We start from the raw sequence: 54,029 nt of genomic DNA on the forward strand, positions 1-54,029 counted from the left end.
TGGCCTCAATACCCGGCCCTATTGTTGAATTTTGAATGAAGGTTTGCCCCTCTCCCAACCCTCTCCCCTGAAGGGGAGAGGGCTAGAATGGTCAGGAAGCTTTTAGCTCGGAATAGGCCCAGTCGAGCCAGGGCCCCAGCGCCTCGATATCGGCGGTGTCGACCGTGGCGCCGCACCAGATGCGAAGGCCCGGAGGTGCATCGCGATACCCTGCGATGTCGAAGGCCGCGCCTTCCTTCTCGAGCAGTCCGGCAAAGGCCTTGATGAACGCCTCGTCCGCGCCTTCGACCGTCAGACAGACGCTGGTGGTCGAACGCGTCGCCGGATCGGGCGCGAGATGGCCCAGCCACGGCCGCGCCTGAACGATGGCGTCGAGCGCGGCGGCATTGGCGTTGCTGCGCGCAACCATGCCTTCGGCACCGCCGATGGACTTGCCCCATTCGAGCGCAAAGATCGCATCTTCGACCGCGAGCATCGAGGGGGTGTTGATCGTCTCGCCCTTGAACACGCCTTCTGCCAGCTTGCCCTTGGAAACCAGGCGGAACACCTTGGGCAGCGGCCAGGCCGGCGTGTAGCTTTCGAGCCGTTCGACCGCGCGCGGGCCGAGGATCAGCACGCCATGCGCGCCCTCGCCGCCCAATACTTTCTGCCAGCTAAAAGTGGCAACGTCGATCTTGTCCCAGGGCAGGTCGTAGGCAAACACCGCGCTGGTGGCGTCGGCGAAGCTCAGGCCTTCGCGGTCCTCGGCGATCCAGTCGCCATTGGGGACGCGCGCGCCCGAGGTGGTGCCGTTCCAGGTGAACAACACGTCGTTCGACCAGTCGACCGCGTCGAGATCGGGGATGTGGCCGTAATCGGCACGGATGATGGTGGGGTCGAGCTTGAGCTGCTTGGCGGCATCTGTGACCCAGCCTTCCCCAAAGCTTTCCCACGCAAGCGCGGTGACGGGGCGTGCGCCCAGCATCGTCCACATCGCCATTTCATAGGCGCCTGTGTCCGATCCGGGCACGATGCCGATGCGGTGGGTGTCGGGGAGCTTGAGCAGTTCGCGCATCAGGTCGATGCAATATTGCAGACGCGCCTTGCCGACCTTCGAGCGGTGCGAACGTCCCAGCGATTCGGTGGCAAGCGCTTGCGGCGACCAGCCTGGAGGCTTGGCGCAGGGGCCGGACGAGAAGTGCGGCCGAGCAGGCAGGGTAGCAGGTTTTGCGGCAAGCACATTGGTGCTCGCGCCAACAGTATCAGTCATGTAGTCTCTCCTTACAGAGAGCACGCGCGGCGTTGGGACCGCGTGGCCCGTCGACGGCCCTAGGGATGTATTGCACAACTGGCAATCACCAAATGGCGGACGGGTCCAGAATCACGCCGCCCCGTGCAACAAAGGCACAGGGCGGCGCGGGGGTCACTTCTTGAAAATTACCTTGCCGCGCTGCGACACCAGCAGCTTTTCCATCGTCACGGGATGGAAATAGGCCTCGACGTTCTGGCCCTCGGGGGTCACGCCATAGACTTCATAGCAGCCGCCATCGACCTTGGACTTCTTGACCTTCCAGCCGTCTTTGGTGAGCTTCGACTCGAGGTCGGTGCGGCTCTTCCAAGTCGACTGCGGGCCCGAGTCGCACTTCATCTTGCCGGTGGCCAGCGCCGCCGGGCTGGCAGCAAACTGCATTGCGGTGGCGGCGGCAAGTGCCATCATGGCCTGCGAAAACTTCATGGATTGTCCCTCTTCTCTTGACGTCAGCGCGTCATCGCCTGTGTGGCACGCCGCGCTGAACGCCGCTTGAACATAAGGATGATGCGAGCGGTTTCCAGGACGAGCAGCGGAACAAAATGCACCGCCATGCCCTTCCATTCTCCGTCGACATAAAACCAGTGGAGCGCGATCAGCAATGCCGCAGGATAGACCAGCCGCTGCAGCCGCTTCCAGTTGGCGCGCAGTGCGCGCTGCGCGGCGTTGTTGCTGGTCAGCGCCATGGCAATGAAGATGATCAGCGCGAGATACCCCGTCCAGATGCTGAAAATCAGCGCTTCTTCGGCGATCATTGCCCAATCGCCCATGTCATACAGGTAGAACGCCAGATGAAGCACGCCATAGCCGCACGCCGCCACGCCGAGCGCGCGCCGCCGCGACAGCAGCCAGTCCAGCCAGCCGCGCCGCCCGAGGATCGCACGCAGCGGGCTGACCATCATCGCAACGATCATCAGCCGGACCGAAAATTCGCCGCTGGGGTGGACGAGGTCGAACGCGGTCACCGGATCCTGCACGAACCCGATGATCATCGCGATCGCAGGGATGGCAAGCACCACCCAGAAGAGCTCGGGAATCTTCAGGATTCGCAGCATTGCGGACCTTCGTTGTTCGGGGCGGAAAGATGCCTCCGCCACCGCTAGACCCGTCTGCAATCCCTTGCAATGCCGGGGTTTCAATCCCTACCTGCTTGTTAACCATAGACGGCACGGCAGGGTTAAAGTTCATAGGGTAACATCGATCTCATGACCAACGCCGCCCCTCCCTTCAGCAACCCCGCAACCGGCAGCATGCTGCCCGGTGCGCAGGTTGATGGTGCCGGCGTGACGCCTGCCAGCCCGGGGACTGCAACCCCCGACCTTGCCACGCTGCTCGCGGGCAGCGGCCGTCCCCACAGCCGCCCGCGTTATCCTATGCGCAGGGCCGACCCGCGTTTTTGCGCCAGTTCAAGCTCGCCCGAAATGCAGCGCATGGCGCTGGTCGCGGCGCTGTCGGTGCTGATCGCCGGATGCAGCATGCTGCCTGAGGGTCGCGGCGTATCGCGCGCGCCCACACCGCAGATCGCGCGACCAGCAGCCCTCCCTGCCCCAAGCGTCGCCGACACCCGCCAGTGCATCAGCGCACTCACCCAGGCGCAGGTCCGCTTCACCCCCGTGCCCGATCAGGTGTTCGGCGCGGGCTGTTCGCAGCTGGGCAGCGTGCGGTTGTCGACGATTGCGCTCACCGACGCGCCGCGCGGACTGAACGAGCTGGCGATCAGCAACATCGGCCCCGTGCGCTGCGAGCTGGCCCAGCGATTTGCCGGCTGGGCGCAGTTCGGGATCGCGCGCGCGGCAGAGCAGATGCTGGGCAGCCCACTGGTGAAGATCGAGACGATGGGCAGCTATTCCTGCCGCAACATTGCAGGATCGGTCAAACTGTCGCAGCACGCACACGCCAACGCGATCGATATCGCCGCGTTCGTGCTTGCCGATGGCAGGCGCATCTCGGTCAAGCAGGGCTGGGCTGGCTCCAACCAGGAGCGCGCCTTCCTGCGCACCATCCACGCCAGCGCCTGCAAGCGCTTCGGCACGGTGCTGGGCCCGGACTATAATGCGGCGCATCAGGACCATCTTCATGTCGACATGAGCGGCCAAGGCTATTGCCGATAGCGCGCTGGCCCCTTAATTGCGGGCGATGACAAAGAAAGACCTGACCGAGCCGCGTTTTCGCCAAGCTGCCGAAGACGCCCGCACCGCCGACGCTGCGGTACACGACACCCCCCAGACCCAGGACCCCGCCTACCGGCTGGCCTTTGGCGATACCGACTTTCTGCTGCGGCAGGAGCTGCGCCCGGTTCGCTTCCAGCTGGAGCTGCTGAAGACCGAGATGCTGCTCGAAGAGGCTGGCATCGGCTCGACCCTGGTGATCTACGGTTCCGCGCGCATCCCCTCGCCCGACAAGACCGAAGGGCTGGTCGAGGCCGCGCGCACGCCGGAAGAAAAGACCGTTGCCGAGCGGCTGGTCGCCAAGGCGAAATATTATGACGAAGCGCGCAAGCTGGCCCAGCTGGCGAGCGAATGCGGCGTCGAAGAGGACGGCAAGCGCCAGTTCGTCGTCTGCTCGGGCGGTGGCCCCTCGATCATGGAAGCGGCCAACCGCGGCGCTGCCGATGTCGGCAAGGAATCGGTCGGGCTCAACATCGTGCTTCCGCACGAACAGGCGCCCAACCGTTTCGTTACCCCGCATCTGTCGTTCCAGTTCCACTATTTCGCACTGCGCAAGATGCACTTCCTGCTGCGCGCGCGCGCGGTCGCAGTGTTCCCCGGCGGCTTCGGCACCTTTGACGAATTCTTCGAGCTGCTCACCCTGATCCAGACCGGCAAGATGGCGCCGATCCCGATCATGCTGTTCGGCCGCGAGTTCTGGAACCGCGTGGTCAATTTCGAGGCGCTGGCCGAGGAAGGCGTGATCTCGCCGGGCAATCTGCAGCTCTTCAGCTTTGTCGAAACCGCCGATGAGGCATGGGACAAGATCCGGACGTTCTACGAACTGCCCTGCGGCTGAGAGCTGGACCGGGTTGAGGCATGATCGAAATCATTGCCCATAATCCCCTGTGGGAAAAGGACTTCATGGTGGAGCGGGAAGCCATCCGTTCCGCCATGGGCGAAAGTCTGATCACGCTGCACCATATCGGCAGCACCGCCATTCCCGGCATCCATGCCAAGCCGGTGATCGACATGCTGGCGGTGACAACGTCGCTGGACGCACTCGAAGAGGCTGCACCCGCGCTGGCCGCCCTTGGCTATCAGGCGATGGGGGCATACGGCATCGACGGGCGGCGGTATTTCCGCAAGGACGACGCATCCGGGCGCCGGACCCACCATCTGCATGGCTATGCGGCAGGGTCGGCGGATATCGAACGCCATCTGGCGTTCCGCGATTATCTGCGCGCACACCCAGATATTGCCGCGCAATATTCACTGCTTAAGCAGCGGCTTGTCGCCGGGGCTGAAGATTATATCGAAGGCAAGGCACCCTTTGTCCTGAAGACGCAGACCGATGCGCTTACCTGGTATCGCGGGCGTCCCCGCGCCTACTGACCCAGTTCGACGCTGCGCCTGGCTGCAGCCGCCATCGCCTCTGCCACCAGCCGATCGAGCGCATCGTCGGCGTCGAACACGTTGAGCGCGGCGCGGGTGGTGCCGCCAGGGCTTGCGACCCGCTCGGCAAGCTGCGCCGGGCTCTCGGGCGACTGATGGGCGAGTTCGGCCGATCCACGCACCATGGCAAGCGCGAAGCGCGACGCCTGATCGGCGGGCATGCCGAGCGCTTGCGCCCCCTTGCCCAGCGCATCGATGAATCGGAACAGATAGGCAGGCCCCGACCCACTGAGCGCGGTGACGAGGTGCATCTGCGATTCGTCGGTCAACCACTCGGCGCTGCCGAGCATGGCAAACAGCGCTTCCAGTTGCTCCTGCTCGGGCTGAGCCAGGGCTTCGGCGAACAAAGCGGTGACCGACTGGCCGATGCCGATCGCCATATTGGGCATGATCCGAGCGATCGCCCTGGTCTGCGGCACAGCGGAGCGCAGCGCGGTGATCTCAATTCCGGCGAGCATCGACACCAGCAATGTCTCCGACAGGTCGAGCGACGCAACTTGCGACGCGACATCGGGCAGCATCTGCGGCTTGATCCCCAGCAGCAGCCATTCGGGCGCGGAGATGCTGGCATCGATCGCGGTCAGGTGGCGGACGCCTTCGAGCGGGTCACGCGGTGACGGATCGACGATGGTGACGCTGGCCGGATCGAGCCCGCGCGCAAACCACCCGCGCAGCATCGCGCCGGCCATGTTGCCTGACCCAATGACGACCAGCGATTGGGGGAATAGCTTGGACAAGGCCCATCTCCATCTGCGCGAACGAATTGCTCAATCGTAACCCACGCGAACGCGGGAGGCCCGCTTCCTTGGCTACCGTCGCAAAAAGCGGGATCCCCGCTTGCGCGGGAATGACGGATCAGGGGGGCAAATGCCAGCCTCGAAACTGTTGCTGGCCTTGATGCCTCAAGCCTCGCCCTGGGTGTCGATCAGCGCGGCGGCCAGCGCTTCCTGCGGGGTCTTGTCGCCCCACAGGATGAACTGGAACACCGGATAGAAGCGGTCGCACTCGTCGATTGCCGCCTCGACCGCGAGCTGCGCCTGGTCGAGCCCCAGCATCGCGTCGCTACCCAGCATCATGCCGTTGCGATACAGCACCACGCCGCTGTTCGACCAGATGTCGAAATGGCCCAGCCACAATTGCTCGTTGATGAGCGCCAAGGCCTCGCAGATGACCGCGAACTTGTCGTCGGGAACGCGAATGTCCGGCATCGCGAGCAGCTGCAGGACATTGTCCTCGTGCCGCCAGATCGCGCGCAGCTGATAGCTGGTCCAGCTGCCCTTGACCTCGGTCAGCAGCTCGTCCTCGCCCACCATTTCGCACGGCCAGCCCCGCGCCTCGAACAGCGCGGCAAGCATGTCCACCGGGGCGGCTTCTTCCCGGTCCAGATCAAGCTGCTGTTCGTTCAAATGAATTTCCTTTCGCGCCCCTTGGCGCGCCTTTAAATTGCCGGGATGCGCGGCTGCGCGCAATGGCCGCTCGGGCCACTGCTACGCGTGATGTGGTGAAGTCTGTTCAAAAACTGTGGATAACGGAGCGTTAAACCGCGTTCAGGCGGCAGGGCCGGCGCCCTTGTTGGCCATTGCCGCTTCCAGCGCGTCGATCCGGGCCTTCAGGGCTTCGCTTTCCTCGCGCGCCTTGCTGGCCATTTCCTTCACCGCGTCGAACTCTTCACGGCTGACGAAATCGAGCCCGGCGATCCATTCGCGGGTCCGCTCGCGCGCGCTTTCCCCCGCCTCGCGGCTCATGCCTGCAACGGTTCCGGCCAGGCCGTTGATGAACTTTGCGAAATCGCCGCCAAATTCGGATTTGTTCTGCATGAAAGTCTCCATCGCAGGCGCATTGCGCCCCGGTTCAATTGTGATGCCATAGCATGTGGGTTGCGCCTGCACCAATCGCAAGCGCCCTTGATGAGGTCAGGGCGCGGGCGGGGCCAGCTGGATCCGCTGGGAATCGCGCGGCACGACCAGATTTTCCGCATTGGGGTTGAGCGTATCGATCTGCTTGTTGAGCACCGAGGCAAAGCACAGCCAGGCGAGATACGGCACCATCAGCCACGCCGCGAGCGGGCGTACCCGGCCAAACACGATCGTCGTCGCAAACGCCGCCACGAACACCGCCACCAGCAGATAGAACGCGCCGGTCACCTGATGCATCCCGAAGAAATAGATCGGCCAGGCAAGGTTGAGCGCCAGCTGGAAGAAGAACAAAAGCACCGCAAGCCCGCGCAATTTAGCCCCGCGTGCAGTGACGACGACGGTTACGGCGAGCCCCATCATCACGTACAGCACCGACCATGCCGCGCCGAACGCCCAGCCCGGCGGCTGCGCTTCGGGCTTCTGCAGCGCCTGGAACCACCGGTTGTCCTCACCCGATCCGGAAAAATCGCTGACGCCGAAGCCGAGCAGCACGACCAGCGGGACAAACAGCAGGGCCCAGCGCAAAAAGCCGAGACGAAGCTGCATGGGCGAGGCGATTTCATTCATCGAAGCGGAGTCTCCTGCCCTTTTCAGGGGTTTACCTGCATCGGCATATCGGATTCATTTGCGCCGCGCCAGCGGGGTTTACCATGCAAATGCGTACCGCTTCGGGTCAGCAGCTGCGTCCTTTTTGTGCCGCGACCAGAAATTCCACGTTGCCACTTGGCCCTGTAATCGGGCTTTGCGTCAGGCCGGTGACTGGCCAGTCGATGCTATCGAGCCATTGCATTACCCGGTCGCACACCGCGGCGTGCAGCGCGGGATCGCGCACCACCCCGCCCTTGCCGATCTGGTCGCGCCCCACCTCGAACTGCGGCTTGATCAGCGCGACCAGCCACGCGCCCGGGCGCGCAAAGGATATCGGCACTGGCAGCACCTTGTCGAGCGCGATGAAACTGGCGTCGCACACCACGATGTCGATGGGCTGTGTAATATGGGCATCGCTCAGGATTCGCGCGCTGGTCTGTTCGTGCACGGTGACGCGCGGGTCCTGCCGCAGCTTCCAGGCGAGCTGGTTGGTGCCGCTGTCGACCGCGAACACATGTGCGGCGCCGCGGGTCAGCAGCACATCGGTGAAACCGCCGGTGGACGAGCCGACGTCGATTCCGGTCATGCCGGTGACGTCGATGCCGAAATGGTCGAGCGCGTGCGCCAGCTTGATGCCGCCACGCGACACCCAGGGATGGTCGCGCCCGCGCACCTCGACAGGCGCATCGGTGGCCAGCGTCTCGCCCGCCTTGGCAACCTTGCGCTCGCCTGCGAACACCAGCCCCGCCAGGATCAGCGCCTGCGCGCGTGCGCGGCTTTCGACCAGCCCGCGCTCGACCAGCAGCTGGTCGATGCGCAGCTTGGGCGCCTTGGCCGAAGCCTTTTTGTCGGGTGCGGAATGGGGGGGATGATCGGGCATGGCAGCCTGCCATACCGGCAGTACCTTGCTTTTGCGAGCGGCAGATAGTGACGCCAAAAAAAATGAATTACAAGTCTTGCTGTGAACCCCGGGATGATTCACAACAGTCATGCAAGGTATACAGATCGTCAGAAGCGCGGGAGTTTCCGGGTTTTTGCGAATGGCCCTTCACTTGGTTTTCAACATAGCGAAAGGAGGTGATCCGATGTCTCATGGTTCAGCAAAGGGGTCGGTCAAGTCCATTCGGAGTGTTCGCGGCTAACAGCCTTCTGCCCAATGGTCTGGGCAGGCGCTTGTTAAAGCGCGAGATACACTTCGAAGGCGGCACTTCCGGCCGCTGACCATGTGATGGGCCGCGCAGGGGGCTGTGATCCCCGGCGGCCCCTCTCATATTTTGAGCTTCGACGATCCTTACCGATGGCCAGCTTGAGCGTCAGGGACGCAGCGGCCCCTCCGATCGCTCCTCACCTCAGAATATATCCGACGCTATCGGGTTTTCCCGTCACCCCCGCGAACGCGAGGGTCCCGCTATTGCGCGGATGTCACGCAGAAGCGGGATTCCCGCGTGCGCGGGAATGACGATGGAAGTGAATTAACCCTCAGCCCAACTTCTGTGCAACCAGCGCCTTCAGGTCGGCGGCCGAGCGTGCGCCGAAATGCGAGATGATTTCGGCCGCGGCGATCGCGCCCATCCGCAAGGACGTTTCCACGTCCTTGCCCTGCGCCTGACCGGCAAGGAAACCGGCGGCGAACAGGTCCCCCGCGCCGGTGGTGTCGACCACCTTGTCGATCGGCTCGGCAGGCACGGCAAAACGCGCACCTTCATGCACCGCGATCGCGCCAAGCTCGCTGCGGGTAACGACCAGAGTCGGCAGCTTGGCAGAGATCGCGGCGACGGCGCCGTCAAAGTCGTCGATTTGCGCCAGCGAGCAGATTTCCGCCTCGTTGGCGAACAGGATGTCGATCTGGCCCTTGTCGAGCAAATCGAGGAAGTCGGCGCGGTGGCGATCGATGACGAACGCGTCGGACAGCGTGAAGGCGACTTTGCGACCTGCCGACCGTGCAGCATCAATGGCGGCACGCATCGCGGCGCGCGGCTCTTCGGGATCCCACAGATAGCCTTCGAGATACAGAACCGCGGCATCGGCAATCATCTTGGGGTCGAGCGCGCTGGCGGGCAGGAACTGCGAGGCGCCAAGGAAGGTGTTCATCGTGCGCTGGCCATCGGGGGTGACCAGGATCAGGCAGCGCGCGGTCGGGGTGTCGTCGCCGGCGCGCACGGGGGTCGCATAATCGATGCCCAGCGCGCGAACGTCGTGCGCGAACACTTCGCCCAGCTGGTCGTCGGCGACCTGGCCGATGAACGCGCACTTGCAGCCCATTCCGGCAAGACCCGCGAGCGTGTTGGCAGCCGAGCCGCCGCTGATTTCCTGCGCCGGGCCCATCGCCGCGTAGAGAGAGGTCGCGCGATCGGCGTCGATCAGCATCATGCCGCCCTTGGTCAGGCCTTCATTGGCGAGCAGGGCATCGTCGGCGGGGGCCATGACATCGACAATGGCGTTACCGATGGCGAGGACATCAAAACGGGGGCTGGTCATTTCGGGCAGGACTTTCTGATGGCGCGCCCCAGGGACGAGGCAGCGCGGAATGTTGCCGCGCGGCCTATCGGCTTGCACCTGCAGGTTCAAGCCCATTTGCGCGCAATTGACCCGGAAGCCGAATTGCCCGACACGATAGGCGCATGCTGACCGCCTTCTTCAAGAGCCTGGCGCAACTGGGCGATCGCGCCATCCTGGGCGCGCTGGCGTGGACGCTCGCGCTGGCCGCGCTGATCTTCGCGCTGACCGGCTGGGGGTTGTGGCAGGGTCTGGCCTGGGCAATGGCCAGCTATGGCGGGCCGCTGTCCGGCTATGCCGAATGGACCGGAGTGCTGGCAGTGGTCGCCACCATCATCGCCTTCTGGTTCTGGTGGCGCGTCGTGGCGATTGCGGTGCTGCAGCTGTTCGCCGACCGCATCGTCATCGCGGTCGAACGCAAACATTACCCGCAGGCTGCCGCCAGCGCGCGCGATCTGCCCTGGGGGCCGTCGCTGGCAATGGCGCTGCGCTCGCTGGGTCGGGCGCTGCTGTACAACGCGATCGCGTTGCCCTTCGCGCTGGTGTTGCTGTTCACCGGCGTGGGTGCGCCGATGCTGTTCCTTGGCGTGAACGCGGTTCTGGTCGGGCGCGACCTAGACGAGATGGTTTCCGCACGGCATCCGGGGCTGGCGGCAGAGCCCTCGCCCCGGACCAGCCGTTTCGTGCTTGGGCTGATTGCCAATCTGCTGCTGCTCGTCCCCTTGGTCAATCTGTTCGCACCGATTATAGCCGCGGCGATGGCCACGCATCTTTTTCACCAGCGCCGGGCCTGAAGGGGCGACACCGATGAACCGCATTTTGGCGATTGCCGCGCTGACGCTGGGGCTGGCTGCCTGTGCCGCGCCGCAAAAGGTCACCAGCCCGGCCCGACCCGCGATCCCGGCGCGCAGTACGACGCTGTCCGGCAAGGGGCTCGAGGCGGTGCTGGGCAAATCCGCGCGCGATCTGGAGCGTATGTTCGGCACGCCGCGGCTCGATGTCCGCGAATTCGATGCGCGCAAGCTGCAGTTCGTCGGCAGCGCCTGCGTGCTCGACGCATTTCTCTATCCTGAAGGCGCAGGCGGCGCGCAGGTGGTCACCTATATCGATGCGCGGCGCAGCGACGGCCAGTCGGTTGACCGCGCCGCGTGCGTGGATGCTTTGAAGAAGTAGCCTTCGTCATTCCCGCGAACGCGGGAACCCCGCTTGTTCGCCACCGCTAGAAAAAGAATCGGGACCTCCGCCTGCGCGCGGTTGACGAGAAGATCAAAACACCGCCTTGGCACTCTTCTCTTCCATCATCGCGGCGCGCACCATCGGCACCGGCGGGCCGCCATAAGAGAGGAACGCATCGTGGAACGCCTTCCACGCATCGCGCCCGCCCTTGCCGGCAGTCCAGTCGGCGCGCAGCTTGCGGATCATCAGCTTGCCCAGCGTATAGTTGAGATAGCCCGGGTCATAGGTGCCGCGCAGCGCCTGCTGGCGCGCATTGCCTTCGTCGATATAGCATTGCTCGCGGAACATGGTCAGCGACTGCTCGACCGTCATGCCGCCGGTGTGCAGCCCGATCGCGGAGAGATAGCGGCAGTTGCGCAGCAGCGCGTTGGCAAGCTGGCCAATATGGACTTCGGGATCGCCCTTGCCCAGGCCCGCTTCCCACATCATCTCCTCGGTATAATGCGCCCAGCCCTCGGCATAGGCATAGCCCACGAACAGTCGCCCGAAGAAGGATTTGGCGCGGTTGGCATGGAGGAAGTTGAGGAAGTGGCCCGGCCACACCTCGTGCACGCTGGTGAACAGCAGGTCCTTTTTGGGCGGGATGTATTCGGCCTGCACCTCGGGCGCCCATGATGGATCGGGCGGCGAGATGTAATAGACCGACGGCAGGCCTTTCTCGTAAGGCCCTGGAATATCGATATAGGCCGAATTCTGGCGGTTGTACGGCGGTGATTCCTCGACCTTCGCCTCTTCGGTCCCCGGAATCGAGACCAGATCCTTGTCGACCAGGAACGCGCGCAGTTCGGGCAACTGCCGACGCGCTTCGGCCACCGGGCCGTCCTCGGGCTTGTCGAGCGACAGCTTCGCCATGCAATCGGCCATCGTCGCGCCAGGGGCGAACTGCGCGCAGGCGGTCGCCAGCGCGTCCTGATTGCGCTTGAGGTCGGCCTCGCCGATCGCCTTCAGTTCGCTGATCGGAAGGTCGACCATTTCGGTCGCGACCAGCATCTGCGAAAACAGCTCGCTGCCCAGCGCATAGCCGACCTTTGCGGTGGTCTTCTCGGCCTTCAACCAGTCGGCCAGGCCCTGCATCGCCTTGCTCGCCTCGGCGGTGGCGGATTCGAGATCGGCGCGGATCGCATCGTCGCTGACATCGGCAAAGGCGGCGCGGGCATCGCTGGTGAAGAAGGTGGCATAGCCGCCGAACGCATTGACCCCATAGTCGATCGCATAGGGGTCGAGCGGGGTCTTCAGGTTGGCGCGAATCTGCTCTGCCGCCTTGGGCACACTGCGGGCATAGGCGATGAACGCCTTGGCGCGAGTGTCGACATCAGCATAGGGCCGCGTGACATAGACCGAAGGGTCGAGCGTTCCGGTGTAGAACGCCGGGTTGCGGTGCGGCCAGTCCGCCTGCTTGAGCCAGAACAGCTTTCCGCGCACCACCGCGATCAGATAATCGCGTTCGAACCGGTGATCGTCGGCAAGACTGGCCGGGTCCATCCCCTGCGACTCCGCCAGCGTCTTTTCCAGGAACGCGATCTGGTCGGCGAGCCCCTTTTCGGACCAGTCGGGCAGCTTGCCATCGAATTCGTGCCGCCCCTGATAGACCGCGAAATCCGGATTGCGCGGAAAATACCCGGTGAGGAAGATGTCGACAAACTTGCCCCACTCGGATGCGGTGTCGATGCCCGTGGTCTGTTCGGAGGCGGCGGGCTGATCCGACGGAGCAACGCTGCACGCGGTCGCCATCACGGCGAGCGATGCGGCAGCGAGGAGCTTTTTCGACCAGTTCATACGCGACCCTTTGATGGGAGTTCAGACTTGGAAAATCCTCCACTGCAAGGGGAGCATTTTTCGTCGTGATGCTACATTGCTGACACCAAGCGCCAGGCTTGGGAAGAGGCATTCTTTCGCAACTGCACAACATCCATCGCACACAGCTGCAAGTTCATCTTGCTTGCCGCCTGCCCCGCGCTGGCTTACCGGACGGCCATGGACAATCCCGCCGCCCCTCACCCGTTCACCATCGCCAATTATCGCGCCTATTGGCTGACCCGGCTGGCGTCGATGCTGGCGCTGTATTGCATGATGCTGATCGTCGGCTGGCAGGCGTACAACATCGCGCGCGAAACGATGGACATCGCATCGAGCTCGGCGCGGCTGGGGATGATCGGGCTGCTGCAGTTCGCGCCGCTGTTCGTGCTGACCCCGCTTGTCGGCTGGATCGCGGACCGGATGGACCGGCGCTTTGTCGCGCGCACCGTGCTGCTGTGCCAGGCCGGTATCGCCGCGACTTTGGCGTGGACCACGGCGAACGACCTGATCAGCCTGCCGATCCTCTACATGATCGCCGCGCTGCTGGGCACGGCGCGCGCGTTTCTGGGCCCATCGCTGAGCGCGCTCGCGCCCAATCTGGTGCCCAAGGCGTCGCTGCCCACCGCCATCGCGCTCTCGTCGATCGCCTGGCAATCGGGGATGCTGGTGGGCCCGGCGATGGCGGGCCCGCTCTACGCGATCCGCCCCGACCTGCCCTATATCGTCAGCGCCTGTCTCTACACGCTGGCGGCGGTGGCGATGATGACCGTCGGCGAGGTGCCGCGCACGATCATGGCCAAGGGCAAGGGGCCGATCGCGCAGATCATCGATGGCATGGCCTATGTTGGCCAGAACAAGCTCGTGCTGGGCGTGATCACGCTCGATCTGTTCGCAGTGTTCCTCGCAGGCTCGACCGCGCTGCTGCCGGTCTTTGCGCGCGACATCCTCAAGGTTGGCGAGCAGGGATTGTCGCTGCTGGCATCGGCGCCTGCGGCAGGTGCGGCGCTGGTCGCGCTGGTGTTTTCCTTCCGCCCGATCCGCACCAATGTCGGCAACAAGATGCTGGCGAGCGTCTTCCTGTTCGGGTTGGTGACGATCGTTTTCGGTTTCAGCAAGATTCTGATCGTCTCGATGGCGTGCCTGTTCGTCGCGGGCGCGGCCGACATGTTCAGCGTGTATGTCCGCCAGTCGCTGATCCAGCTGAACACGCCCGACGACAAGCGCGGCCGCGTTTCTGCGGTGTCGCTGCTCACCGTGTCGGCTTCGAACGAGCTGGGCGATGCGTTCTCGGGCATGCTCGCCTGGCTGATCGGCCCCGTCGCGGCGGTTGTGGCGGGCGGCGGCGGTGCTATAGTCATCACCGCGCTGTGGGCCCGGCTGTTTCCGCAGATCGGTGCAGCGCGCAGCTTCGATCCTGCCGAGGAAGAAGCCCACTCCCAATCCCATGCGCCCGAACAACCGGCGCCCTCTGCAGGAGAGACCATATCATGATCGCATCGAGCATCCTCGAGACCATCGGCAAGACCCCGCACGTCCGCATCAACCGGCTGTTCGGCGACGCGAAAGTCTGGATCAAGTCGGAGCGGACCAATCCGGGCGGATCGATCAAGGACCGCATCGCGCTCGCCATGATCGAGGCGGCCGAGGCCGACGGTTCGCTGCAGCCCGGCGGCACGATTATCGAGCCGACATCGGGCAACACCGGCGTCGGGCTGGCGATGGTCGCCGCGGTCAAGGGCTACAGGCTTGTGCTCGTGATGCCCGAGAGCATGTCGATCGAGCGGCGGCGGCTGATGCTGGCCTATGGCGCGACCTTCGATCTGACCCCGCGCGAAAAGGGCATGAAGGGCGCGATCGAGCGTGCACAGGAACTGGTCGATGCGACGCCGGGATCGTGGATGCCGCAGCAGTTCGAGAACCCCGCCAACATCGCGGTGCATGTCCGCACCACCGCGCTCGAGATACTCGCCGATTTCGCGGATTCGCCGATCGATGCGCTGATCACCGGGGTGGGCACCGGCGGCCACATCACCGGCTGTGCCGAAGAGCTCAAGAAGCACTGGCCGAGCCTGAAGGTTTATGCGGTAGAGCCGACGCTGTCGCCGGTGATCTCGGGCGGCCAGCCCGGCCCGCACCCCATCCAGGGCATCGGCGCGGGATTCATCCCGGGCAACCTGCACACCAAGCTGATCGATGGCGTGATCCAGGTGGATCCTGCCGATGCCAAGCAGATGGCACGCCGGTCCGCGAGCGAGGAAGGGATGCTGGTTGGAATCTCTTCGGGCGCAACATTGGCGGCGATCGCGCAGAAGCTGCCCGAACTGCCTGCTGGTTCGCGGGTGATGGGTTTCAATTACGACACTGGCGAGCGCTACCTGTCGGTGCCCGATTTCCTGCCGGAGTAATTTGCGCTCACGGGCAGAGCGCTCTTCAACCCAATCATCATCACCCCCGCGAACGCGGGTGTGACGACGCTATCAAGTCCAACAACGCCAAAAGGCCGGGAGAATGCTCTCCCGGCCTTCGGTTGCGACCCTTAAGGGCTGTTGGTTACTCCGCGGCTTCCATCGGATCAGCCTTGTCGGGCTGGCCGTCGCCATCGGTATCCCATGCGTCGGCCTTGCCGTCGCCGTTACGATCCCAGGCGTCCATCTTGCCGTCGCCGTTCGAATCCAGCGTTGCGGGCGGTGCCTGCTCAGCGGTTGCGGGGGCTTCGGTTGCCGGAGCTTCGGTCGGGGCCGGGGTTTCGGGCGCCATGTCCTGGGCCAGGGCGGGGGTTGCTGCCAGTGCGCCAGCGGCAATCAGGGTTCCAAAAATAGTGTTCTTCATGAGTTCTTCTCCTCGTGATGCGACCCCTCGGCAGGGTCTTAAGATGTTGTGGAGGGCCATCTTCGCTCCGCAGCATCAACGAGGAAGCAGGGCAGCTGTTCCTGCACCAACCGAGGCCGGATGACGCACAAGGACAGGTTCCGGCGGCCCAGCGCAAATTTGTGTCTGCCCGGCGCGCGACCAGAGAGAAGGCTGCGCCATCCGGTTTTCGGGCGGCGACCAAATTCGCATTCGGTTCGTCGCAAATCGACATGAAAGGGGCGCTTCCGGTCTCACGAAAGCGCCCCTGACACCAGCTAGCAGCTGTTTGAGCGGTTATGCAGCGGCAAAAAGCTCGGGTTCGAGCGCCATGATCGCCTCGGATCCCGCTTCGATCTTGCGGCGCAGCGCGCCGGCATCTGGCATGATCCGCTCAGCGAAGTAGCGCGCGGTCTTGAGCTTGGTTTCGTAGAACACGGCGTTGCCCGTGCCTGCATCGAGCGCGGCGATCGAAGCACGCATCATCCGCAGCCACATCAGGCCCAGCGCCACGATGCCCATGATGTGCATGTAGCTGTGCGCACCCGCGCCGACGTTGTTGGGGTTGGCCATGCCGTTCTGCATGAACCACATCGTCGCGGCCTTGAGCTCGCCCGCAGCCTTTTCGAGGCGGCTGGCGAAATCGGCGAGGCGTTCATCGCCCTTGGCTTCGGCGCATTCGCTGTCGAGGATGCCGAAGAAGGTCTGCACCGCGCGGCCACCATTCTGCGCGAGCTTACGACCGACAAGGTCCATCGCCTGCACGCCGTTGGTGCCTTCGTAGATCATCGCGATGCGGGCATCGCGGACATACTGTTCCATGCCCCATTCGGCGATATAGCCATGGCCGCCATAGACCTGCTGCATGTTGGTGGCGATCTCATAGCCCTTGTCGGTGCCGTAGCCCTTGATCACCGGGGTAAGCAGGCTGATGATGTCATCGGCAGCGACGCGCTCTTCTTCGGTCTGCGACTTGTGGGTCAGGTCGACCTGCAGTCCGCCCCACAGGATCAGCGCGCGCAGACCCTCGTTGATCGCCTTGGCTTCCATCAGCATGCGGCGGACATCGGGGTGGACGAACAGGGTGTCGGCCTTTTCGTTGGCATCCTGCGCACCGGTGAGCGCGCGGCCCTGGCGGCGATCACCGGCGTACTGCACCGCGTTCTGGTACGAAACTTCACCCATCGACAGGCCCTGCCCGCCGACGCCGAGGCGCGCGGCGTTCATCATGATGAACATCGCGGCGAGACCCTTGTTCTCTTCACCCACCAGATAGCCGGTCGCGCCGTCATAGTTCATCACGCAGGTCGAGTTGCCGTGAATGCCCATCTTGTGCTCGATTGATCCGCACGACACCGCGTTGCGCTCACCCAGCGAGCCGTCGTCGTTGACGAGGAACTTGGGCACAATGAACAGCGAGATGCCCTTGACGCTGTCGGGCGCATCGGGGGTCTTGGCGAGGACCAGATGAATGATGTTCTCGGTCAGGTCGTGTTCGCCCGACGAGATGAAGATCTTGGTACCAGTGATCGCGTAGGCACCGCCGGGCTGCGGCACCGCCTTGGTGCGGATGAGACCCAGGTCCGTTCCGCAATGCGGTTCGGTCAGGTTCATCGTGCCGCCCCATTTGCCGCTGATCATGTTGGGAGCGTACTTCTCCTTCTGCTCCTGGCTGCCCTTGGCGAGGATCGCCGAAACCGCGCCGTGGGTGAGGCCCGGGTACATGGCAAACGCCATGTTGCTCGACGACATGAACTCCTCGAACGCGATGCCTACGACATGCGGCATGCCCTGTCCGCCGAACTCTTCGGGCGCAGCCAGCGTGCCCCAGCCAGCTTCACAATACTGGTTATAGGCTTCCTTGAAGCCGTCGGGGGTGGTGACGGTGCCATCCGCGTGGCGGGTGCAGCCCTGCTGGTCGCCGACCTGGTTCAAGGGGAACAGCACTTCCTCGACGAACTTGCCGGCTTCCTCGAGCACGGCGGACAGCACGTCGGGCGCGGCGTTATCGAAGCCCGGCAGGTTGGAATATTTCTCGATCCCCAGAACCTCGGTCAGGATGAACTGGGTGTCGCGCACGGGGGCGGTGTACTTGGGCATGTCAATGTCCTCTCAAACAATGGCGATCAATGTTTCAGGCCAGTTGGGCCCGATCGGGGCGTGGTCCGTGAGGCAACCGCCCGCTGAGTGGTTGGCCGGTCAGGCCTGCTATCGTTAAGCCAGGTCTTCGCGGTCAACCCGCTCGACCATCTTCACGAATTGCGAAAGCTCCTGGATCGAGCTTTCGATATCCTTCTTCTGCTTGCGCATCAGCGCGATGCGTTCCTTGCAGCGCTGCAGCGTGACGCGGCGCTGTTCGCGCCGGCCGTCTCCGATGTCGTACAGATCGATCATCTCGCGGATTTCGCCGAGGCTGAAGCCCACATTCTTGGCGCGCATGATCCAGGCGAGCCGCGCACGATCGCGCTTGGAATAGACGCGGGTCAGACCCTTGCGCTCAGGAGCGATCAAGCCTTCGTCCTCGTAGAACCGCAGCGCGCGCGCGGTCACGCCGAATTCGTCCGAAAGATCGGAGATGGTATAGCTGTCCCGATTCTGCAGATCGGGAGTGTCGATGCGGCCAAGGGTAGAACGGTCGTGCATGGTGCTCGAGCTACATTCCCTTGACGTAAACGTCAAGCAAAATCAGCCAGCGCAAAGCCTGTCGAGCGAACGGCCGCGAGCACTGCCGGCGGCCCGGTCCCCCGGCTCGACCAGCGCGAAGGATGCCCCCGCAAGGCTCGCACGATCGCTGCAGACGGCAAGGCATCCAGGCGGAAGGCTGCCCGGCAGCGCGAGCCCGGTGCCATCGAAGTGCGCGGTAAAGCTGCACCCGCGGACCGCATTGCCCTTGGCGCTGCGATCGAGGCTGATCCTGGCCTGCTCGCCGGCAAGGCTGGCCGAGCCTTGCGCCTCGCACTGGCTCGATCCGCCAAAGGTCACCAGCACGCCCACCGTATAGCCACCCTGCCGGTCGCCGCGCGCGCAAAAGGCATCGCTGCCGGTACCGCCGGTGTCGGCAAAGCTGCCCGCAAGATCCATGATTTCGGGATCGACGATCACGCCCGCCTCGATGGCTGCGGCGTCGAGCGGTGTCACTGCGGCCGCGTCATCCCCGGCCTTGGTTTCGCTGCACCCGGCCAGCACCAGGCAGGCAAGAGCAGCGCGCCGGATCACGCAATCCGCTCCAGCGTGCCGTCGGGCGTCACCTTGCGATAGAAGCATGAAGGCGCGCCGGTGTGGCAGGTGGGCCCAGCCGGCGATGCCACCACCCACACCGCATCCTGATCGCAATCGATCCGCAGCTCGACCAGCTTGAGCACATGGCCCGAGGTCTCGCCTTTCTTCCAGAGGCTAGCGCGCGAGCGAGACCAGAAATGGACCTCCCCAGTTTCCAGCGTCAGCGCCAGCGCCTCTGCGTTCATGTGCGCGATCATCAGCAGCGCGCCGTTGGCCGCATCGGTGACCGCGGCGGTGATCAGCCCTGCGGCATCATATTTGGGGTCCAGGGCCAGCCCGGTCTCGCGCGGATTTGACATGGAACCCCGGTTAATCCCGCTTAAGCACCTGTGCAACACGGTTAACAATAAATGACCTGTGACAAATGCAAGACAAACCCCATATGGCTGCCTATAGGGGTGCCGAACCAGCCGGCTGCAACCGAATCGGGCGCGCGACATGATCACCACTCATCCTTTTGAAGACGACAAGCTGCGCGAGGAGTGCGGCGTTTTTGGCGTGGCAGGCGCCGTCGATGCGGCCGCTATGGTCGCGCTCGGCTTGCACGCGCTGCAGCACCGCGGCCAGGAAGCCGCGGGCATCAGCAGCTTTGACGGCCGCTTTTTCCACAACCACAAGGCGCTCGGCCATGTGGCGGGCAATTTCGATTCCGAAGACATCATGCGCTCGCTCAAGGGCGAATGGGCTATCGGCCATGTGCGTTATGCCACCACCGGCGAGACCGCGCTTCGCAACGTCCAGCCGCTCTATGCAGAGCTGGCCTCGGGCGGTTTTGCGATCGCACACAACGGCAACATCTCCAATGCGATGAAGCTGCGGCATGATCTGATCCGCACCGGATCGATCTTCCAGTCGACCTCGGATACCGAGACGATCATCCATCTGGTCGCGACATCGCGTTATCGCACGCTGCTCGACAAGTTCATCGATGCGCTCAAGCAGGTAGAGGGCGCCTATTCGCTGATCTGCCTGACCGACAGCGGGATGATCGCCTGCCGCGATCCGCTGGGCATCCGCCCGCTGGTGATGGGCAAGATCGGCGACACGGTGATCTTCGCGTCGGAAACCGTTGCACTCGATATCGTCGGCGCAGATTTCGTGCGCAGTGTCGATCCGGGCGAACTGGTGGTGGTCAGCGGCGGCGAGATCCGGTCGCACCGTCCGTTCGCGGAGAAGAACTCGCGGCCCTGTATCTTCGAGCATGTCTATTTCTCGCGCCCTGACTCGATCGTCGATGGTTCGTCGGTCTATACTGTGCGCAAGGCGATCGGCGCTCAGCTGGCGATCGAGAACCCAGTCGAGGCCGACCTTGTCGTCCCCGTACCCGACAGCGGCACTCCGGCCGCGATCGGTTATGCCCAGCAATCGGGACTGCCGTTCGAGCTCGGCATCATCCGCTCGCATTATGTCGGACGCACCTTCATCCAGCCTGGCGATGGCGTGCGGCATCTGGGCGTAAAATTGAAGCACAATGCCAATCGTCCGCTGATCGACGGCAAACGCATCGTGCTGATCGACGATTCGATCGTCCGCGGCACCACTTCGCTCAAGATCGTGCAGATGATGCGCGATGCGGGCGCGGCCGAGGTGCACATGCGCATCGCGAGCCCGCCGACGATGCACAGCTGCTTCTATGGCGTCGATACGCCCGAACGGTCCAAGCTGCTCGCCGCACAGAAGTCGATCGAGGAAATGCGCCAGTTCATCCAGGCCGACAGCCTGTCGTTCGTATCGATCAACGGCCTGTACCGAGCACTGGGGGAAGCCGAGCGGCTGGACAACAATCCGCGTTACTGCGACGCCTGCTTTACCGGCGACTATCCCACCACGCTTACCGATCTGGCAGAGCGCGACCAGCCCAACCAGCTGACATTGCTGGCCGAACGAGTCGCCGGCTGAGGACCCTTCGCGCATGACCGATAAGATTTTCGAAGGCCAGCTGGCCCTTGTCACCGGTGCCAGCCGCGGCATCGGCGCTGCCACCGCCAAGGCACTTGCCGCGCGCGGGGCGCATGTCATCCTCACCGGGCGCACCGCCAAGGATCTGGAAGCCGTCGAGGACGCGATCTTCGAGGCGGGCGGCAATGCCACGATCGCACCGCTGGATCTCAGCGATGGCGAAAGCATCGCGCGGCTCGCGGTGGCGATCGGCAGCCGCTGGGAGGCGCTCGACATCATGGTGCTCAACGCTGCTATGCTGGGCACATTGGGCCCGGTTCCGACCATCGATGGCGGCGAATTCAACCGGCTGATGACCCTGAACGTGCTGAGCGCACAGGCGATGATCGCGCATTTCGATGCGATGCTGCGCAAGAGCGGCCATGCCCGGGTGGTCGCGCTGACCAGCTCGGTCGGCGCCGCGCCGCGCGCCTTCTGGGGGGCCTATGGCGCTTCCAAGGCCGCGCTCGAGGTGCTGCTGCAATCCTATGGCGAGGAAATGCGCAACATCGGCAAGGTGCGTACCGCCATCGTCGACCCCGCCCGCACCCGCACTGCGATGCGCGCCAAGGCCTATCCGGGCGAAGACCCTGCAACGGTCAAGGAACCCGAGGCAGTGGCAGAAGCGATCGCTGACCTGCTCGCCAGCGACTTCGAGACCAACCACCGGCTCGTTCTGCAGGGCTGATATCCCACCTCTTTTTTCTGATCTCTCCCCACCCTCTTGCGGGAGGGGTGGCTGAGACGCAGCCGGGATGGGCCTGAGGTCCGCTCCTTTTCAGGCCCACCCCGGCCCGGGAAGCCGGGCCTGCCCCTCCCGCACGTGGGAGTGGAGAACGGCTCGGAACCCCGCAGTTCGAGCATTTACCACCCTTCCCCTAAGGCGCGCGTAATCTGCGCGCATTATGACAATCCAAAATCGGCAAAGCCACAAATCGGTAATTGCTGCGTCGCACAAAAGTCGCCGGTTGGAGGCAATGGGCGAGCATTCACTCCAATGTCGAGGACATGCTCCAATGCGCTCACCTCTCTCCCATCGCCCCCTGCGGGCGTCGCTGCTCGCGCTCGCCACCGTGCTGGCCGCCAGCCCTGCACTGGCGCAGGACCAGACCGATGCCGATGCCCGCAACGACGACCTGATCATCGTCACCGCGCAGAAGCGCGAGCAGTCGATCAAGGACGTGCCGATCACCGTGTCGGCGATCAGCGGCGAGCAGATGGACAAGATCGGTATCGACGAGTTCGACGAGCTGTCGGCCTATATCCCTGGCTTGAACATCCAGGAGCAGAGCGCCAACAACCCCGGCTTCGTCATCCGCGGGATCACCTCGGACTCGGGCAGCGCGCAGGTCGCTCCGCGCGTGACGATCTATTTGAACGGCATCGACGTCTCGCGGTCGCGCGGATCGTATTTCGATCTATTCGATATCGAGCGGATCGAAGTCGTCAAAGGGCCGCAGGCGACCCTGTTCGGCACCGCAGCGACAATCGGCGCGATCTCGGTGGTTACCGCCAAGCCAGAACCCGGCTTCTCGGCTGACCTGCGCGGCAGCTACGGCAATTTCAACCTGTATGAAGGCCGCGCGATGATCAACGTCGGCAATGACAAGATCGCAGGCCGCATCGCCGCCTCCTACAAGAAGCGCGACGGCTATATCAGCAACATCGCCGGCGATGCCGGCACGGTTTCGGCCCGCACCGTGGGCCAGCAGCAGGACGACCTCAACGGCATCGATCAGTTTGCCGTTCGCGGATCGCTGCGCATCTGGCCGACGGCGGAAAGCACGATCGACTTCGTGTTCAACTATGAACAGCAGCGCAACCCCGGCACCGCGTTCAAGTCCGGGTCGATCGCGCCGACCGGCGGCACCACAAGCCCGTTCACCTTTGCCGAGCTGGGCGGAGCGCCTGCGGACCTCAGCCGGGCGATCCTGGGCCTTCCCGATCTCGGACTGAACCGTGAGGTCTACGACGCCAGCGTCACCTTCCAGACCCCGATGGGCGGCGGCTGGTCGCTCGCCTCGATCAGCGGCTATCGCAAGTTCGACAGCCTCGAGACCTTCGATGCCGATGGCAGCGCGCTGTTCTTCCTGGAATTCGCCGAAGACGCGCAGGGCGAGCAGTTCAGCCACGAAACCCGCTTCGCCTATGACAGCGACCGCCTGCGCGGATTCTTCGGCTTCAACGTGTTCCATGAAGAGGGCACGCAGGCTGTTCCCTTCCTGACTGATGAAGGTACCTATATCAGCTGCGCGCCGTTCCCGGCATTCGCACCGGTGCGCAACAATGTCGGCGCAGCCCTGGGCGTGGCGGGAGCCGCAACCTGTGGCGCGCTCAACAGCGCCAATCCGGCGCGCAACGCGACCGCGATCCTGACGCGCGGCGCAGCGACCGTGCTGCCCTATTCCAGCTCGTTCACCAATGGCGGCAAGAACACCACATTCTCGGTGTTCGCCGACATGACCTTCGATGTCACCGACCGGCTCGAGCTGTCGGCAGGCGTGCGCTATCTGTCCGAAGAGCGCGCCTCGACCTACACCGCCGTCCAGCCGGGCAGCCAGATCTTCGCGTCGCTTGGCGTGCGCGGCGTCTCTCTGCTGGGCGCTGCCGATACAGGCGGACAGGTGTTCCGGGTGAACGACAGCTTCGATGCATGGCTGCCGCGTTTCAACGCGCTGTACCGGATCAGCGACGCGGTCAACGTCTACGCCACCGTATCCAAGGGCCGCCGCGCGCCCGTGCTCAACCTCAGCGCGACTGCGACCGCTGCCGGGGCCGTCCCCAATTTCACGCTGGTGGCCGAAGAAAAGGTCTGGAACTATGAAGGCGGCGTCAAGGCCGCGTTCGGCGGGTTCACAGGCTCGATCGGCGCCTTCTACCAGGACTATTCCAACTTCCAGACCAGCTTCTTCAACCAGCAGGGCCAGGTCGTGCCGGTGAACGCGGGCAATGCCGGCAATTTCGGCGTGGAAGTCGAAGGTGCGCTGCGGATCGGCGACAATGTGCGGCTGTTTGCCAACTACGCGTTCATCGACGCCAAGATCGAATCGCCCAATCCGGCATTTCAGGACAACCGCTTCCGCCTGCAGTCCAAGCATACTGCAGCTGCGGGGATCGATGTCACGGTTCCGCTGGGCGAAGGCACCGAGCTGTTCCTGTTCCCGACAGTGACCTATTCGAGCAAGCAGTTCTTCGAAATCCCCAACACCGACCGGTTGAGCGAGAACGGATATCTGCTGGTCAATGCCCGTGCCGGGGTGCGCCTCGGCGATGGCAAATACGAAGTCACTGCCTTCGCCCGCAACCTCACCAACGAAGATTATCTGATCGACGCGGGCAACACCGGCGGCGCTTTCGGCACCGCGACCTTCATCGCCGGCGAACCGCGGTTGTATGGCGTGCAGGTGAGCGCGCGGTTCTGACCTTCTGTCTCCCCTCCCGCTTGCGGGAGGGGAGAGCCTTTACGGCGTCAGGACGGTGATCCCTCCCATATAGGGCACCAAAGCCTCGGGCACGCGGACAGAGCCATCAGCCTGCTGATAGTTCTCGACGATGGCAACCAGCGTGCGTCCGATGGCCAGCGCCGAGCCGTTGAGGGTGTGGACGAACTCGGTGCCCTTCTCGCCCTCGGGACGGTAGCGGGTGTTCATGCGGCGCGCCTGGTAGTCGCCGCAGTTGGAGATGCTGGCGATCTCGCGATAGGTGTTCTGCCCCGGCAACCAGACCTCGAGGTCGAAGGTCTTGCGGCTCGCCTGCCCCATGTCGCCGGCACACAGCAGCATCTTGCGATAGGGCAGCCCGAGCGCCTGCAGGATCGCTTCGGACGCCGCGCACATCCGTGCGTGCTCCATCTGCGAATGCTCGGGCGCGGCGATGGTGACGAGCTCGACCTTCTCGAACTGGTGCTGGCGGATCAGCCCGCGCGTATCGCGCCCGGCAGAGCCCGCTTCGGAGCGAAAGCATGGGGTCAGCGCGGTCAGCCGGATCGGCAGTTCGGCAGCGGTCAGGATCTGCTCGCGCACGCTGTTGGTGAGGCTCACCTCCGAGGTCGAGATCAGCCAGCGGCCGTCGGTGGTCTGGAACAGGTCCTCGGCGAACTTGGGCAGCTGGCCGACACCGAACACGGCTTCGTCGCGCACCAGATAGGGCGTTGCGCATTCATTGTAGCCGCGCTCGACCTGCGCATCGAGCATGAACTGCCCCAGCGCCCGGTTCATCCGCGCGATCCCGCCGCGCATGAAGGTGAAGCGGGCGCCGGCAATCTTCGCCGCGGTCTCGAAATCCATGCCCAGTGCAGGGCCGATATCGGCGTGCTCTTTGGGTTCGAAATCGAACTGCGGCAGATCGCCCCAGCGGCTGACCTCGACATTGCCCGCCTCGTCCAGGCCATCGGGAACATCGTCCGCAGGCAGGTTGGGCAGCAGCGCCAGCCGATCGGCCAGCGCCGCATCGCCGGTTCTGGCCAGCTCCTCCAGCTCGGTCAGCCGCGTCTTGAGCTCGGCGACCTCGGCCTTCAGCGCATCGGCCGTGGCAACATCCTTCTGCGCCATCGCCTGGCCGATCAGCTTCGATGCCTCGTTGCGGCGTGCCTGCGCGGTCTGCGATTCGTTGAGCGCCTCGCGCCGCCGCGCATCGAGCGCGATGATCTCGGCCGCCACAGGGTCGAGCCCCTTGCGCGCCAAAGCGGCGTCAAAGGCTTCGGGGTTTTCGCGGATGAATTTGATGTCATGCATGGGGCATGCCTATGCCCTGCCCGCCTGCCCCGATGCAATGCGCAATCGGAACAAAAAAAGGGCGACCTGGCCATGCCGGGTCGCCCGATGAATGCGGTGATCAGGCAGCGGTGACGGTCGCTGCCGGATGATCAGGCCGCATCGCGTTCTTTTGCTGCATCCTTGCGCTTGGCAAAGCGGCGACGTGCCGCCAGCGCGATCGCGCCTGCGCCGAACAGCAGGATGGCAGGCGGTGCCGGCACATCGGTGCCGCCGGTCGAGCTGGTGCCGCCGCTGGAGCTTGACGAGCTGCTCGACGAAGAGGACGACGAGCTGGAGCTGGACGAGCCCGACGATCCGGTGCTGCCGCTCGATCCGGTTGAACCCGACGAGCCGCTGCTGGTGCCGCCGAAGCTGGACGAGCTGCCCGTCGACGTCGCACCCGAGGAGGTGCTCGACGAGGAGGAGCTGGAAGAGCTGCTCGACGAAGACGAAGACCCGCTGGAGCCAGTTGATCCCGAAGAACCGCTGGAGCCCGAAGAACCGCTCGAGCCCGAGGATCCGGTCGAACCCGACGAACCGCTGGAACCAGACGAGCCACTGGAGCCAGACGAGCCACTGGAGCCCGATGATCCAGAAGAACCACTCGAGCCGGACGAACCCGACGAGCCGCTCGAGCCAGAAGACCCGCCCGAAGAGGCACCCGGCTTGCCCGGATACCCCGGCTTGCCGCCGCTGCCGCCCGAGGACGACGAGGACGAAGAAGAACTGGACGACGAAGAGCTCGACGAGGAGGAGCTGGAAGAGGACGAGCTGCTTGAGCTGACATTGCCCGACGAAGACGACACGTTACCCGAAGAGGACGAGACGTTACCCGACGACGACGACACATTGCCCGAGGAGGTGGATACGCCGCCGGTCGAAGTCGAGACACCGCCAGTCGAGGTGCTGACACCACCTGTCGAGGTCGACGTGCTGACGCCACCGGTCGAGGTGCTGACACCGCCGGTCGAGGTCGAAATGCCACCGGTGGAAATGTTGCCGCTGGACGTGCTGGTCGATCCGCCGGTGCTGGTGAAGCCGCCGGTTGAGCTGCTGGTCGATCCGCCGGTGCTGGTGAAACCGCCGGTGGAGGTGCTGGTCGATCCGGTCGAGGAGATCACGACACTGCCGCCGCCACCGCCGCCACCGCCGCCGAAGAAACCACCGAAGAAGCCGCCGCCAAAGCCGCCGCCGAAACCACCGCTGCCACCGACGACGACGGGGAAACCACCGCCACCGCCGCCACCGAAGCCGCCCGAATCCTGCGGAGCGGGTGCCGGATATGGGTACGGCAGCGGGATCGGCGCCTGCTGCGTGGTCACAGTCACCACCTGGGGCGCGACCCGCGTCGCAACCGGGGCGACGATGCGCCGAGTCCGCTTGATCTGACGAACCGGGCCTGCCTTGGCCAACTGGCGACCGCGAATCGGCTTGCTGGTCTTGGCCTGTCGATACTGCTTCACCTGCGCAGGCGGCGTATCCGCAACATGGACCGCGCCGCCGCCGATGATCGCACCGCCGCAGGTACAGGCGCACAATTTTGCCAAGGCCATCCGTACAGACATTGTGTTTTCTCTCTCAGACCAGGGAGGCTGCTTGCGACCGTCCGGAACCAAAACCGGGGTCGGGTCAGCATCCCGATATGCTAGGCAAGCCAGAACAAAGCGTTAATCTCAATGCTGTTAACCTTGATTTGACAATCTGTGCGACAAAAAACTGCGCCCATCCGGGGCATACCGCGCGCCCTGTCCCGATTTGGAACCATAATCTGCCGCGGAATTAACCGATATCAAGTCGCAGGCGTGCGAAGTGCCGCGCGGCCGAGGGTTGACGGTACGGCAACAACGGTTGCGATCGGGCCCTTGCAGATTCTCCCTGATTCTCCAGCTTTTGCAGCTTGTGTGGCCATTGCGCGCTGGCTATAGGCGCGATCAACATAAGGCCGACGGAATGTGTCCGACCTTGGGCGCGCACCGCCGGTTCTGCTATCCACCGGGAGCATCCAATGGCGTCCATCTCGACGGCGATCGACGATATCGATGTGCTGGCCAAGGCGCGCAAGAATATAGAAGGGGATTATTTCCCGTCTTCCGATGAAGACTATATGAGCGCGCGCCAGCTGGAATATTTCCGCGCTCTGCTGCAGGAATGGAAACGCTCCATCCTCGCGGCATCCAAGGATACCCTGCAGCAGCTTCAGGATGGCCCGATGCGTGAGCCCGACCTGAACGACCGCGCTTCCAGCGAGACCGACTGGGGCATCGAGCTTCGCACCCGGGACCGCCAGCGCAAGCTGATCGCCAAGATCGATTCCGCGCTCCGCCGTATCGACGAAGGCGAATATGGCTATTGCGAGGTCACCGGTGAACCCATCGGGCTTGGCCGTCTGGTCGCCCGTCCCATCGCCACGATGACGGTGGAAGCGCAGGAAGCCCATGAGCGCCGCGAAAAGATTTCCCGCGACGACTGATTTTTTTACATTCTGCGCTCGGGCTTAACCAATTGGCGACTATCGCCGGGCTATACCATCGGCACTCCATATCGCGCCAGCATCCGCGTCGCGGCCTGGAGCACCGAATGATTTTGCCTGCAAGCTGGACGCCAGAAAATGAACATGCCTCTCAGCCCGAAATCTCTTGAAACCAAAGAGACCCGCGCCCGGGACAGCCTGTTTCTGCTCGCGGAAATCACGTTCGAAGGATCGGAAGAGCTCCACAAGGTGAAGGTGCGCAACCTTTCGCCCGGTGGGATGATGGTCGAATCGGACCTCGAAGTCACCCAGGGACAGAAGCTGGTGGCGACACTGCGCAACATCGGCGTGGTGCGCGGCCAGATCGCATGGGCACGCAGCGCACGGTTCGGCGTCGCGTTCGATCGCGAGATCAACCCCAAGCTGGCACGCCAGCCGGTGGGTGGCACGACCGAGGTTCCGCGCTTCTTGCGGACGATCGTCGCCACCAGTCCTTCCTACCCCCGCTAACCTCGCCGCGACGCCATCGGGCGCGGATCAATCATTGGCAGCCCCGGGCAGCTCGTGGTTCTGCGCGCCGACGCATTGCGGCGCCAGTCGCTGGTTGACCGGACTGCCGGCAAAGGCGATCGGGTGACGCAGGGTGCGGTAATCCCCGATATGCGGCGCATGCGCATCCATGAAGAACCCCGTCGCTGCCAGATGCGGATCGCTCGGCACATCCTCGATCCGGTTGAAGCGCATGGCCGGGATGTCTTCCTTGTCGAGCAATTCCACCCATTCGTCTGTGGTCTTGGTCGCGGCAACCTCCTCGATGATCGCATACAGATCACCGGTGTGCCTGGTTCGCTCCTCATAGGTTGAAAATCGCGGATCCTGGAACACGCCGGGGCGGCCGCCGATCTCGAAGAAGCGTTCCCATTGCCGGTCGACATAAGGGACGATCGCAATGAAGCCGTCCTTGGTCGGATACGGACGGCGCCGCGGGTTCATCGATCGGGTGTAACCGAACTTGCCGTCGCCGGGGAAAGTCTGGCCGTACAGATTCTCCACCATGTTGAAGAAGGTGAAGCATTCGAACATCGGCACCGATACGAACTGGCCGTGCCCGGTTCGCTCCTTGTGCACCAGCGCTGCAAGCGTGGCGGTGGTGGCGAACAGGCCGACGGTCTTGTCCGCGACCAGCGAGGGCGTGTACGAAGGATCGCCGCCCGAGCGCTTAGCATACAGGTCCGCCCAGCCCGATGCCGCCTGTACCAGATCGTCATAGGCCTGTCGCTTGGCATAGGGGCCTTCGGCACCATAGCCGCAGCAATGGATGTAGATGATGCCAGGGTTGATGGCCTTGACCGACTCGTAATCGAGCCCAAGCCTCGCCATCCCCGCCATGCGGACATTGTGGAAGAAGACGTCCGCGTCCCTTAGCAATGTCTCCAGCTGCGCCTTGCCGAGCATGTCGCGGCCATCGATGGTCACCGCTTTCTTGTTGCGGTTCAGCGCCATGAAGATTGGGCCGAGATCGCCGGTCGGTGACGACCCGGCATAGCGCATCATGTCGCCGCTATGGCTGCCGCCGCGGTTCTCCACCTTGATGACATCCGCACCCATGTCCGCGAGCATCAGCGTGGCCAGCGGTCCCATCACCACGCTCGACATATCCAGCACACGCACCCCGGCCAGAGGCCCGGTCGCTGCAATTTCACTCGTCTTCCAGATCGATTCCGCCATGCAAGGCTCCTGCTCAGTCAATTGTCAGATATTGTGTCACTAATTTACAACAGTTCGCCCCATACCCGCCGAAAACATCCAGATTCGAGACGATTCGGGAGACACTTCGCAATTGCAGCATTGCGAATACCCCCGATACTGGGGTAAATTGATGTTTCGAGTTCAGGGGTGGCTCGACGAGGGAATGCGGGTCGCACCGTTTCCGTTGGGGGCAAAATGGTACTGAGCTTGTTTGAAAGCGCCGAACAGCGGCGCAAGGATGATCGCGAACTCGACACGATCCACAAGAAATATGGCGACACCACCGTCGACGTATTGGATGCGCGTGCACGCGACGAAAGTCTGACCGATCGCGAGCGCAAGCATTGGTCGCGGTTGCTGCGCAAGGCGCGGCAACGGTTTCGCGATTGACCGGAGGGTGAGGCAGGCATCTGCCTCACCGCCTCTGATCGAAACGTCGGCCGATCATCGTGCTGGCAATGTTGACCTGCTGCAAATCGATCGCGCGCCCGGCGATGCCCCAGCCCCAGGCATCATGCATCCGCCGCTCCATGGGATATTGCGTGGAATAACCAAAGCCACCCAACAGTAGCGCCGCCTTGCCGGTCACGGACCGGGCGATCTGGTTGGCGAAGCTTTTGGCGGACGAACTGTCGAGGATCGACGGCAGGCCCTGGTCCGAATTCGCCGCGGAACGCCGCACCGCATCGCGGAGCGCTACCTGATCGTCCGAAAGATTGAAATCCATCTCCGCATCCCTTTAACCGATCGGTTAACTAAGGGATGCGGGAGAATGCGCGCCGGGTCAATCACCAGTTGTGACAGCCTGCCCCGAAGCGCCGACCAATGCGTCAGTCCCCAGTGAGGATACGGTCGACCAGCTGCTTGACCGTGGGCACAAAGCCGTTCGAATAGAACGGGTCGGTGCCGAAATTGTAGGCGGCGTGCCCTGCGAACATCAGGTTCTTGTCGACATCCTCGCCATGCGCGATGTTCTGCAGCGCCTTCTGGATACAGAAGCTTCGCGGATCGGCGAGATAGCCGGTCGAGTTGTTGTCATGGTCCTTCCACGACGAAAAGGCGCAGTGCGACAGGCAGCCCATGCAATCGGTCTGGTCCTTGCGGATCTCAGCTCGCTCTTCGGGGGTGCAGAACACCAATGTGTTGTCGGGCGTCTTGAGCGCGGTGGTGAAGCCTTGCGCGTCCCAGCGGCGCGCGCGCTGCAGGTCGGTGGGCGTGACCCAGAAGTTCTTGCCCTTCACCCCGACATCGAGCTGCGACGTGTGTTCGCCCGCGGTCTCGGTCGAGAACGGGATCTGCCGCTCGGAACGGGCCTCCAGGCTGCGCAGGAACGGGTTGCGCACCGCGCTCGAGTAAAAGCCGGTGGGGCTGAACTTGTGCAGCAGGACATCGCCCGGCTTGATCTTGGTGAGCTCGTCCTTCCACCCCTTCGGGATCGGGCTTTCCTGGGTCAGTAGCGGACGGGTGCCGAACTGGAACGAGATCGCGCCCAGTTCGGGATTGTCGATCCAGTTCTCCCAGTCGCGCAGGAACCAGACCCCGCCTGCCATCACGATCTGCACATCTTCCGACACGCCCTCGGCGCGCATCGTCTCGCGCAGCGCGGCGACGCGCGGATAGGGATCCTGCGGCACGCGAGGGTCCTCGGCGTTGGACAGGCCGTTGTGCCCGCCCGCCAGCCAGGGATCTTCATAGACCACCGCCGCCATCAGATCGGCATATTTGTGGTAGGCGCGCTTCCACAGCGCGCGAAAGGCGCGGGCCGAGCTGACGATCGGCAGATAGCTGACATTGTACTGCGCCGCGATCTCGGACAATTTGTAGGGCATGCCCGCACCGCAGGTAACGCCTGCCACCATGCCACGCGTCTGTTCCAGAATGCCGTGCAGGATCGGCTGCGCGCCGCCCATTTCCCACAGCACATTGATGTTGATCGCGCCCTGGCCCCCGGAGATTTCATACGCCCGGCGGACCTGCTCGACACCGCCTGCGATGCCGTAGCGGATCAGCTCCTCGTGGCGCTCGGCGCGGGTGCGGCCGTGATAGATCTGCGGGATGACGTTGCCGTTTTCGTCATAGCTGTCAGCGTTCACCGCCGATACGGTGCCGATGCCGCCTGCTGCCGCCCATGCGCCGGAGCTTGCATGGTTGGTGGCGGAAACACCCTTGCCACCCTCGATCAGCGGCCAGACTTCGCGTCCGCCATAGACAATCGGCTTCAAACCCTTGAACACGTAATAGCTCCCACATTAGCGCAGCCGTATAAGCATGCTGCGCAGCAAATGCCCAATAAAAACGCTTCCGGGACGATCGCGTTGCCCCCGCGGCTCAGCGTTGCGCGCATCCCTTGATGCTGGCGGGATCCGGCGCCGGGCCCACCGCTTCGAACCGCGCAAAATAGCCTGCGATATCCGGCTTTTCGATGAATTCGACCAGCTTGTACCCGACCGCCTCGAACTCGCAGAACAGCAGCTTGGGGGGAATGCCATGGCGGTTGGTCGGCCGATCGACATCGACCACGATCACCTGCCCACCCTTTTTCAGCGCAGGCCGCATCCGCCAGATGAACGCATAGGGCTCGGTCACCTCATGGTACATATGCACCATGAAGATGCGGTCGAAGCTCTTTTCCGGAAGCCGGGGATCGTCGATATCGCCGGGCTTGATCGAGACATTGTCCAGCCGTTCGCGCTCGACGCGGGTGCCCAGTCGCTTGAGCGCTGAATCATCGATATCCTGCGCGAGCACCCTGCCCTCCCGGGCCACCCGTTCGGCCAGCCGCACAGTGTAATACCCGTTGCCCGCGCCGATATCGGCGACGGTCATGCCCGGCGCAACGCCTGCCAGATCCATGACGGTGCTGGCCTCGTTGCGATCGTCGCGCGCTTCCTCGTTGGAAAACTCGTTGCTGACCACGCCTGCCACCGCCCGATCGGCCCGCGGAAAGGCGCGCGCGGTTTCTGGCCGGTCGCTCTGGTCACCCGATGCCGGCTGGCAGGCGGTAAGCCCTGCTGTTACCAGCAACAGCCCAGCCCACCGACCGAACCGGTCAGTCGACATCTTCGACGTCCACCTTCTCGCCGGTTACCTTCTGCGACAGCGCCGCTGCCATGAACGGATCGAGCGCGCCATCGAGCACATCGCCCGGCGCGGTGGAGGTCACCCCGGTGCGCAGATCCTTCACAAGCTGATAGGGCTGCAGCACATAGGAGCGGATCTGGTGGCCCCAGCCGATCTCGGTCTTTGCGGCGTATTCGCCTGAAGCCTCGGCCTCGCGCTTCTGCATCTCGGCCTCGTACATCCGGGCCTTGAGCATGTTCATCGCGGTAGCGCGGTTCTTGTGCTGCGACCGGTCGCTCTGGCTGGCGACGATGATACCGCTGGGCACATGGGTGATGCGCACCGCCGAATCGGTGGTGTTGACGTGCTGTCCGCCCGCGCCCGATGCGCGATAGGTATCGATCTTGAGATCGCTTTCCTTGATGTCGATCTCGAAGCTGTCGTCGATCACCGGATAGACCCAGACGCTCGAGAAGCTGGTATGGCGCCGCGCCGAGCTGTCATAAGGCGAGATCCGCACCAGCCGGTGCACGCCGCTTTCGGTCTTGGCAAAGCCATAGGCGTTCTCGCCCTTGATCAGCAGCGTCGCGGACTTGATGCCCGCCTGTTCGCCCGCGTGATAATCGACCAGTTCGACCTTGTATCCGCGCCGCTCGGCCCAGCGCGAATACATGCGCTGCAGCATTTCGGCCCAGTCCTGGCTCTCGGTGCCGCCTGCGCCTGCATGGACCTCCAGATAGGTGTCGTAGCTGTCGGCCTCGCCCGCGAGCAGCGCCTGCACCTTGTCGCGCTCGGCGCGCTCGGCCAGCGCCTTCAGGCTCGCAAGCCCTTCGGCGACCGTCTCATCATCGCCCTCGGCCTCGCCCAGCTCGACAAACTCGATCGCATCGGACATTTCCGCGGTGATCTCGTTCACGGTGCCGATCGCCTGTTCCAGCCGGCGCCGTTCGCGCATCACCTCTTCGGCGCCCTTGGGGTCGTTCCACAAGGTCGGGTCCTCGACGCGCGCGTTGAGCTCGTCGAGCCGGCGCAGCGCGCGGTCCCAATCCAGAAACTTGCGGACCAGCGCCAGTGCGGCGTTGATGGTGTCAATATGGGCCTGCCCTTCGGCACGCATGGGGTCACTCCTGATGTATTTGGTCCCGCGCTCTAGCTGAAAGCCGGGCAATCGCAAAGCCCTGCGCGGTATGCGTGATTGATCTTGGCCCGGCAGCCCCTAGATTGGCTGAATGCACGGCACCCCCGGCCCGGTAACGATCGATCTGACCATGCTGATGCGCGCCTATGCCATCGGTATCTTCCCGATGGCCGATGCCCGAGACGATGTCGATGTTTTCTGGGTGGAGCCGGAAATGCGGGCGATCCTGCCGCTGGATAGCTTCCACCTGTCGAAATCCCTGAAGAAGGTGATCCGCTCCGACCGCTTCACTGTCACTTGCAACCGCGCCTTTGGCGAGGTCATCGCGTTGTGCGCCGAATCCGCCGACGGACGCGAGCAGACCTGGATCAACCGCACGATCGAGGCGAGCTTCATCGCGCTGCACAACCAGGGCCGCGCGCACAGCATCGAATGCTGGCAGGGTGGCGCGCTGGTCGGGGGGCTGTACGGTGTCGAGATCGGCCGGGCGTTCTGCGGCGAAAGCATGTTCAGCCGCGCCACCGATGCCAGCAAGGTAGCGCTCGCCTGGCTGGTCGCCAGCATGCGCAAGGGCGGGCTTCGCCTGCTCGACTGCCAGTTCATCACCCCGCATCTCAAGTCGCTGGGCGCGGTCGAGATCCCGCAGGCCGATTATCTCAAGCTGCTGGGCGATGCGATCAGCGAATCGCCGTTCGCGCCGCCGCGCGTGCAGCGCCCGCATCCGGTGATGCCGGGGACTTATTCGGTATCGGTCGACGGTGTCGTTGGCGCCGGAGCCGATTCGGGGCTGGTCGCCGGATTTTCCGCATTGGCAGGGGCGGATGCCGCGGGCCTTGCCGCAGGTGCGCCCTCTTCTTCCAGCGGTGCATCCTCGCCTGGATACTCCATCGCGCAGTTCTTGACCCAGACATCATAGATCGGGTGCTCGACGACGTTGAGCGACGGCGATTCCTTGAACACCCAGCCGGAGAAAACCCGCTTCCAGACCGGATCGGACGAGCGGGTTTCGCGGTGCTGGACCAGCAATTGAACGAACGCGCCGGTTTCGGGGACCGGCTCCCACGGCGCGGTGCGCTCGCACGCCGACAACCGGACGATCGCATCGCCGATGCGCCGCGATTCGCCGGGCTTCATTTCGAGATCCCGGGTTTCGCCGTTGCGCTTGTTGAGAAAGGCGATCGTCGCGACGCGCTCGGCCATCGGCGTAGCTTCGCCTTCGACAAGCGCAACCGGCGCACGAACCTGCGCCTTTGGCGCAGCCTTGGACTGAGCCTGGGTCTTGCTGCCCGGCATCAGCCGATCGCCAAACTGCGACCAGCCGTAAACGCCTGCCCCGAGGGGCGCGGCGACCAGAATGACGATGGCGATGATTCGCCCGCGCGTCACGCCTCGGGAGTCCACGCTTCATAGTCGCCAGTCGCCGCAGCGCGCACCCCGCCCCGGTCGAGCGAGCCTGCAGGGCGATAGGCACCGGTGGTTCCAGTCAGGTTGGGGACATAGTCCTTTTCCCATATGCGCGGGGGCGGGAGATGGCTTTCGGGTACCGCATCATAGCTGTTGTGCAACCAGCCATGCCATTCGGAAGGCACCCGGCTCGCATCATTGGCGCCCTTGTACAGCACCCACCGGCGCTCCTTCTGGCCCTTTTTGGGCTTGGAGCGGAAATAGGTGTTGCCCTGATGGTCCTCGCCGACCTTCTCGCCGTTCAGGGCGCTGAACAGATGCGTGCCGACGGTTGCGCCGTCCCACCAGGTGAAGATTTTTCCCAATAGTCCCATGGCAGCCCGCTTAATGCGTGGGAGCGGAAAGGGGAAGATGGTTTTGCATCGCTTGCGCCCGCTTTATTGTCCGGGCTGCCGCGTGCCGGGCGAAATTTTACAGACGCCAGATGTGGGTGAAGCGGGACAGCATGGCCATCCCGCTTCCGTCCACAGGTGCGACCCTTGGGGATCAAGGTCGTGGGGGGGCCTGGCGCCCCCGGGCGAATGTTCAGCCGGCCAGCGCCATCTGCTTGTCGCTGACAAGCCGGTGCATGGCCTTTTGCAGCTTTTCGAAAGCGCGCACCTCGATCTGGCGCACGCGTTCGCGGCTGACATTGTAGACCTGGCTCAGTTCCTCGAGCGTCTTGGGGTCATCGACCAGACGCCGTTCGTTGAGAATGTGCCGCTCGCGCTCGTTCAGCGCCTGCAGCGCCTCGCCCAGCATTTCGTGCCGCATCGATGCTTCCTGCGCATCGGCGACAGCAACGTCCTGCAAAGGCGCATCGTCGGTCAGCCAATCCATCCACTGGCCGTCGCCATCCTCGCGCATCGAGACGTTGAGCGACGCATCGCCCCCCATCGCCATGCGGCGGTTCATGTTGACAACTTCGGTTTCAGACACGCCCAGCTTGGTCGCGATAGTCGTCACGTCGTCGGGATGCAGATCGCCATCCTCGAACGCACGCAGGTTGTTCTTCATCCGGCGAAGGTTGAAGAACAGCTTCTTCTGCGCGGCGGTGGTGCCCATCTTGACGAGGCTCCAGCTGCGCAGGATGTATTCCTGGATCGATGCCTTGATCCACCACATCGCATAGGTCGCGAGGCGGAAGCCACGATCCGGCTCGAATTTCTTCACCCCCTGCATCAGGCCGATATTGCCTTCGGAGATCAGCTCGCTGACCGGCAGGCCATAGCCGCGGTAGCCCATCGCGATCTTCGCGACGAGACGCAGGTGCGAGGTGACAAGCTGCGCGGCAGCCTCAGGATCCTGATGTTCCTGATAGCGTTTGGCGAGCATGTATTCCTGCTCGGGCTTGAGCAGCGGATATTTCCGGATTTCGGTGAGATAACGGTTCAGGCTCGCCTCTCCGCCAAGGGCGGGGATGGTGGCCGGGACACTTCTGGTCGCGCTCATGTTTTCCCTTTCTGCCAATCCGTTTTTCGGGCCTCGAAGGAGCGCCCGTCTTGGGGATCGCATTTCGACTTGCAACCTAAACACGCAATCTATCCAAAAGTTCCGCCATGTCGGCCGGAATCGGACTAAAAAAGTCGCATTCAGATTTCGTCACCGGATGTATAAACCCGAGCCGCTGCGCGTGCAATGCCTGACGACGGAAATCCACGGCTTTGAGCAGGTCCCGCAAGGGCTTTGGCGGCTTGGAATAGAGCGGGTCGCCGAGCAGCGCATGGCCGATGCTGGCCATATGGACGCGCACCTGATGCGTCCGCCCGGTTTCCAGCCGGCACTCGATCCGGGTGGCCCCGCTCAGTCGCTCCTCGGTAGTGAAATGGGTGACCGCGTGCTTGCCCCGCCCCTCCCCCACCATCGCCATCTTCTTGCGGTCATGATCGCTGCGCCCGATATTGCCGCGGACCGTGCCATTGGCCGGGCTCGGCCGTCCCTGCACGATCGCGACATAGCGCCGGTTGATCGTGTGCGCGGCAAACTGCGCCGCCAGCCCCAGATGCGCGGAATCGGTCTTGGCGACCACCAGCAGCCCCGAGGTGTCCTTGTCGATCCGGTGGACGATTCCCGGCCGCGCGACCCCGCCGATGCCCGAAAGCTGGCCTGCGCAATGGTGCAGCAGCGCGTTGACCAGAGTGCCATCGGCATGCCCCGCCGCCGGGTGCACGACCAGCCCTGCAGGCTTGTCGATCACCAGCAGATCGGCATCCTCGTACACCACGCACAGCGCGATATCTTGCGCCTGGGTGTCGAGCGGCAGCGCTGCCGGGACCGCTATCGCATAACGCTGGCCCGCCGCCAGCTTCACCGAAGGCCGGGTGACCGGCTTGCCCTCGATCGTGACCGCGCCCTGGACGATCAGCGCCTTGATCCGTTCGCGCGACAAACCGGGTTCGGCCAGCGCTAGCCCCGCGTCGATCCGCTGGCCGTCGACCCCGCCAGGGATTGTGCCGGTCAGAGGCTCGCTAGCGGGCGTGTTGGTTTGCGCGGCATTCATCGCTATGCTTTGGCCGATGCAGGTCATGCTTTCAAGCGCGCTCCACGCCCAGATGCTTGCACTGGCCGAGGTGGCGCACCCCCACGAATGCTGCGGGCTGCTGTTCGGCGACGACGGTGCAATCCGCCGCATGCAGCCTGTCGCCAATGTGTCGGACACGCCCGACCGCGCGTTCGAGATCGATCCGGCCGCGCTGATCGCGGCCGAACGCGCGATGCGGCAGGGGGGCGAGAGACTGATCGGTCATTATCATTCGCACCCCAATGGCCGCGCCGAGCCGTCCCCCTGCGATGCCGCCAGCGCCGCGGCCGACGGCCGGCTGTGGCTGGTGATCGCAGGCCGAGCCATCACCGGCTGGCGCGCGCAGTCTGCAGGCGCATTGCTGGGCAGGTTCGATCCGGTTGATCTGGTGCTTGCCGACTGATCGTGCGGATCGCTTCTGGCCACCCTATCTTGCGCACCGGCTGGCGCGAGGTCGCGCAGCTGCCGCATTAAGGCTTGAACCTGTGCGACATTTTCGCCACATCGGCGGGGCGCGGCCCACCGGCCTGCGCACGCTTTCCTGTTCCTTCCTCCCAAAGGCCAGCCCCAGCCCATGTCCAGTCCTGCAGACCTGTCTGAAATCGACCTCGCCAGCCTTTTGTGTTCGCGGCTCTGCCATGATCTGCTGAGCCCGATCGGCGCGATGAACAACGGCCTGGAACTGCTTGCGGACGAGACCGATCCGGAAATGCGCGCGCGCTGCATCGAACTGCTGACAGACAGCGCCCGGGCCTCTGCCAGCAAGCTCAAATTCTTCCGCCTGGCCTTTGGCGCGGCGGGAGGCTTTGGCGACAAGGTGGACGTCAACGAGCCGCGCCAGCTGATCGAGGGGCTGGTCGCAGACAAGCCGCGGGTCGAGCTGCAATGGCATGTACCGTCCGATCTGCTCGCCAAGCCCGCGGTCAAGGTGCTGCTGAACCTGGCGCTGATCGGCCTCGACGGCCTGGTGCGCGGCGGACAGCTGATCATCGCGGCGGAAGAAAATGGCGGCACCTGCGAAATCGCGGTCAATGCGACCGGTCCCAAGGTGGTGATCGATGCTGCGGTCGCCGCTGCGCTGTCGGACGATCTGGCCCAGGCCACGATGAGCCCGCGCACCGCGCCTGCCTATATGATCAAGCAGATCGTGCGTCGCAACGGCGGCGATATCCAGCTCGCCGCCACGCCGGAATCGCTGGTCATCGGGGCCATGCTGCGCGTCTGAATCCGGCGCGCGGCCCGATCAGCCGCAACCTGATCTTAACCATATTCAGCGCAAACCGGAGCTCAAGCGCTCGCGGACGGTGGATATGGACGACCTGATACAGGAATTTATCGCTGAAACCCGTGAAACGCTGGACGCGCTGGCCAGCGAACTTGTGCTGTGGGAACAGAACCCGCACGACAGCACCCGGCTCGACAGCATTTTCCGTTTCGTCCACACGGTCAAGGGCAGCTGCGGCTTCCTCAACCTGCCCAGGTTCGAACGGCTGAGCCATGCCGCAGAGGATGTTCTGGCGCAGGTTCGCGATGGCAAGCGCGAGGCTTCCGCCCCGCTGGTCGATGCGGTCCTCGCAATCATCGACCGGATCGGCGAGCTGATCGTGGTCATGGAATCGGGCGAGGCCCTGCCCGACGGATCGGACTCAGACCTGATCGCTGCGCTGGATCGCGATCCCAAGGCGCCGGAGCCTGCCGCGCCAGAGTCCAATGTCCCGGCTAACGACACCGGCTCTGCCGCCCGCCGGCAGGCGGCCATCCGATCGATCCGCGTGCCGCTCGACCTTATCGATCATCTGATGAACGGCGTGTCGGACATGGTGCTGGCGCGCAACGAGGTCGCGCGATGCCTGCGCGACGAGCAGAACGGCCCGGTGCTGGAAAACGCCTTCGAGCGGCTGTCATCGTGCATCGCCGACATGCGCGATGCCATCGGCCAGACCCGCATGCAGCGGATCGAACGCATCTTCTCCCCCCTGCCCCGGCTGGTGCGCGATCTGTGCGCCGATCTCGGCAAGAAGGTCGATCTGCGCACCTCGGGCAGCAATGTCGAACTCGATCGCGAAATGATCGAGATGATCCGCGATCCGCTGACCCATATCATCCGCAACTCGATCGATCATGGCATTGAATCGCCGACCGCGCGCAGCCTTGCGGGCAAGCCCGCCACCGGTCGGCTGAGCATATCGGCGCGCCAGTCGGGCAACCAGATCCTGATCGAGATCGCAGATGACGGGCGCGGCATCGATACCGACAAATTGGTGGCGCGCGCCCAGACCGCAAAGGTCCGCAGCGCATCGGAAATACACGCGCTGAGCGAACGCGCGCGGCTCGAGCTGATCTTTGCGCCAGGCCTTTCCACCGCAGACCAGGTGACCGCGATTTCCGGGCGCGGGGTCGGCATGGACGTCGTGCGCTCGAACATCGAGCGGATCGGCGGCTCGATCGATCTGGAAAACAACCCGGGCAAGGGGCTGCGCGTCATCCTGCGCGTGCCGCTGACGCTCACGATCATTCCGTGCCTTACCGTGCGCGCGGGCGGGCAGGAATTCGCGATGCCCCGCTCGGCGATCCGCGAGATCCTGTTCGACAACAACGATCAGGTGCGCATCCAGCAGGTCGGCGGACGCGATCTGGCCTATATCCGCGGCGAGTGCCTGCCGCATGTCGCGCTCGAAACGCTGCTGGGGCTGGAACGCGCCGCCAACCCCGCTGCGCGCCACCGCACGATCATCACCGTCAACGCCTCGTCCGAATTGCGCTACGCGCTTGCGGTGGAGGCGGTGATCGATCACGAGGAACTGGTGGTCCGCCCCGGCGCGCCCGTGATCATGGCCGACGGCCTGTACGCAGGCACCACCCTGCCCGACAATGGCCGCCCAATGCTGCTGCTCGATCCGCTGGGCCTGGCGAACCGGGCGCAGCTCAATGAATTTGCACGGCCCGACGAAAGCCAGCGCGGCGAGGCGCCCGATGCCGCCGAGATCGATGGCGGCTCCGCGCTGTTGTTCCGCGAGGCCGCGGGCATGTTGCGGCTTATGACGCTGGCGGCGGTCGAGCGCGTCGAGGATGTCGATGCCGCGCGGCTGGCGCTAGCCGGTGGCCAGGTGCGGCTGAGCATCGATGGCGAGAGCCGTCCGGTGTTCGGGCTCGACCAGCCCCCGCAATCGGGTCATGCCAAGCTGCTGCACCTCAGCGATGGGACCCGCCATGTGCTCTATGCGGTCGACGAGGTGATCGATATCGTCCGGCTTCCCGCCAAGGTCGAACCGGCGAGCGCGCCGGGCCTGGTGGGTGGTATCGCGCTGATCGGCGATCAGCAGATCGAGGTGATCGACCCGCACTGGGTGTTCAGCAACATGATCGGCCCCGCGCCGTCCTCCGATCGGCCGGCATGCTGCCTGATCGGTACCGATGACCCCTGGACCCGCAACATCCTTGCGCCGCTGGTTTCGGCAGCCGGCTATCGACCGGTCTTCGGCGCTCCGGGCGACGGACAGCCCGGCGACGCCGCAGTGAGCATCATCGTCGGAGATTCCGCCGAAACACCCGCCGCGCTGAGCGGCGAGATCATCCGGCTGCGCGATACGCTGTCGGGCGATCCGCAGGATGCCGACACGATCTATCGCTATGACCGGGCTGCCCTGCTGGGTCGGCTGATCAACGGGCGCAAGGGAGCGCTGGGCACATGAAAGAGCTATATCTGATCGCGGTCATCTCCGGAGAAAAGGTCGTCATCCCGGCAGAACAGGTCGACAGCGTGGTCAATGTCCGCGAATCGGTGCCGGTGCCTTCGGCTGCGCCGTTCATCGCGGGGTTGTTCGCGCTGCGCAGCCGGGTGCTGACGCTGATCGACTGCCAGTTCTTCGTCACCGGCGAGCCTGCAGACCTGACCCCCGGCCAACCTGCGATCGTCGTCAACATCGGCGGATGCCATTACGGCCTGCTGGTCGATGCGGTGATCGACGTGGTGCAATCGGTCGTGGCCCCTGCCCCGCTGCCCGGTCAGCTGCCTGCCGGGTGGAGCGATATCGGCCGGGCGCTGCTCGACTTCGACGGCAGCACCTATCTGCTGATCGACCCCGATTACATGGTCAATCCCGCGCTGCGCCGCGCAGCCTGATCTTGCGCGTTTTTGCGGTGAGCCGCGCCCGCCGATCACCGCTGTTAACATGCTGCTTACCAATCAGGCCTAATGTTCAGTGCGGCAACATTGCTGCGAGGAGGCCGCGCCCATGAAAACCTGTCTGGTTGTTGACGATAGCAAGGTAATCCGGAAGGTCGCTCGGCACATTCTGGAGACGCTGGACTTCACCGTGTCCGAAGCCGCCGATGGCAGCGAGGCGCTGGACCAGTGCCGCGACGTGATGCCCGATGTGGTCCTGCTCGACTGGAACATGCCGGTGATGAGCGGGATGGAATTCCTGTGCGCGCTGCGCAAGGTCGAGGGCGGCGCCGGGCCAAAGGTCGTCTTCTGTACCACCGAAAACGGCCGTGGCCATATCCAGGCGGCGATCGACGCAGGCGCGGACGAATATGTCATGAAGCCGTTCGACCGCGAAACGCTGCACAGCAAATTGCAGATCGTGGGCTGCGCCTGAGGACCGGCGCGGGGGGCTCCACCACATGACCGGCCTTGATCCCGTGGCATCTGCCCGGCGCCTAGCGCCGCTGGTGCCCGAAGCGTTGCCCGTCAGCCGTGTGCTGATTGTCGACGACAGCCTCGTCATGCGCTCGATCATCCAGCGGATCGTCGAGCAGGCACCCGGCTTTTCGGTCTGCGCCAGCCTCGCCTCCGCGCAGGCCGCGCTCGATTTTCTCGCCACCGAAGCCGCCGACATCGTCCTGCTTGATATCGAGATGCCCCGCCGATCGGGGCTCGATGCGCTTCCCGACCTCATCGCGGCCAGCAAGCAGGCGCGAATCCTGGTGCTGTCCTCGCACTGCACCGATGGCGCTCCCGCGACGCTGAAGGCGCTGGCGCTGGGAGCGAGCGACACGCTTTCCAAGCCCGACCATCAGTTCTATCCGCAAAGCTTCATCGCAGCCTTGCACGAGAAGTTGCGCATTCTGGGCGATGCGGCGCGGTTCTCGCGCCAAGCGATGCCGCCAGTGGCGGCAAGGCCCGTTGCCAGTCACGGAACGCTGGACTGCATCGCCATCGGATCCTCCACCGGTGGCATCAGCGCGATCCACGAACTGCTGCGCGGGCTCGACCCTGGCATTGATGCGCCGATCCTGGTGACCCAGCATCTCCCGCCCGACTTCATTCCGTTTCTCGTGCGCCACATCGCCGATCTGGGGCTGCGCCCGGTGCATCAGGCGCAGGACGGTGCGGTGCTGCAGCGCGGGCATATCTATTGCGCTCCGGGCACCGCGCATCTCGGCCTGCAGCACAGCGGCGGCCAGACGCGCATCGCGCTGATCCCCGAATGGCCCGGCACCGCCTACAAGCCTTCGGTCGATCCGATGTTCGCTGCGGTCGCCGAGTGCTTTGGCGCCAATGGCGCGGGCGTGATGCTGAGCGGCATGGGCGCTGACGGCCTGTCGGGCGCGAGGCTGCTCGCCGCAACCGGCGCGCCGATCTATGTTCAGGATGCGCAGTCCAGCACCGTCTGGGGCATGCCCGGCGCCATCGCGCGCGACGGTCTTGCCAGCGTCATCCTTCCTCCCGCCGGAATTGCCCGGTTCATCGCCGATTGCTGGCTGGAGCCGAAATGATCCATTCCCAACCCGCCACCAATGCCACCCGCATCCTTGCAGGTCTGCTCGAAGCGCGCACCGGCCAGCAGATTGCGCCGAGCCGCTACTGGCGTATCCAGACCGCGCTGGCGCCGATGCTCAAGGCGCAGGGCATTCCCGATCTCGACGCGCTGGTCGCGGTGCTGTCCGATCCGGACAATGAAAAGCTGTTGCAGGAATCGCTCGATGCGATGCTCAACAACGAAAGCTTCTTCTTCCGCGACACCGCGATGTTCGCAGCGCTGCGGTCGGAGGCGTTTCCCGCGCTGCGTGAGCGCCGCGCCCAGCGCAAGACGCTGCGCATCTGGTGCGCAGGAACATCGACCGGGCAGGAAGCCTATTCGGTCGCCATGCTGTTCGATTCCGAGCGCGAGAAATGGATCGACTGGAAGATCGAGATCGTCGGCACCGACATTTCGGCATCGGTCATCAGCCGCGCCAAGCTGGGGCGCTACAGCCAGTTCGAGATCCAGCGCGGGCTGTCGGTCGATTACATGCTGCGCTATTTCACCCAGGACGGCGAGGATTGGGTGATCGATCCGCGCCTGCAGGCCATGGTGACGTTCAAGGAAGACAATCTGCTCAAGCCGCGCGGCGACCTGGGCCGGTTCGACATCATCCTGTGCCGCAACGTTCTGATGTATTTCGCCACCGAGACCCGGCACATCGCCTATTCCAAGCTCGAAAGATCGCTCGAGAATGACGGCATGCTGATGCTGGGCGCAGCCGAAACGGTGCTGGGGCATACCGATCTGTTCTCGGCGACGCGCGAGTTGCGCGGACTGTATTGCAAGGCAGTCACCGGCAAGACCGGCCAGTCGATCTTTCCTGCGCCGCTGGGCTGACATTTTCGCACAATCTCTTCGCAGTTGCAGCATAAAGGCTGTTCTGACGGGGCATTTGCCCTATGCCACGCCACATGACGCACGATTCGCCCGCGCCTGACCTGCCCGAACGGGGCTTTGGCCGCCTCGACTGGGCGGTCGCCATCGCCATGATGCTGCTGTGGGGCTTCAACATCATCGCGATGAAATCTGCCGTCGACAGCGCAGGCGCGCTTCCCGGCGCGTTTCTGCGCCAGGCGATTGTGGCGGTGGTGTGCCTGCCCTTCTTGCGGATCGTGCCGGGCCGGATGCGGTTGATCGGGGTGCTAGGCGTGCTCAGCGGCGGGCTGTTCTACGTCGCGGTCGGGCTGTCGCTGCAGGTCAGCACCAATGTCAGCGCGCTGGCCATCGCAGGCCAGCTGGGCGTTCCCTTCTCGCTGATCCTCGCGGTGATCTTCCTCAAGGAAAAGATCGGCATTCCGCGTCTGATCGGGATCATCCTTGCCCTTTTCGGGGTGGTGCTGCTGGTGTTCGACCCCAAGGTGGCGGGCGAGATGCCCGCGATCGCCATATCTGCCTGCGGGTCTCTGATCTGGGCGATCGCGACGCTGATCCAGCGCAATCTCGGCGGCATCGGCGTGCTCAACATCAGCGGCTGGCTGGGGCTGATCGGCTCGCTGGTGATCCTGCCCTTCGCGCTGCTGCTCGAACCGGATGGCATGGCGATGCTGCCCAACCTCAGCATGGAAACCTATGCCTGGACGATCTACGCCGCGCTTGGCTCCAGCATCGGCGGGCATGGCGCGATGGTATGGCTGCTGCAGCGGCACTCGGTATCCACCGTCAGTCCGCTGACCATCCCCACGCCAGTGATCTCGGTCGCCTTTGCCACCTGGTGGTTCGGCACCCCGCTGACCCCGCTGATGATTGCAGGTGGATTGATCGCATTGCTCGGCGTCTCTATCGTGGCGATCCGCAACGCGCAAAGATCGCGGATGCTGGCCGAAGCACGGCTGATGAAGGAGGGCACCAGATCTTGATCGATACCCCGTCGCCTAACTTCGACGAACGCATGGCTCCGATCAGCATGCTGGTCCTGCATTATACCGGAATGCAGGATGCGCCGTCGGCGATCGACTGGCTCGCCAATCCCGCCTCCAAGGTTTCTGCGCATTATGTCGTCACCGAGGACGGCCAGGTCATCCGCATGGTCGACGAGGCCAACCGCGCCTGGCATGCGGGCCGTGCGCACTGGCGCGGGATCAAGGACGTCAACAGCGCCAGCATCGGCATAGAGATCGTCAACCCCGGCCACGAATTCGGCTACCGCCCCTTCCCCGAAGAGCAGATGTCGGCGCTGATCCCGCTGGTGGCGGAGATCGTCGACCGCCACGGCATTCCGCGCGCCAATGTCGTGGGGCACAGCGATGTCGCGCCCGCGCGCAAGCAGGACCCGGGCGAGCTGTTCGACTGGCAGAGGCTGGCGCGGGTGCGCCTGGCGCTGCCGATTCCCGATGGCCGGCTGGTCGATCCGTACTGGAGCGACGGCGCGTTTCTGCTCGCGCTCGAGCGCTTCGGCTACGACATCTCGGATGGGCGCGCCGCCACGACCGCATTCCAGCGGCGCTGGCGCCCGGGCACGATCACCGGCGAGATCGACGGCGAATGCCGCGCCATCCTGTTCTCGCTGCTGCTCGACCGCGATGCGGGGCGGTACCGCTGATTGCGCTCTGCGCAAATCGCCGCTAGGGCCGCTGTTGCCAGAGGGTCGGGCAGCCGCGGGTTACGCAAGTGACGCGAGGAAAGTCCGGGCTCCACGAAACAAGGATGCCGGGTAACGCCCGGCGGGGGCGACCCCAGGGACAGTGCAACAGAAAGCAGGTTGCCCAAGGCTTCGGCCCGGTAACATTGAAAGGGTGCGGTAAGAGCGCACCGCGCGGCCAGCAATGGTTCGCGGCACGGTAAACCCCATCCGGAGCAAGACCGAATAGGGGCGGATTTGGTGATACGGTTTCTGCTTGCAGAGGCGCGTCCCAGGGGTGTTTCGGCCCCTTGCCGCCCGGGTTGGTTGCTTGAGCGGTGCAGCAATGCCCCGCCTAGAGGAATGGCTGCCCATGACCGGCAACGGTCAGGACAGAACCCGGCTTACAGACCCTCTGGCAATTTTATCCTGGAAGAATTGGGCGCGGCGGCGCTCAGAGCGAAGCGAGCACCAGGTGCGAGGGCACCATCTGCTCGACCGCAGCGGGAGAGCCTTCGAGCTGGTCCAGCGTGCACTCGGCAAAATCCTGCGCCGCATCGTCACCGGCGTAGGCCTGCGAACCCAGCACGAACGTCGCCATCATCGCGATGGACAGCATGGCGGAGAACATCAACTGGCGGCTCATTGCTCGGATTCCCTGATACGTCTTGATATGCAATCTATGTTGCATATGCGAAATAGATAGCGATGCAATCCTTTCAAGACCCTTAGCGTTCGACAAACGACATTTGCTGTCGATGAAGGGAGCGGCCGTTGCCGAAGGCTCTTCGGAACACCCGATGCCCCGCCTGCCCCTGTCAGGCACGCATCTCACAGAGCGGACAAGCGTCGCCACCAAACCCCTAGCCCTTCCCCCCCATCATAGCTAAATGCCCACCGATGGCAGGCAAACGATCTTCTGACTGGGGCTTCCCCCGCTGGCGCGGCTATGGGTCGTCGCGCGAGGCGCAGACGGTGCGGATGTGTGACCGGCATGGCTGCAACGAGGCGGGGAACTGCCCCGCGCCCAAATCCCCCAACAGCCCGGACCGCTGGTATTTCTGCGAAAAGCACGCTGCGGAATACAATCAGGGCTGGGACTATTTCGCAGGGCTCGACAAGGAAGAGGCCGCCGCGCGCGCAGCCGAGGAAAAGCGCGACACCTCGGGCTATCGCGAATCGGTGTTCAACGAATGGGCAGGTTCGGGCGATGGCAGCCGGTCGCGCGACGAGATGCGCGCGCTCGATGTGCTGGAATGCCACGCGCACAGCGAATTCGACGAGATCAAGAAGGCCTATCGCCGCCTTGCCAAGGCCAACCATCCCGACACCAACCAGAACGACAAGGAGGCCGCCGTGCGCTTCCAGGCGATCCAGGCGGCCTATGCGGTGCTGCGCAGCGCCGAGGAAAGAAAGACCTGGAAAGGCGTGTAATCGCCGCACCGTCCCCCTATCTGTCGCTCATGAAAACCGAAATCCGCGCCAACTGGTCGCATGCCGTGCTCGTCTGCAAGAAGTGTCAGAAACGCGCCAAGGCCAGCTTTGGCCCCGAAGAAACCCCCTCGCTCGCCAAGGCGCTCAAACGGCGCTTGCCCGGCGGCAAGGGGCGCAAGGCTCGGCTGGGGGTGATCGAGGTACCCTGCCTCGACATCTGCCCCAAAAACGGCGTGGTGCTGATCGACACCCGACATCCCGACAGCTGGCGGATCGTGCGCGAGGACGCCGATATCGACCGATTGGCCGAAGAGCTTTCCACCTGAACCCCGCCACAGAGAAAGGGCCCCTTCCGTTTCCGGAAGAGGCCCTTTGTCGTCGTGCAGTGCTTGGGGTTTAGCGGCAGCTGACCCGGCTGCGATCGATGGCCCGGCCAGCGGCTGCACCACCCAGGCCGCCGACGATGGCGCCCAGCGTCTTGTCGCCGCGTCCCGCAATCTCGTTGCCAAGCAGCGCGCCGACACCGGCGCCGACCAGCAGGCCGGTGGTACCGTTGCTGCGCTGGCAGCGATAACGGCCGTCGTCACCGCGCCAGTAGCGGCCCTCGTAGCGCGCCTGGCGGCGTGCATCGCGGCGGCCTTCACGATAGGCGCGGCGCTCGCCGCGATCGAACTGGGCGACTTCCTGCGAATGGAAGCTGGTGGGGACCGGCAGGGCCACCGGGCTGGCGGGGGCCGGGTTCAACAGGGCAGCGGCGCTGGCAAGGGCAAGGTTCAACATGATGGTATCTCCACTGATTGCTCCGGGCGGTTCGTCCCGGCTCGAACTAACAACATTCATCCCCGCCGCCGGTTTCATGAACAGGATACAACATAGGTGAATCCGGCCATTCCGGGGTCGAACCGACCCGCTGGTGCGGTGAACCGAAAATTCGCTTGCAACCATGCGCTGTCTTATCCATATAAGACACATGCTGAACATTCTTTCGATCCTCATCGGGATCATCGCCCTCCTGCTCGCCATTCCGGCTTTTCTGCCGCTGCTTGGCGCCCTGAACTGGCTGATTGTCCCGATCGCCCTGCTGGGCGTGCTGCTGGGCTTTCTGTCGAGCAGCAACACCGGACGCAATCTGTGTCTGGTCGTGCTGGTGATCTGCATTATCCGCCTATCGCTGGGAGGCGGCATCCTCTAACGCGCCGCGATGAGCGGTGAGAGAGAACGCCTGAAAGGCCTGCCGGAAGCGATCGGCGCATACACGATCTGGGGCTTCATGCCGCTGTTTTTCAAGCAGCTGCAGGGCATTTCCCCGGTGGAAATCGTCGCGCACCGGGTGGTGTGGTCGGTTCTGCTGATCACTGCGATCCTGTGGGCCAGCCGTCGTCTTGGTGAATTCACGTTCGCCTTGGCAGACCCGCGGATCCGCCGTTACATGATCGCGAGCACGTCGCTGATCGCCGCCAACTGGCTGATCTATATCTGGGCGATCACCAACGAGCATATCCTGGCAGGCAGCCTGGGCTATTACATCAACCCGCTTATCAACGTGGCGCTGGGCGTGGTGTTTTTCCGCGAACGGATGAATCGCACCCAGATGGTGGCCATCGTGCTGGCGGCAGCAGGCGTGCTGGTGCTGGCGAGTGAATCGCTGGCGTCGATCTGGATCAGCCTGTCGCTTGCCGCCTCGTTCGGCCTGTACGGCATGGTGCGCAAGATGGCACCGGTGGGGTCGCTCCCCGGCCTTGCCTGCGAAACATCGCTGATGCTGCCGTTCGCGCTGGGCTATGTGTTGTGGGCGGGGCTGCACGATCCCACACCGGGCTTCGGCTATTCGACGCTGACCGACGCCTATCTGATCGCAGGGGGCGCCATCACCACCATCCCGCTGCTGCTGTTCGCCAGCGCCGCGCGCAAGATGCCGCTGTCGACGCTGGGCTTTATCCAGTTCATCGGCCCAACGATCCAGTTCGTGCTCGGAGTGTTCGTCTATGACGAACCCTTCACCCGCGCGCATGCGATCTGTTTTGCGCTGATCTGGGCGGCGGTGGCGCTGTTCTGCGTCGACGGCATTCGGCGCTCACGCGAGGCACGGCTGGCGACGGTGGAAGAACCTGCTCCAGCCTCCTAGGATCGTCATTCCCGCGAAAGTCGAATCCCGCTATCGCCGATGCTCCCATAAAAAAACGTCACCCCCGCTTTCGCAGGGGTGACGTGGTTGGATGTCGGGTGTCAAAGCAACGGTAAAGGTGCTCAGTTGGCCCCTACCAGGCCCTTTTCCTGCATCAGCGCCTGTAGTTCGCCGGCTTCGAACATTTCCATCATGATGTCCGATCCGCCGATGAACTCGCCCTTCACATAGAGCTGGGGGATGGTCGGCCAGTCGGAAAATTCCTTGATGCCCTGGCGGACTTCCATGTCCTGCAGCACGTCGACGCTTTCATAGTCGACGCCGAGATGGTCGAGGATGGCGATCGCTTTGCTGGAAAAGCCGCACTGCGGAAACAGCGGCGTGCCCTTCATGAACAGCAGGACGTCGTTGGCTTGAACGATCTCGGCGATGCGGGCCTGTGCGGTGTCGGTCATGGGTTCAGCTCCGTGGATATGCAGATGGTGCCAATATGGCCTGGCGTTTAGCTGGGGAGCGCCGTGGTCAGTTGCAAGGCGTGCAGTTCACCGCCCATGCGTCCGCCCAGCGCTGCATAGACCGCGCGCTGGCGGGCAATGCGGCTCATCGGGCGAAAGCTTTCGGCCACGACATGCGCGGCATAATGGTCGCCATCGCCCGCCAGATCGGTAATCGAAACCTCGGCGTCCGGGATACCGGCCTTGATCAGCGCCTCGATGTCGGCGGCAGCCATGGGCATGGTTCAGTTCGCCTCTTCGATGTACTGGCGGCGCGCCTCGACCATCTTGGCTTCGAGCGCGGCACGGACGCCCAGCTCGTCGATTTCGACGCCCGCCGAGACCAGATCGCCCAGCAGCTTGCGGATCACGTCCTCGTCACCGGCTTCCTCGAAATCGGCCTGGACGACTGACTTGGCGTAGGAGTCCGTTTCGGCAGGCGTCAGGCCCATCTGCTCTGCCGCCCAGTTGCCCAGCAGGCGGTTGCGCCGCGCGGTGATGCGGAACTGCAGGTCTTCATCGGCTGCAAACTTGGCTTCGAACGCGCGTTCGCGGTCATTGAAAGTGGTCATTTCGGCCCCTTATTGTCGTGCAGAAGGTTGGTCATGCAGAATAGCCTAGCGCATACGCACAGCGCGCGTCAGCGGCAAGCGTCAAACCGCATGACCAGGGCGCAGATGCGTTACATCGTCACCACAAGCTTGCCGATCGCCTCGCGATTTTCAAGCCGGGCGATCGCCTCATGCGCGGTTTCGAAGCTGAAGGTTTCCGAGATGCGCGGGGAAATCTTGCCCGCCGCCCACAGGTCGAACAGCTCTGCGATGTTGGCGGCGTTGCGCTTGGGCTCGCGCGCGGCGAACGCGCCCCAGAACACGCCGCAGACATCGCAGCTCTTGAGCAGCGTCAGGTTGAGCGGCAGCTTGGCGATCCCGGCGGGGAAGCCGACCACTAAGAAGCGGCCTTCCCAGGCCATCGCGCGCACCGCAGGCTCGCTGTAGTCGCCGCCGACCGCATCATAGACGATGTCCGCGCCATTGGGGCCGACCGCATCCTTGAACGCGTTCGCGAGCGCCTTGGACTGGTCCTTGTCGAACGGCTGTCGGCCATAGACCACCACTTCGTCCGCTCCGGATTCGCGTGCCGCCTGTGCCTTGGCCTCGCTCGAGACGCCTGCAACGACGCGTGCGCCATAGGCCTTGCCGAGTTCGACAGCCGCGAGGCCTACGCCGCCCGCCGCGCCCAGCACCAGCAGGGTATCACCCGGCTTGATGTGGCCGCGATCCTTGAGCGCGTGGATCGATGTGCCATAGGTCATCAGCAGCGATGCGCCCTGCTCGAAGCTGAACTGCTCGGGAAGCCTGTAGGCGCCCGCAGCCGCAACGACCTTCTTCTCGACAAGCCCGCCAAAGCCGGTGCCCGCGATCACCCGGTCGCCGACCGACCAGCCGGTGACGCCCTCGCCCACCGCCTCGACCACGCCTGCAATCTCGCTACCCGGCGCGAACGGGCGCTGGGGCTTGAGCTGGTACATGTCCTTGATGATCAGCGCGTCGGGGAAGTTGATCGAGCAGGCCTTGACCGCGACCAGCAGTTCACCGGGACCCGCGACGGGCGCGTCGACCTCGGTCATCTGGAGCGTTTCGGGTCCGCCAACGGCGGTCGACAAAAGGGCTTTCATATGAGGCTCTCTCCGTTTGTTATTGGTTTTCGTCACCCCCGCGAAGGCGGAGGTCCCGCTGTTCATGCGATCGTTGCGCCGAAGCGGGATTCCCGCGTTCGCGGGAATGACGATGTCAAGCTGCTACAGGCACCATCCAGGGGCGATCCGCGCTGACCTTCTTTTCATACGCGCTGATCGCATCCGCCTTGCCCAAAGTCAGCCCGATCTCGTCGAGCCCCTGCATCAGGCAGGTCTTGCGGAACGGGTCGATCTCGAAGCTGAACCTGTCCTGGAACGGCGTGGTCACGGTCTGGCTTTCCAGATCGATGTGGATGGTGTCGGTCTGGGCGACCTCCATCAGCCGATCGACAGCCTCCTGCGGCAGCACGACGGTGAGGATACCGTTCTTGAACGCGTTGCTCGAAAAGATGTCCGAAAAGCTGGGCGCGATCACCGCGGTGATGCCGAGGTCGATCAGCGCCCATGCGGCGTGCTCGCGGCTCGACCCGCAGCCGAAATTGTCGCCCGCAATCAGGATCGGCGCCCCGGCAAATTCGGGATCGTCGAAGATGTTGCCCGGCTCGGCACGGATCGATTCGAACGCGCCTGCGCCCAGCCCTTCGCGGCTGATCGTCTTGAGCCACTGCGAGGGGATGATGATGTCGGTATCGACGTTCTTGCGGCCAAACGGGATGGCCTTGCCCTCGACGCGATCAATCGGTTGCATGCGGGCCCTCGGTGGCTTCGGCGCCCGGCTCGTCAGGTTTTGCGGGGGTATCGGTCTTCGGCTTTGTGAACTGCTTGCCGACATACAGCAAAGCTGCTGCCAGCGCAGCGGAACCCACCGCCGCGCCCGCCATGGCGCTGTTAGACCAGCCGTCCTTCTTGTCCTTGCTCACTGCATTTACTCCGCCGCCTGGGGAAACGTCGGCAACTTGCCCACGTCTGCCGGCTCATGTTGAATGATCACTGTTGCCTTGAGATTGTCTGCCAGTTTCTTGAAACGGTCAAGCGATGCCAGAGTATCGGCGCGGTCGACATTGAAGGTCGGCACGCCGTTTGACGCGTAGTTCTCGCTGAAATGCGCGAGATCTCCGGTCAGCAGCACCGGGCCTTTTTCCTTGAGCCGCACCAGCAGGCCGCTGTGCCCCGGAGTGTGCCCGGGCAGCCGCAGCATGGTCACCGATCCATCGCCAAACACGTCCTTGTCGGTCGTCGCCTGCTCGACCTTGCCGCCGCCCGAAATCCAGTGCGCGAACGGCGCGGGGTTGGCGCCGTAAGAGGCAGGATCGGTGGTCAGCACCGTCCAGTCGCCCTTGCCGACGATCAGCGTGGCACTCGGGAAGTCCGCGACCTGCCCACTGTGATCGAAGTGATAGTGGCTGAGGCCGACATATTTGATCCTCGCCGGATCGACTTTCAGCTGCGCGAGCTGCTCCTTGATCGTCAGCGTGACGGTCGCGTCCATCGCTTGGCTGTCGTCGAGCGGCTTGCCCTTCATCGCAGATGGCAGCCCCGTGTCCCACAGCAGATAATCGCTGCCATGGCGGATCAGGTAACAGCTGCTGGTCAGCCGCTTGGACTGGCCGGTGTAGGCCTTTGTGTCGGAAAAGGCGTTGAGATCATTTGCCGCGACCGTGCCGCAATCGAGCCGCCACAGCTGCACTTCAGGCTGCGGTGCCTGCGCCAACGCATGGGTGGAAAACACAAGAGCCAGTGCGGCTCCGGTGGCTGCGGTCAGTGTCTTGGCCATTTCATTCCCCTGCTGTCGTGCGCCCGGTCGCGCAGCGTTCAAATCCCCAGACCCAATCCCTAGACCAGTGTCCGCACATCGCTGAGCCGACCTGTCACCGCCGCTGCCGCCGCCATGGCGGGGCTGACCAGATG

At 64.0% G+C, this 54,029-nt stretch carries 62 protein-coding genes, 1 other RNA gene and 1 pseudogene (1 of these 64 running past the window's edge); 29 read left to right on the forward strand and 35 right to left on the reverse strand.

Going from position 1 to position 54,029, the window contains the following annotated elements:
• Positions 1–91 precede the first annotated feature (91 nt).
• The 3 genes from IP68_RS01760 to IP68_RS01770 all read right to left on the reverse strand — a co-directional run bounded on the left by IP68_RS01760 (position 92) and on the right by IP68_RS01770 (position 2,343).
• A complete protein-coding gene (locus IP68_RS01760) occupies positions 92–1,249 on the reverse strand; it encodes a phosphoserine transaminase (protein WP_054133259.1) in 1,158 nt (385 codons plus the stop codon).
• A gap of 153 nt (positions 1,250–1,402) precedes the next feature.
• Complete coding sequence (locus tag IP68_RS01765) at positions 1,403–1,714, reverse strand: PepSY domain-containing protein (RefSeq protein WP_231683617.1); 312 nt, start codon at positions 1,712–1,714, stop codon at positions 1,403–1,405.
• Positions 1,715–1,737: 23 nt separating this feature from the next.
• The gene (locus IP68_RS01770; RefSeq protein ID WP_054133260.1) at positions 1,738–2,343 is read right to left on the reverse strand and encodes a sulfite oxidase heme-binding subunit YedZ; all 606 of its coding nucleotides are present in this window, start codon (positions 2,341–2,343) and stop codon (positions 1,738–1,740) included.
• 150 nt (positions 2,344–2,493) lie between these two features.
• Here IP68_RS01770 and IP68_RS01775 point away from each other — a divergent pair, with 150 nt between their 5' ends.
• The 3 genes from IP68_RS01775 to IP68_RS01785 are packed head-to-tail and all read left to right on the forward strand — an operon-like array spanning position 2,494 to position 4,830.
• Positions 2,494–3,399: an extensin family protein gene (locus IP68_RS01775; protein ID WP_369814813.1), complete on the forward strand. Its 906-nt coding sequence runs from the start codon at positions 2,494–2,496 to the stop codon at positions 3,397–3,399.
• 25 nt (positions 3,400–3,424) lie between these two features.
• The gene (locus IP68_RS01780) at positions 3,425–4,294 is read left to right on the forward strand and encodes an LOG family protein (RefSeq protein WP_054133261.1); all 870 of its coding nucleotides are present in this window, start codon (positions 3,425–3,427) and stop codon (positions 4,292–4,294) included.
• Positions 4,295–4,314: 20 nt separating this feature from the next.
• Positions 4,315–4,830 (forward strand): GrpB family protein, encoded by a 516-nt coding sequence (locus IP68_RS01785; protein WP_054133262.1) that lies wholly within the window; start codon positions 4,315–4,317, stop codon positions 4,828–4,830.
• Here the strand turns inward: IP68_RS01785 and proC are convergent.
• The 6 genes from proC to IP68_RS01815 form a co-directional block, all read right to left on the reverse strand.
• Entirely contained in the window at positions 4,824–5,627 is an 804-nt protein-coding gene (gene proC / locus IP68_RS01790; protein ID WP_082382056.1) for a pyrroline-5-carboxylate reductase, read from the reverse strand. The two genes, IP68_RS01785 and proC, sit on opposite strands and share 7 nt — an antisense overlap.
• Positions 5,628–5,792: 165 nt before the next feature.
• The gene (locus IP68_RS01795) at positions 5,793–6,245 is read right to left on the reverse strand and encodes a YbjN domain-containing protein (RefSeq protein ID WP_054133653.1); all 453 of its coding nucleotides are present in this window, start codon (positions 6,243–6,245) and stop codon (positions 5,793–5,795) included.
• Positions 6,246–6,437: 192 nt separating this feature from the next.
• Positions 6,438–6,707 (reverse strand): accessory factor UbiK family protein, encoded by a 270-nt coding sequence (locus tag IP68_RS01800; RefSeq protein ID WP_054133654.1) that lies wholly within the window; start codon positions 6,705–6,707, stop codon positions 6,438–6,440.
• 96 nt (positions 6,708–6,803) lie between these two features.
• Positions 6,804–7,373 carry a TspO/MBR family protein gene (locus IP68_RS01805; RefSeq protein ID WP_054133264.1) on the reverse strand — a complete coding sequence of 190 codons (570 nt, stop codon included), beginning with the start codon at positions 7,371–7,373 and terminating at the stop codon, positions 6,804–6,806.
• A 106-nt stretch (positions 7,374–7,479) separates the two neighbouring features.
• Positions 7,480–8,274: a TlyA family RNA methyltransferase gene (locus IP68_RS01810; protein WP_054133265.1), complete on the reverse strand. Its 795-nt coding sequence runs from the start codon at positions 8,272–8,274 to the stop codon at positions 7,480–7,482.
• Between the two features lie 599 nt (positions 8,275–8,873).
• On the reverse strand, positions 8,874–9,872 hold the full coding sequence (locus IP68_RS01815) for an adenosine kinase (protein WP_054133655.1): 999 nt from the start codon (positions 9,870–9,872) through the stop codon (positions 8,874–8,876).
• A 143-nt stretch (positions 9,873–10,015) separates the two neighbouring features.
• On the opposite strand from IP68_RS01815, the gene IP68_RS01820 reads away from it, so the two are divergent.
• A complete protein-coding gene (locus tag IP68_RS01820; RefSeq protein WP_054133266.1) occupies positions 10,016–10,684 on the forward strand; it encodes an EI24 domain-containing protein in 669 nt (222 codons plus the stop codon).
• A gap of 13 nt (positions 10,685–10,697) precedes the next feature.
• Entirely contained in the window at positions 10,698–11,063 is a 366-nt protein-coding gene (locus tag IP68_RS01825) for a hypothetical protein (protein WP_054133267.1), read from the forward strand.
• Positions 11,064–11,156: 93 nt separating this feature from the next.
• On the opposite strand, the gene IP68_RS01830 is transcribed toward IP68_RS01825, so the two are convergent.
• Positions 11,157–12,902 (reverse strand): DUF885 domain-containing protein, encoded by a 1,746-nt coding sequence (locus IP68_RS01830; protein WP_054133268.1) that lies wholly within the window; start codon positions 12,900–12,902, stop codon positions 11,157–11,159.
• Positions 12,903–13,100: 198 nt separating this feature from the next.
• Between IP68_RS01830 and IP68_RS01835 the strand changes: the two genes are divergently transcribed.
• Positions 13,101–14,414 carry an MFS transporter gene (locus tag IP68_RS01835; RefSeq protein ID WP_054133269.1) on the forward strand — a complete coding sequence of 438 codons (1,314 nt, stop codon included), beginning with the start codon at positions 13,101–13,103 and terminating at the stop codon, positions 14,412–14,414.
• The gene (gene cysK / locus IP68_RS01840) at positions 14,411–15,328 is read left to right on the forward strand and encodes a cysteine synthase A (protein WP_054133270.1); all 918 of its coding nucleotides are present in this window, start codon (positions 14,411–14,413) and stop codon (positions 15,326–15,328) included. Before IP68_RS01835 ends, cysK begins: the two co-directional genes overlap by 4 nt.
• 145 nt (positions 15,329–15,473) lie before the next feature.
• Here the strand turns inward: cysK and IP68_RS01845 are convergent, their stop codons facing one another.
• The 5 genes from IP68_RS01845 to hisI form a co-directional block, all read right to left on the reverse strand.
• A complete protein-coding gene (locus IP68_RS01845) occupies positions 15,474–15,752 on the reverse strand; it encodes a hypothetical protein (protein WP_054133271.1) in 279 nt (92 codons plus the stop codon).
• 315 nt (positions 15,753–16,067) lie between these two features.
• Complete coding sequence (locus IP68_RS01850) at positions 16,068–17,870, reverse strand: acyl-CoA dehydrogenase C-terminal domain-containing protein (protein WP_054133272.1); 1,803 nt, start codon at positions 17,868–17,870, stop codon at positions 16,068–16,070.
• A gap of 114 nt (positions 17,871–17,984) precedes the next feature.
• Entirely contained in the window at positions 17,985–18,413 is a 429-nt protein-coding gene (locus tag IP68_RS01855; protein ID WP_054133273.1) for a MerR family DNA-binding transcriptional regulator, read from the reverse strand.
• Between the two features lie 42 nt (positions 18,414–18,455).
• Positions 18,456–18,986, reverse strand: coding sequence for a hypothetical protein (locus IP68_RS01860; protein ID WP_054133274.1), 531 nt, complete (start codon positions 18,984–18,986; stop codon positions 18,456–18,458).
• Positions 18,983–19,348, reverse strand: coding sequence for a phosphoribosyl-AMP cyclohydrolase (gene hisI, locus IP68_RS01865; RefSeq protein ID WP_054133275.1), 366 nt, complete (start codon positions 19,346–19,348; stop codon positions 18,983–18,985). The genes IP68_RS01860 and hisI overlap by 4 nt, the downstream gene beginning before the upstream one ends.
• Positions 19,349–19,487: 139 nt before the next feature.
• Here hisI and purF point away from each other — a divergent pair, with 139 nt between their 5' ends.
• The 3 genes from purF (at position 19,488) to IP68_RS01880 (ending at position 24,409) form a co-directional block, all read left to right on the forward strand.
• The gene (purF, locus tag IP68_RS01870; protein WP_054133276.1) at positions 19,488–20,948 is read left to right on the forward strand and encodes an amidophosphoribosyltransferase; all 1,461 of its coding nucleotides are present in this window, start codon (positions 19,488–19,490) and stop codon (positions 20,946–20,948) included.
• Positions 20,949–20,961: 13 nt separating this feature from the next.
• Entirely contained in the window at positions 20,962–21,675 is a 714-nt protein-coding gene (locus tag IP68_RS01875) for an SDR family NAD(P)-dependent oxidoreductase (RefSeq protein ID WP_054133277.1), read from the forward strand.
• A 328-nt stretch (positions 21,676–22,003) separates the two neighbouring features.
• Positions 22,004–24,409, forward strand: coding sequence for a TonB-dependent receptor (locus IP68_RS01880; protein WP_054133278.1), 2,406 nt, complete (start codon positions 22,004–22,006; stop codon positions 24,407–24,409).
• Between the two features lie 39 nt (positions 24,410–24,448).
• Here the strand turns inward: IP68_RS01880 and serS are convergent, their stop codons facing one another.
• The gene (gene serS / locus IP68_RS01885) at positions 24,449–25,720 is read right to left on the reverse strand and encodes a serine--tRNA ligase (protein ID WP_054133279.1); all 1,272 of its coding nucleotides are present in this window, start codon (positions 25,718–25,720) and stop codon (positions 24,449–24,451) included.
• A 168-nt stretch (positions 25,721–25,888) separates the two neighbouring features.
• On the opposite strand from serS, the gene IP68_RS20555 reads away from it, so the two are divergent.
• The 3 genes from IP68_RS20555 to IP68_RS01900 all read left to right on the forward strand — a co-directional run bounded on the left by IP68_RS20555 (position 25,889) and on the right by IP68_RS01900 (position 28,721).
• Positions 25,889–27,130 carry a hypothetical protein gene (locus IP68_RS20555; RefSeq protein WP_231683620.1) on the forward strand — a complete coding sequence of 414 codons (1,242 nt, stop codon included), beginning with the start codon at positions 25,889–25,891 and terminating at the stop codon, positions 27,128–27,130.
• Between the two features lie 616 nt (positions 27,131–27,746).
• Positions 27,747–28,211, forward strand: coding sequence for an RNA polymerase-binding protein DksA (dksA, locus tag IP68_RS01895; protein WP_171900161.1), 465 nt, complete (start codon positions 27,747–27,749; stop codon positions 28,209–28,211).
• 138 nt (positions 28,212–28,349) lie between these two features.
• Entirely contained in the window at positions 28,350–28,721 is a 372-nt protein-coding gene (locus IP68_RS01900) for a PilZ domain-containing protein (RefSeq protein ID WP_054133280.1), read from the forward strand.
• A 27-nt stretch (positions 28,722–28,748) separates the two neighbouring features.
• Here IP68_RS01900 and IP68_RS01905 read toward each other — a convergent pair whose 3' ends face one another.
• Entirely contained in the window at positions 28,749–29,939 is a 1,191-nt protein-coding gene (locus tag IP68_RS01905) for a CaiB/BaiF CoA-transferase family protein (RefSeq protein WP_054133281.1), read from the reverse strand.
• A 216-nt stretch (positions 29,940–30,155) separates the two neighbouring features.
• Between IP68_RS01905 and IP68_RS01910 the strand changes: the two genes are divergently transcribed.
• Positions 30,156–30,350 carry a hypothetical protein gene (locus IP68_RS01910; RefSeq protein ID WP_054133282.1) on the forward strand — a complete coding sequence of 65 codons (195 nt, stop codon included), beginning with the start codon at positions 30,156–30,158 and terminating at the stop codon, positions 30,348–30,350.
• 25 nt (positions 30,351–30,375) lie between these two features.
• Here IP68_RS01910 and IP68_RS01915 read toward each other — a convergent pair whose 3' ends face one another.
• The 4 genes from IP68_RS01915 to prfB all read right to left on the reverse strand — a co-directional run bounded on the left by IP68_RS01915 (position 30,376) and on the right by prfB (position 34,137).
• On the reverse strand, positions 30,376–30,687 hold the full coding sequence (locus IP68_RS01915; RefSeq protein ID WP_054133283.1) for an acyl-CoA dehydrogenase family protein: 312 nt from the start codon (positions 30,685–30,687) through the stop codon (positions 30,376–30,378).
• A gap of 103 nt (positions 30,688–30,790) precedes the next feature.
• Positions 30,791–32,194, reverse strand: coding sequence for a nitronate monooxygenase family protein (locus IP68_RS01920; RefSeq protein ID WP_054133284.1), 1,404 nt, complete (start codon positions 32,192–32,194; stop codon positions 30,791–30,793).
• A 94-nt stretch (positions 32,195–32,288) separates the two neighbouring features.
• Positions 32,289–33,020 carry a class I SAM-dependent methyltransferase gene (locus IP68_RS01925; RefSeq protein WP_054133285.1) on the reverse strand — a complete coding sequence of 244 codons (732 nt, stop codon included), beginning with the start codon at positions 33,018–33,020 and terminating at the stop codon, positions 32,289–32,291.
• Positions 33,010–34,137 carry a peptide chain release factor 2 gene (gene prfB, locus IP68_RS01930; protein ID WP_054133286.1) on the reverse strand — a complete coding sequence of 376 codons (1,128 nt, stop codon included), beginning with the start codon at positions 34,135–34,137 and terminating at the stop codon, positions 33,010–33,012. The genes IP68_RS01925 and prfB overlap by 11 nt, the downstream gene beginning before the upstream one ends.
• Before the next feature lie 112 nt (positions 34,138–34,249).
• Here prfB and aat point away from each other — a divergent pair, with 112 nt between their 5' ends.
• On the forward strand, positions 34,250–35,074 hold the full coding sequence (gene aat / locus IP68_RS01935) for a leucyl/phenylalanyl-tRNA--protein transferase (protein ID WP_054133287.1): 825 nt from the start codon (positions 34,250–34,252) through the stop codon (positions 35,072–35,074).
• 35 nt (positions 35,075–35,109) lie between these two features.
• Here the strand turns inward: aat and IP68_RS20795 are convergent.
• From IP68_RS20795 to IP68_RS01955, 4 genes and pseudogenes are all read right to left on the reverse strand, one after another.
• A pseudogene (locus tag IP68_RS20795) lies at positions 35,110–35,451 on the reverse strand (DUF2155 domain-containing protein); the annotation flags it as partial.
• An 89-nt stretch (positions 35,452–35,540) separates the two neighbouring features.
• On the reverse strand, positions 35,541–35,936 hold the full coding sequence (locus IP68_RS01945; RefSeq protein WP_054133289.1) for an NADH:ubiquinone oxidoreductase subunit NDUFA12: 396 nt from the start codon (positions 35,934–35,936) through the stop codon (positions 35,541–35,543).
• A 211-nt stretch (positions 35,937–36,147) separates the two neighbouring features.
• Positions 36,148–37,053, reverse strand: a complete 906-nt coding sequence (rpoH, locus tag IP68_RS01950; protein ID WP_054133290.1) for an RNA polymerase sigma factor RpoH — start codon at positions 37,051–37,053, stop codon at positions 36,148–36,150.
• A 76-nt stretch (positions 37,054–37,129) separates the two neighbouring features.
• Positions 37,130–38,101, reverse strand: a complete 972-nt coding sequence (locus tag IP68_RS01955; RefSeq protein ID WP_054133291.1) for an RluA family pseudouridine synthase — start codon at positions 38,099–38,101, stop codon at positions 37,130–37,132.
• Positions 38,102–38,117: 16 nt separating this feature from the next.
• Between IP68_RS01955 and IP68_RS01960 the strand changes: the two genes are divergently transcribed.
• From IP68_RS01960 to rnpB, 10 genes are all read left to right on the forward strand, one after another.
• A complete protein-coding gene (locus tag IP68_RS01960; protein WP_054133658.1) occupies positions 38,118–38,525 on the forward strand; it encodes a Mov34/MPN/PAD-1 family protein in 408 nt (135 codons plus the stop codon).
• Between the two features lie 171 nt (positions 38,526–38,696).
• Complete coding sequence (locus IP68_RS01965; RefSeq protein WP_054133292.1) at positions 38,697–39,347, forward strand: histidine phosphotransferase family protein; 651 nt, start codon at positions 38,697–38,699, stop codon at positions 39,345–39,347.
• Positions 39,348–39,432: 85 nt separating this feature from the next.
• The gene (locus tag IP68_RS01970; RefSeq protein ID WP_054133659.1) at positions 39,433–41,814 is read left to right on the forward strand and encodes a chemotaxis protein CheA; all 2,382 of its coding nucleotides are present in this window, start codon (positions 39,433–39,435) and stop codon (positions 41,812–41,814) included.
• The gene (locus IP68_RS01975) at positions 41,811–42,245 is read left to right on the forward strand and encodes a chemotaxis protein CheW (protein WP_054133293.1); all 435 of its coding nucleotides are present in this window, start codon (positions 41,811–41,813) and stop codon (positions 42,243–42,245) included. Before IP68_RS01970 ends, IP68_RS01975 begins: the two co-directional genes overlap by 4 nt.
• A gap of 112 nt (positions 42,246–42,357) precedes the next feature.
• Entirely contained in the window at positions 42,358–42,723 is a 366-nt protein-coding gene (locus IP68_RS01980; protein ID WP_054133294.1) for a response regulator, read from the forward strand.
• 25 nt (positions 42,724–42,748) lie between these two features.
• Positions 42,749–43,843, forward strand: a complete 1,095-nt coding sequence (locus IP68_RS01985) for a chemotaxis protein CheB (protein WP_054133295.1) — start codon at positions 42,749–42,751, stop codon at positions 43,841–43,843.
• Positions 43,840–44,709 carry a protein-glutamate O-methyltransferase CheR gene (locus IP68_RS01990; RefSeq protein ID WP_054133296.1) on the forward strand — a complete coding sequence of 290 codons (870 nt, stop codon included), beginning with the start codon at positions 43,840–43,842 and terminating at the stop codon, positions 44,707–44,709. Before IP68_RS01985 ends, IP68_RS01990 begins: the two co-directional genes overlap by 4 nt.
• Positions 44,710–44,783: 74 nt before the next feature.
• Positions 44,784–45,728, forward strand: coding sequence for a DMT family transporter (locus IP68_RS01995; protein WP_054133297.1), 945 nt, complete (start codon positions 44,784–44,786; stop codon positions 45,726–45,728).
• Between the two features lie 32 nt (positions 45,729–45,760).
• A complete protein-coding gene (locus IP68_RS02000; protein WP_054133298.1) occupies positions 45,761–46,411 on the forward strand; it encodes an N-acetylmuramoyl-L-alanine amidase in 651 nt (216 codons plus the stop codon).
• Between the two features lie 37 nt (positions 46,412–46,448).
• Positions 46,449–46,852, forward strand: an RNA gene (gene rnpB, locus IP68_RS04015) — RNase P RNA component class A.
• 31 nt (positions 46,853–46,883) lie between these two features.
• Here rnpB and IP68_RS02005 read toward each other — a convergent pair.
• Complete coding sequence (locus IP68_RS02005; RefSeq protein WP_054133299.1) at positions 46,884–47,075, reverse strand: hypothetical protein; 192 nt, start codon at positions 47,073–47,075, stop codon at positions 46,884–46,886.
• Positions 47,076–47,329: 254 nt separating this feature from the next.
• Between IP68_RS02005 and IP68_RS02010 the strand changes: the two genes are divergently transcribed.
• The gene (locus IP68_RS02010; RefSeq protein ID WP_054133300.1) at positions 47,330–47,863 is read left to right on the forward strand and encodes a J domain-containing protein; all 534 of its coding nucleotides are present in this window, start codon (positions 47,330–47,332) and stop codon (positions 47,861–47,863) included.
• 29 nt (positions 47,864–47,892) lie between these two features.
• Positions 47,893–48,189, forward strand: coding sequence for a hypothetical protein (locus IP68_RS02015; RefSeq protein ID WP_054133301.1), 297 nt, complete (start codon positions 47,893–47,895; stop codon positions 48,187–48,189).
• A gap of 70 nt (positions 48,190–48,259) precedes the next feature.
• On the opposite strand, the gene IP68_RS02020 is transcribed toward IP68_RS02015, so the two are convergent.
• A complete protein-coding gene (locus tag IP68_RS02020; RefSeq protein ID WP_054133302.1) occupies positions 48,260–48,643 on the reverse strand; it encodes a glycine zipper 2TM domain-containing protein in 384 nt (127 codons plus the stop codon).
• Positions 48,644–48,833: 190 nt separating this feature from the next.
• On the opposite strand from IP68_RS02020, the gene IP68_RS02025 reads away from it, so the two are divergent.
• A complete protein-coding gene (locus IP68_RS02025) occupies positions 48,834–49,055 on the forward strand; it encodes a hypothetical protein (protein ID WP_054133303.1) in 222 nt (73 codons plus the stop codon).
• A 9-nt stretch (positions 49,056–49,064) separates the two neighbouring features.
• Positions 49,065–49,988 (forward strand): EamA family transporter RarD, encoded by a 924-nt coding sequence (gene rarD / locus IP68_RS02030; RefSeq protein WP_054133304.1) that lies wholly within the window; start codon positions 49,065–49,067, stop codon positions 49,986–49,988.
• Between the two features lie 122 nt (positions 49,989–50,110).
• Here rarD and grxD read toward each other — a convergent pair whose 3' ends face one another.
• The 8 genes from grxD to leuC form a co-directional block, all read right to left on the reverse strand.
• On the reverse strand, positions 50,111–50,443 hold the full coding sequence (grxD, locus tag IP68_RS02035; RefSeq protein ID WP_054133305.1) for a Grx4 family monothiol glutaredoxin: 333 nt from the start codon (positions 50,441–50,443) through the stop codon (positions 50,111–50,113).
• Between the two features lie 47 nt (positions 50,444–50,490).
• A complete protein-coding gene (locus IP68_RS02040; protein WP_054133306.1) occupies positions 50,491–50,724 on the reverse strand; it encodes a BolA/IbaG family iron-sulfur metabolism protein in 234 nt (77 codons plus the stop codon).
• A 3-nt stretch (positions 50,725–50,727) separates the two neighbouring features.
• A complete protein-coding gene (locus IP68_RS02045) occupies positions 50,728–51,054 on the reverse strand; it encodes a DUF1476 domain-containing protein (RefSeq protein ID WP_054133307.1) in 327 nt (108 codons plus the stop codon).
• 110 nt (positions 51,055–51,164) lie between these two features.
• Entirely contained in the window at positions 51,165–52,160 is a 996-nt protein-coding gene (locus IP68_RS02050) for an NADPH:quinone oxidoreductase family protein (protein WP_054133308.1), read from the reverse strand.
• A 115-nt stretch (positions 52,161–52,275) separates the two neighbouring features.
• Positions 52,276–52,869: a 3-isopropylmalate dehydratase small subunit gene (leuD, locus tag IP68_RS02055; protein WP_054133309.1), complete on the reverse strand. Its 594-nt coding sequence runs from the start codon at positions 52,867–52,869 to the stop codon at positions 52,276–52,278.
• Positions 52,856–53,041, reverse strand: coding sequence for a hypothetical protein (locus tag IP68_RS02060; RefSeq protein WP_054133310.1), 186 nt, complete (start codon positions 53,039–53,041; stop codon positions 52,856–52,858). Before IP68_RS02060 ends, leuD begins: the two co-directional genes overlap by 14 nt.
• A 5-nt stretch (positions 53,042–53,046) precedes the next feature.
• Complete coding sequence (locus IP68_RS02065; RefSeq protein WP_054133311.1) at positions 53,047–53,895, reverse strand: N-acyl homoserine lactonase family protein; 849 nt, start codon at positions 53,893–53,895, stop codon at positions 53,047–53,049.
• A 59-nt stretch (positions 53,896–53,954) separates the two neighbouring features.
• Positions 53,955–54,029, reverse strand: the end of a protein-coding gene (gene leuC / locus IP68_RS02070) for a 3-isopropylmalate dehydratase large subunit (RefSeq protein ID WP_054133312.1). 1,353 nt of this gene lie beyond the right edge of the window; 75 of the gene's 1,428 nt are visible here — the last part of the coding sequence; the start codon falls outside the window, past its right edge; its stop codon occupies positions 53,955–53,957.

This window comes from Blastomonas sp. AAP25 (genome assembly GCF_001295965.1).
Lineage (GTDB): Bacteria > Pseudomonadota > Alphaproteobacteria > Sphingomonadales > Sphingomonadaceae > Blastomonas > Blastomonas fulva.

Excerpts from the sequence above, each read along its gene's own strand:
- IP68_RS01915 (WP_054133283.1), bottom strand. The coding sequence starts at position 30,687 with ATGGATTTCAATCTTTCGGACGATCAGGTAGCGCTCCGCGATGCGGTG.
- IP68_RS01850 (WP_054133272.1), bottom strand. The coding sequence starts at position 17,870 with ATGCCCAAGTACACCGCCCCCGTGCGCGACACCCAGTTCATCCTGACC.
- IP68_RS02025 (WP_054133303.1), top strand. The coding sequence starts at position 48,834 with ATGCTGAACATTCTTTCGATCCTCATCGGGATCATCGCCCTCCTGCTC.
- IP68_RS01820 (WP_054133266.1), top strand. The coding sequence starts at position 10,016 with ATGCTGACCGCCTTCTTCAAGAGCCTGGCGCAACTGGGCGATCGCGCC.
- IP68_RS01815 (WP_054133655.1), bottom strand. The coding sequence starts at position 9,872 with ATGACCAGCCCCCGTTTTGATGTCCTCGCCATCGGTAACGCCATTGTC.
- IP68_RS01810 (WP_054133265.1), bottom strand. The coding sequence starts at position 8,274 with ATGCCCGATCATCCCCCCCATTCCGCACCCGACAAAAAGGCTTCGGCC.
- IP68_RS02015 (WP_054133301.1), top strand. The coding sequence starts at position 47,893 with ATGAAAACCGAAATCCGCGCCAACTGGTCGCATGCCGTGCTCGTCTGC.
- IP68_RS01880 (WP_054133278.1), top strand. The coding sequence starts at position 22,004 with ATGCGCTCACCTCTCTCCCATCGCCCCCTGCGGGCGTCGCTGCTCGCG.
- IP68_RS01905 (WP_054133281.1), bottom strand. The coding sequence starts at position 29,939 with ATGGCGGAATCGATCTGGAAGACGAGTGAAATTGCAGCGACCGGGCCT.
- IP68_RS01765 (WP_231683617.1), bottom strand. The coding sequence starts at position 1,714 with ATGAAGTTTTCGCAGGCCATGATGGCACTTGCCGCCGCCACCGCAATG.
- IP68_RS01990 (WP_054133296.1), top strand. The coding sequence starts at position 43,840 with ATGATCCATTCCCAACCCGCCACCAATGCCACCCGCATCCTTGCAGGT.
- aat (WP_054133287.1), top strand. The coding sequence starts at position 34,250 with ATGCACGGCACCCCCGGCCCGGTAACGATCGATCTGACCATGCTGATG.
- IP68_RS01955 (WP_054133291.1), bottom strand. The coding sequence starts at position 38,101 with ATGAATGCCGCGCAAACCAACACGCCCGCTAGCGAGCCTCTGACCGGC.
- hisI (WP_054133275.1), bottom strand. The coding sequence starts at position 19,348 with ATGTCAAATCCGCGCGAGACCGGGCTGGCCCTGGACCCCAAATATGAT.
- IP68_RS01775 (WP_369814813.1), top strand. The coding sequence starts at position 2,494 with ATGACCAACGCCGCCCCTCCCTTCAGCAACCCCGCAACCGGCAGCATG.
- IP68_RS01855 (WP_054133273.1), bottom strand. The coding sequence starts at position 18,413 with ATGCACGACCGTTCTACCCTTGGCCGCATCGACACTCCCGATCTGCAG.
- IP68_RS02020 (WP_054133302.1), bottom strand. The coding sequence starts at position 48,643 with ATGTTGAACCTTGCCCTTGCCAGCGCCGCTGCCCTGTTGAACCCGGCC.
- IP68_RS01830 (WP_054133268.1), bottom strand. The coding sequence starts at position 12,902 with ATGAACTGGTCGAAAAAGCTCCTCGCTGCCGCATCGCTCGCCGTGATG.
- IP68_RS01785 (WP_054133262.1), top strand. The coding sequence starts at position 4,315 with ATGATCGAAATCATTGCCCATAATCCCCTGTGGGAAAAGGACTTCATG.
- IP68_RS01980 (WP_054133294.1), top strand. The coding sequence starts at position 42,358 with ATGAAAACCTGTCTGGTTGTTGACGATAGCAAGGTAATCCGGAAGGTC.
- IP68_RS01760 (WP_054133259.1), bottom strand. The coding sequence starts at position 1,249 with ATGACTGATACTGTTGGCGCGAGCACCAATGTGCTTGCCGCAAAACCT.
- IP68_RS01770 (WP_054133260.1), bottom strand. The coding sequence starts at position 2,343 with ATGCTGCGAATCCTGAAGATTCCCGAGCTCTTCTGGGTGGTGCTTGCC.
- IP68_RS01845 (WP_054133271.1), bottom strand. The coding sequence starts at position 15,752 with ATGAAGAACACTATTTTTGGAACCCTGATTGCCGCTGGCGCACTGGCA.
- IP68_RS01825 (WP_054133267.1), top strand. The coding sequence starts at position 10,698 with ATGAACCGCATTTTGGCGATTGCCGCGCTGACGCTGGGGCTGGCTGCC.
- IP68_RS01780 (WP_054133261.1), top strand. The coding sequence starts at position 3,425 with ATGACAAAGAAAGACCTGACCGAGCCGCGTTTTCGCCAAGCTGCCGAA.
- IP68_RS01945 (WP_054133289.1), bottom strand. The coding sequence starts at position 35,936 with ATGGGACTATTGGGAAAAATCTTCACCTGGTGGGACGGCGCAACCGTC.
- IP68_RS02005 (WP_054133299.1), bottom strand. The coding sequence starts at position 47,075 with ATGAGCCGCCAGTTGATGTTCTCCGCCATGCTGTCCATCGCGATGATG.
- IP68_RS02040 (WP_054133306.1), bottom strand. The coding sequence starts at position 50,724 with ATGCCCATGGCTGCCGCCGACATCGAGGCGCTGATCAAGGCCGGTATC.
- IP68_RS01960 (WP_054133658.1), top strand. The coding sequence starts at position 38,118 with ATGCAGGTCATGCTTTCAAGCGCGCTCCACGCCCAGATGCTTGCACTG.
- dksA (WP_171900161.1), top strand. The coding sequence starts at position 27,747 with ATGGCGTCCATCTCGACGGCGATCGACGATATCGATGTGCTGGCCAAG.
- IP68_RS01965 (WP_054133292.1), top strand. The coding sequence starts at position 38,697 with ATGTCCAGTCCTGCAGACCTGTCTGAAATCGACCTCGCCAGCCTTTTG.
- IP68_RS01970 (WP_054133659.1), top strand. The coding sequence starts at position 39,433 with ATGGACGACCTGATACAGGAATTTATCGCTGAAACCCGTGAAACGCTG.
- IP68_RS02045 (WP_054133307.1), bottom strand. The coding sequence starts at position 51,054 with ATGACCACTTTCAATGACCGCGAACGCGCGTTCGAAGCCAAGTTTGCA.
- IP68_RS01925 (WP_054133285.1), bottom strand. The coding sequence starts at position 33,020 with ATGTCGACTGACCGGTTCGGTCGGTGGGCTGGGCTGTTGCTGGTAACA.
- purF (WP_054133276.1), top strand. The coding sequence starts at position 19,488 with ATGATCACCACTCATCCTTTTGAAGACGACAAGCTGCGCGAGGAGTGC.
- IP68_RS01805 (WP_054133264.1), bottom strand. The coding sequence starts at position 7,373 with ATGAATGAAATCGCCTCGCCCATGCAGCTTCGTCTCGGCTTTTTGCGC.
- IP68_RS01800 (WP_054133654.1), bottom strand. The coding sequence starts at position 6,707 with ATGCAGAACAAATCCGAATTTGGCGGCGATTTCGCAAAGTTCATCAAC.
- IP68_RS01910 (WP_054133282.1), top strand. The coding sequence starts at position 30,156 with ATGGTACTGAGCTTGTTTGAAAGCGCCGAACAGCGGCGCAAGGATGAT.
- rarD (WP_054133304.1), top strand. The coding sequence starts at position 49,065 with ATGAGCGGTGAGAGAGAACGCCTGAAAGGCCTGCCGGAAGCGATCGGC.
- IP68_RS01795 (WP_054133653.1), bottom strand. The coding sequence starts at position 6,245 with ATGCTTGCCGCGCTGTTCGAGGCGCGGGGCTGGCCGTGCGAAATGGTG.
- serS (WP_054133279.1), bottom strand. The coding sequence starts at position 25,720 with ATGCATGACATCAAATTCATCCGCGAAAACCCCGAAGCCTTTGACGCC.
- IP68_RS01985 (WP_054133295.1), top strand. The coding sequence starts at position 42,749 with ATGACCGGCCTTGATCCCGTGGCATCTGCCCGGCGCCTAGCGCCGCTG.
- IP68_RS01835 (WP_054133269.1), top strand. The coding sequence starts at position 13,101 with ATGGACAATCCCGCCGCCCCTCACCCGTTCACCATCGCCAATTATCGC.
- leuD (WP_054133309.1), bottom strand. The coding sequence starts at position 52,869 with ATGCAACCGATTGATCGCGTCGAGGGCAAGGCCATCCCGTTTGGCCGC.
- IP68_RS01900 (WP_054133280.1), top strand. The coding sequence starts at position 28,350 with ATGAACATGCCTCTCAGCCCGAAATCTCTTGAAACCAAAGAGACCCGC.
- IP68_RS01975 (WP_054133293.1), top strand. The coding sequence starts at position 41,811 with ATGAAAGAGCTATATCTGATCGCGGTCATCTCCGGAGAAAAGGTCGTC.
- IP68_RS01995 (WP_054133297.1), top strand. The coding sequence starts at position 44,784 with ATGACGCACGATTCGCCCGCGCCTGACCTGCCCGAACGGGGCTTTGGC.
- prfB (WP_054133286.1), bottom strand. The coding sequence starts at position 34,137 with ATGCGTGCCGAAGGGCAGGCCCATATTGACACCATCAACGCCGCACTG.
- IP68_RS02000 (WP_054133298.1), top strand. The coding sequence starts at position 45,761 with ATGGCTCCGATCAGCATGCTGGTCCTGCATTATACCGGAATGCAGGAT.
- cysK (WP_054133270.1), top strand. The coding sequence starts at position 14,411 with ATGATCGCATCGAGCATCCTCGAGACCATCGGCAAGACCCCGCACGTC.
- grxD (WP_054133305.1), bottom strand. The coding sequence starts at position 50,443 with ATGACCGACACCGCACAGGCCCGCATCGCCGAGATCGTTCAAGCCAAC.
- IP68_RS02010 (WP_054133300.1), top strand. The coding sequence starts at position 47,330 with ATGGCAGGCAAACGATCTTCTGACTGGGGCTTCCCCCGCTGGCGCGGC.
- rpoH (WP_054133290.1), bottom strand. The coding sequence starts at position 37,053 with ATGAGCGCGACCAGAAGTGTCCCGGCCACCATCCCCGCCCTTGGCGGA.
- IP68_RS01875 (WP_054133277.1), top strand. The coding sequence starts at position 20,962 with ATGACCGATAAGATTTTCGAAGGCCAGCTGGCCCTTGTCACCGGTGCC.
- IP68_RS02050 (WP_054133308.1), bottom strand. The coding sequence starts at position 52,160 with ATGAAAGCCCTTTTGTCGACCGCCGTTGGCGGACCCGAAACGCTCCAG.
- IP68_RS02065 (WP_054133311.1), bottom strand. The coding sequence starts at position 53,895 with ATGGCCAAGACACTGACCGCAGCCACCGGAGCCGCACTGGCTCTTGTG.